This is a genomic window from Bradyrhizobium sp., assembly GCF_036735945.1.
Lineage (GTDB): Bacteria > Pseudomonadota > Alphaproteobacteria > Rhizobiales > Xanthobacteraceae > Bradyrhizobium.
This window is the reverse complement of record NZ_DAINNI010000001.1, coordinates 1-57,671: the sequence shown is the minus strand read 5'-3', so window position 1 is coordinate 57,671 and position 57,671 is coordinate 1. Positions and strand designations below refer to the sequence as shown.

At 63.6% G+C, this 57,671-nt stretch carries 52 protein-coding genes and 1 pseudogene (1 of these 53 running past the window's edge); 37 read left to right on the top strand and 16 right to left on the bottom strand.

Annotated elements, in window-relative coordinates; genetic code table 11:
* Window positions 1-26, bottom strand: the 5' end (the start) of a protein-coding gene (locus tag V7E26_RS00270) for a hypothetical protein (protein WP_324412239.1). The gene continues 169 nt to the left of window position 1, outside the view; only the first 26 of its 195 coding nucleotides appear in the window; the start codon lies at window positions 24-26; its stop codon lies off the left edge, out of view.
* Between the two features lie 238 nt (window positions 27-264).
* On the opposite strand from V7E26_RS00270, the gene V7E26_RS00265 reads away from it, so the two are divergent.
* Window positions 265-387, top strand: a complete 123-nt coding sequence (locus tag V7E26_RS00265; protein WP_324412238.1) for a hypothetical protein — start codon at window positions 265-267, stop codon at window positions 385-387.
* Between the two features lie 310 nt (window positions 388-697).
* Here the strand turns inward: V7E26_RS00265 and V7E26_RS00260 are convergent, their stop codons facing one another.
* The 3 genes from V7E26_RS00260 to V7E26_RS00250 form a co-directional block, all read right to left on the bottom strand.
* Window positions 698-2,296: a glycosyltransferase family 39 protein gene (locus V7E26_RS00260; protein WP_324412236.1), complete on the bottom strand. Its 1,599-nt coding sequence runs from the start codon at window positions 2,294-2,296 to the stop codon at window positions 698-700.
* A 139-nt stretch (window positions 2,297-2,435) separates the two neighbouring features.
* Complete coding sequence (locus V7E26_RS00255) at window positions 2,436-2,768, bottom strand: DMT family transporter (RefSeq protein WP_324412234.1); 333 nt, start codon at window positions 2,766-2,768, stop codon at window positions 2,436-2,438.
* 49 nt (window positions 2,769-2,817) lie between these two features.
* Window positions 2,818-4,365 (bottom strand): UbiA family prenyltransferase, encoded by a 1,548-nt coding sequence (locus tag V7E26_RS00250; protein ID WP_324412232.1) that lies wholly within the window; start codon window positions 4,363-4,365, stop codon window positions 2,818-2,820.
* 674 nt (window positions 4,366-5,039) lie between these two features.
* Here V7E26_RS00250 and V7E26_RS00245 point away from each other — a divergent pair.
* From V7E26_RS00245 to V7E26_RS00225, 5 genes are all read left to right on the top strand, one after another.
* Window positions 5,040-6,062 carry an LLM class flavin-dependent oxidoreductase gene (locus V7E26_RS00245; RefSeq protein WP_324412230.1) on the top strand — a complete coding sequence of 341 codons (1,023 nt, stop codon included), beginning with the start codon at window positions 5,040-5,042 and terminating at the stop codon, window positions 6,060-6,062.
* A 264-nt stretch (window positions 6,063-6,326) separates the two neighbouring features.
* Window positions 6,327-6,872 carry a TRAP transporter small permease gene (locus V7E26_RS00240; protein WP_324412228.1) on the top strand — a complete coding sequence of 182 codons (546 nt, stop codon included), beginning with the start codon at window positions 6,327-6,329 and terminating at the stop codon, window positions 6,870-6,872.
* Window position 6,873: 1 nt separating this feature from the next.
* A complete protein-coding gene (locus V7E26_RS00235; RefSeq protein WP_324412226.1) occupies window positions 6,874-8,181 on the top strand; it encodes a TRAP transporter large permease in 1,308 nt (435 codons plus the stop codon).
* Window positions 8,182-8,194: 13 nt separating this feature from the next.
* A complete protein-coding gene (locus V7E26_RS00230; RefSeq protein WP_324412223.1) occupies window positions 8,195-9,169 on the top strand; it encodes a TRAP transporter substrate-binding protein in 975 nt (324 codons plus the stop codon).
* Window positions 9,170-9,561: 392 nt separating this feature from the next.
* On the top strand, window positions 9,562-10,542 hold the full coding sequence (locus tag V7E26_RS00225) for a calcium-binding protein (RefSeq protein WP_324412221.1): 981 nt from the start codon (window positions 9,562-9,564) through the stop codon (window positions 10,540-10,542).
* A 12-nt stretch (window positions 10,543-10,554) separates the two neighbouring features.
* Here V7E26_RS00225 and V7E26_RS00220 read toward each other — a convergent pair whose 3' ends face one another.
* On the bottom strand, window positions 10,555-11,418 hold the full coding sequence (locus V7E26_RS00220) for a DUF2066 domain-containing protein (RefSeq protein WP_324412219.1): 864 nt from the start codon (window positions 11,416-11,418) through the stop codon (window positions 10,555-10,557).
* Window positions 11,419-11,601: 183 nt separating this feature from the next.
* On the opposite strand from V7E26_RS00220, the gene V7E26_RS00215 reads away from it, so the two are divergent.
* The 5 genes from V7E26_RS00215 to V7E26_RS00195 all read left to right on the top strand — a co-directional run bounded on the left by V7E26_RS00215 (window position 11,602) and on the right by V7E26_RS00195 (window position 17,155).
* Window positions 11,602-12,615: a zinc-dependent alcohol dehydrogenase family protein gene (locus V7E26_RS00215; RefSeq protein ID WP_324412217.1), complete on the top strand. Its 1,014-nt coding sequence runs from the start codon at window positions 11,602-11,604 to the stop codon at window positions 12,613-12,615.
* Window positions 12,616-13,009: 394 nt separating this feature from the next.
* Window positions 13,010-14,074, top strand: a complete 1,065-nt coding sequence (locus V7E26_RS00210; protein WP_324412215.1) for an efflux RND transporter periplasmic adaptor subunit — start codon at window positions 13,010-13,012, stop codon at window positions 14,072-14,074.
* A gap of 48 nt (window positions 14,075-14,122) precedes the next feature.
* Window positions 14,123-14,803, top strand: a complete 681-nt coding sequence (locus tag V7E26_RS00205) for an ABC transporter ATP-binding protein (protein ID WP_324412451.1) — start codon at window positions 14,123-14,125, stop codon at window positions 14,801-14,803.
* The gene (locus V7E26_RS00200; protein ID WP_324412213.1) at window positions 14,800-15,960 is read left to right on the top strand and encodes an ABC transporter permease; all 1,161 of its coding nucleotides are present in this window, start codon (window positions 14,800-14,802) and stop codon (window positions 15,958-15,960) included. Before V7E26_RS00205 ends, V7E26_RS00200 begins: the two co-directional genes overlap by 4 nt.
* A 4-nt stretch (window positions 15,961-15,964) precedes the next feature.
* On the top strand, window positions 15,965-17,155 hold the full coding sequence (locus V7E26_RS00195) for an ABC transporter permease (RefSeq protein ID WP_324412211.1): 1,191 nt from the start codon (window positions 15,965-15,967) through the stop codon (window positions 17,153-17,155).
* 9 nt (window positions 17,156-17,164) lie between these two features.
* Here the strand turns inward: V7E26_RS00195 and tenA are convergent, their stop codons facing one another.
* On the bottom strand, window positions 17,165-17,833 hold the full coding sequence (gene tenA, locus V7E26_RS00190) for a thiaminase II (RefSeq protein WP_324412208.1): 669 nt from the start codon (window positions 17,831-17,833) through the stop codon (window positions 17,165-17,167).
* Between the two features lie 338 nt (window positions 17,834-18,171).
* Between tenA and V7E26_RS00185 the strand changes: the two genes are divergently transcribed.
* The 6 genes from V7E26_RS00185 (at window position 18,172) to V7E26_RS00160 (ending at window position 26,798) form a co-directional block, all read left to right on the top strand.
* Window positions 18,172-20,847 (top strand): flavin-containing monooxygenase, encoded by a 2,676-nt coding sequence (locus V7E26_RS00185; protein WP_324412206.1) that lies wholly within the window; start codon window positions 18,172-18,174, stop codon window positions 20,845-20,847.
* A 66-nt stretch (window positions 20,848-20,913) separates the two neighbouring features.
* The gene (locus tag V7E26_RS00180) at window positions 20,914-21,765 is read left to right on the top strand and encodes a phytanoyl-CoA dioxygenase family protein (protein ID WP_324412204.1); all 852 of its coding nucleotides are present in this window, start codon (window positions 20,914-20,916) and stop codon (window positions 21,763-21,765) included.
* Window positions 21,766-21,968: 203 nt separating this feature from the next.
* Window positions 21,969-23,567 (top strand): phospholipase D-like domain-containing protein, encoded by a 1,599-nt coding sequence (locus V7E26_RS00175; protein ID WP_324412202.1) that lies wholly within the window; start codon window positions 21,969-21,971, stop codon window positions 23,565-23,567.
* 105 nt (window positions 23,568-23,672) lie between these two features.
* Window positions 23,673-24,461, top strand: a complete 789-nt coding sequence (gene legP, locus V7E26_RS00170; RefSeq protein WP_324412200.1) for a Dot/Icm T4SS effector Zinc-dependent metalloprotease LegP — start codon at window positions 23,673-23,675, stop codon at window positions 24,459-24,461.
* A gap of 12 nt (window positions 24,462-24,473) precedes the next feature.
* A complete protein-coding gene (locus V7E26_RS00165) occupies window positions 24,474-25,643 on the top strand; it encodes a caspase family protein (protein WP_324412198.1) in 1,170 nt (389 codons plus the stop codon).
* Between the two features lie 21 nt (window positions 25,644-25,664).
* Complete coding sequence (locus tag V7E26_RS00160) at window positions 25,665-26,798, top strand: carboxypeptidase-like regulatory domain-containing protein (protein ID WP_324412196.1); 1,134 nt, start codon at window positions 25,665-25,667, stop codon at window positions 26,796-26,798.
* On the opposite strand, the gene V7E26_RS00155 is transcribed toward V7E26_RS00160, so the two are convergent.
* The 4 genes from V7E26_RS00155 to V7E26_RS00140 all read right to left on the bottom strand — a co-directional run bounded on the left by V7E26_RS00155 (window position 26,785) and on the right by V7E26_RS00140 (window position 31,402).
* Window positions 26,785-27,126 carry a YbaY family lipoprotein gene (locus V7E26_RS00155; RefSeq protein ID WP_324412194.1) on the bottom strand — a complete coding sequence of 114 codons (342 nt, stop codon included), beginning with the start codon at window positions 27,124-27,126 and terminating at the stop codon, window positions 26,785-26,787. The two genes, V7E26_RS00160 and V7E26_RS00155, sit on opposite strands and share 14 nt — an antisense overlap.
* A gap of 72 nt (window positions 27,127-27,198) precedes the next feature.
* The gene (locus tag V7E26_RS00150; protein WP_324412192.1) at window positions 27,199-28,872 is read right to left on the bottom strand and encodes a flavin-containing monooxygenase; all 1,674 of its coding nucleotides are present in this window, start codon (window positions 28,870-28,872) and stop codon (window positions 27,199-27,201) included.
* An 893-nt stretch (window positions 28,873-29,765) separates the two neighbouring features.
* Window positions 29,766-30,497: a gamma-glutamylcyclotransferase gene (locus V7E26_RS00145; protein WP_324412190.1), complete on the bottom strand. Its 732-nt coding sequence runs from the start codon at window positions 30,495-30,497 to the stop codon at window positions 29,766-29,768.
* 179 nt (window positions 30,498-30,676) lie between these two features.
* The gene (locus V7E26_RS00140; RefSeq protein ID WP_324412189.1) at window positions 30,677-31,402 is read right to left on the bottom strand and encodes a Crp/Fnr family transcriptional regulator; all 726 of its coding nucleotides are present in this window, start codon (window positions 31,400-31,402) and stop codon (window positions 30,677-30,679) included.
* A 303-nt stretch (window positions 31,403-31,705) separates the two neighbouring features.
* Here V7E26_RS00140 and V7E26_RS00135 point away from each other — a divergent pair, with 303 nt between their 5' ends.
* The 4 genes from V7E26_RS00135 (at window position 31,706) to V7E26_RS00120 (ending at window position 38,503) form a co-directional block, all read left to right on the top strand.
* Window positions 31,706-33,298, top strand: coding sequence for a gamma-glutamyltransferase (locus V7E26_RS00135; protein WP_324412187.1), 1,593 nt, complete (start codon window positions 31,706-31,708; stop codon window positions 33,296-33,298).
* A gap of 82 nt (window positions 33,299-33,380) precedes the next feature.
* Entirely contained in the window at window positions 33,381-35,678 is a 2,298-nt protein-coding gene (locus V7E26_RS00130; RefSeq protein ID WP_324412185.1) for a molybdopterin guanine dinucleotide-containing S/N-oxide reductase, read from the top strand.
* Window positions 35,679-35,787: 109 nt separating this feature from the next.
* The gene (locus V7E26_RS00125; RefSeq protein WP_324412183.1) at window positions 35,788-37,281 is read left to right on the top strand and encodes a sensor histidine kinase; all 1,494 of its coding nucleotides are present in this window, start codon (window positions 35,788-35,790) and stop codon (window positions 37,279-37,281) included.
* 64 nt (window positions 37,282-37,345) lie between these two features.
* Window positions 37,346-38,503 (top strand): sugar ABC transporter substrate-binding protein, encoded by a 1,158-nt coding sequence (locus V7E26_RS00120; protein WP_324412181.1) that lies wholly within the window; start codon window positions 37,346-37,348, stop codon window positions 38,501-38,503.
* A 108-nt stretch (window positions 38,504-38,611) separates the two neighbouring features.
* Here the strand turns inward: V7E26_RS00120 and V7E26_RS00115 are convergent, their stop codons facing one another.
* Window positions 38,612-39,877 (bottom strand): D-amino acid dehydrogenase, encoded by a 1,266-nt coding sequence (locus V7E26_RS00115; protein WP_324412179.1) that lies wholly within the window; start codon window positions 39,875-39,877, stop codon window positions 38,612-38,614.
* A gap of 59 nt (window positions 39,878-39,936) precedes the next feature.
* Window positions 39,937-41,265: an aspartate aminotransferase family protein gene (locus tag V7E26_RS00110; protein WP_324412178.1), complete on the bottom strand. Its 1,329-nt coding sequence runs from the start codon at window positions 41,263-41,265 to the stop codon at window positions 39,937-39,939.
* 154 nt (window positions 41,266-41,419) lie between these two features.
* Here V7E26_RS00110 and V7E26_RS00105 point away from each other — a divergent pair, with 154 nt between their 5' ends.
* From V7E26_RS00105 to V7E26_RS00095, 3 genes are all read left to right on the top strand, one after another.
* Window positions 41,420-41,968 (top strand): cupin domain-containing protein, encoded by a 549-nt coding sequence (locus V7E26_RS00105; protein WP_324412176.1) that lies wholly within the window; start codon window positions 41,420-41,422, stop codon window positions 41,966-41,968.
* Window positions 41,969-42,132: 164 nt separating this feature from the next.
* On the top strand, window positions 42,133-43,728 hold the full coding sequence (locus V7E26_RS00100; protein ID WP_324412174.1) for an ATP-binding protein: 1,596 nt from the start codon (window positions 42,133-42,135) through the stop codon (window positions 43,726-43,728).
* A 209-nt stretch (window positions 43,729-43,937) separates the two neighbouring features.
* A complete protein-coding gene (locus tag V7E26_RS00095; protein WP_324412449.1) occupies window positions 43,938-44,717 on the top strand; it encodes a crotonase/enoyl-CoA hydratase family protein in 780 nt (259 codons plus the stop codon).
* Window positions 44,718-44,779: 62 nt separating this feature from the next.
* Here the strand turns inward: V7E26_RS00095 and V7E26_RS00090 are convergent, their stop codons facing one another.
* The gene (locus V7E26_RS00090; protein WP_324412172.1) at window positions 44,780-45,670 is read right to left on the bottom strand and encodes a LysR family transcriptional regulator; all 891 of its coding nucleotides are present in this window, start codon (window positions 45,668-45,670) and stop codon (window positions 44,780-44,782) included.
* A 113-nt stretch (window positions 45,671-45,783) separates the two neighbouring features.
* Between V7E26_RS00090 and V7E26_RS00085 the strand changes: the two genes are divergently transcribed.
* On the top strand, window positions 45,784-46,215 hold the full coding sequence (locus V7E26_RS00085) for a cupin domain-containing protein (protein WP_324412170.1): 432 nt from the start codon (window positions 45,784-45,786) through the stop codon (window positions 46,213-46,215).
* A 53-nt stretch (window positions 46,216-46,268) separates the two neighbouring features.
* On the opposite strand, the gene V7E26_RS00080 is transcribed toward V7E26_RS00085, so the two are convergent.
* Entirely contained in the window at window positions 46,269-47,468 is a 1,200-nt protein-coding gene (locus V7E26_RS00080; RefSeq protein WP_442893335.1) for an MFS transporter, read from the bottom strand.
* 166 nt (window positions 47,469-47,634) lie between these two features.
* Here V7E26_RS00080 and V7E26_RS00075 point away from each other — a divergent pair, with 166 nt between their 5' ends.
* From V7E26_RS00075 to V7E26_RS00065, 3 genes are all read left to right on the top strand, one after another.
* The gene (locus V7E26_RS00075) at window positions 47,635-48,075 is read left to right on the top strand and encodes a hypothetical protein (protein WP_324412166.1); all 441 of its coding nucleotides are present in this window, start codon (window positions 47,635-47,637) and stop codon (window positions 48,073-48,075) included.
* A 122-nt stretch (window positions 48,076-48,197) separates the two neighbouring features.
* Window positions 48,198-48,659, top strand: a complete 462-nt coding sequence (locus V7E26_RS00070; protein ID WP_324412164.1) for a cupredoxin domain-containing protein — start codon at window positions 48,198-48,200, stop codon at window positions 48,657-48,659.
* Between the two features lie 174 nt (window positions 48,660-48,833).
* The gene (locus tag V7E26_RS00065; protein ID WP_324412162.1) at window positions 48,834-49,901 is read left to right on the top strand and encodes an AI-2E family transporter; all 1,068 of its coding nucleotides are present in this window, start codon (window positions 48,834-48,836) and stop codon (window positions 49,899-49,901) included.
* 13 nt (window positions 49,902-49,914) lie between these two features.
* Here V7E26_RS00065 and V7E26_RS00060 read toward each other — a convergent pair whose 3' ends face one another.
* Window positions 49,915-50,757, bottom strand: a complete 843-nt coding sequence (locus V7E26_RS00060; protein WP_324412160.1) for a GNAT family N-acetyltransferase — start codon at window positions 50,755-50,757, stop codon at window positions 49,915-49,917.
* Window positions 50,758-50,907: 150 nt separating this feature from the next.
* On the opposite strand from V7E26_RS00060, the gene V7E26_RS00055 reads away from it, so the two are divergent.
* From V7E26_RS00055 to V7E26_RS00010, 9 genes and pseudogenes are all read left to right on the top strand, one after another.
* On the top strand, window positions 50,908-51,333 hold the full coding sequence (locus V7E26_RS00055; RefSeq protein WP_324412158.1) for a hypothetical protein: 426 nt from the start codon (window positions 50,908-50,910) through the stop codon (window positions 51,331-51,333).
* 225 nt (window positions 51,334-51,558) lie between these two features.
* A complete protein-coding gene (locus V7E26_RS00050; protein ID WP_324412156.1) occupies window positions 51,559-51,702 on the top strand; it encodes a hypothetical protein in 144 nt (47 codons plus the stop codon).
* A gap of 355 nt (window positions 51,703-52,057) precedes the next feature.
* A complete protein-coding gene (locus tag V7E26_RS00045) occupies window positions 52,058-52,252 on the top strand; it encodes a hypothetical protein (RefSeq protein ID WP_324412154.1) in 195 nt (64 codons plus the stop codon).
* Entirely contained in the window at window positions 52,249-52,701 is a 453-nt protein-coding gene (locus tag V7E26_RS00040; protein WP_324412152.1) for a hypothetical protein, read from the top strand. Before V7E26_RS00045 ends, V7E26_RS00040 begins: the two co-directional genes overlap by 4 nt.
* A 19-nt stretch (window positions 52,702-52,720) precedes the next feature.
* Window positions 52,721-53,376 (top strand): annotated as a pseudogene (locus tag V7E26_RS29945) (transposase).
* A gap of 486 nt (window positions 53,377-53,862) precedes the next feature.
* Window positions 53,863-54,270 carry a hypothetical protein gene (locus tag V7E26_RS29940; RefSeq protein WP_442893329.1) on the top strand — a complete coding sequence of 136 codons (408 nt, stop codon included), beginning with the start codon at window positions 53,863-53,865 and terminating at the stop codon, window positions 54,268-54,270.
* 267 nt (window positions 54,271-54,537) lie between these two features.
* On the top strand, window positions 54,538-55,704 hold the full coding sequence (locus tag V7E26_RS00020) for an adenylate/guanylate cyclase domain-containing protein (protein ID WP_324412148.1): 1,167 nt from the start codon (window positions 54,538-54,540) through the stop codon (window positions 55,702-55,704).
* A gap of 68 nt (window positions 55,705-55,772) precedes the next feature.
* Window positions 55,773-56,321: a tetratricopeptide repeat protein gene (locus V7E26_RS00015; protein ID WP_324412146.1), complete on the top strand. Its 549-nt coding sequence runs from the start codon at window positions 55,773-55,775 to the stop codon at window positions 56,319-56,321.
* A 284-nt stretch (window positions 56,322-56,605) separates the two neighbouring features.
* Window positions 56,606-57,064 (top strand): adenylate/guanylate cyclase domain-containing protein, encoded by a 459-nt coding sequence (locus V7E26_RS00010; RefSeq protein WP_324412143.1) that lies wholly within the window; start codon window positions 56,606-56,608, stop codon window positions 57,062-57,064.
* Here the strand turns inward: V7E26_RS00010 and V7E26_RS00005 are convergent.
* Window positions 57,009-57,506 (bottom strand): hypothetical protein, encoded by a 498-nt coding sequence (locus V7E26_RS00005; RefSeq protein WP_324412141.1) that lies wholly within the window; start codon window positions 57,504-57,506, stop codon window positions 57,009-57,011. The genes V7E26_RS00010 and V7E26_RS00005 overlap by 56 nt on opposite strands.
* Window positions 57,507-57,671 lie beyond the last annotated feature (165 nt).

The window sequence follows — 57,671 nt, the reverse complement described above, 5'->3', positions numbered from 1 at the left end:
CTATCCCGATAGAACCGTTCGTCCATCTGCCTGCCTCCAATTTGAAGCATACATGCGCACACTCTCCGGCGGGCAAAAGTTAGCTGGTTCACACGTCCACTATTTTCTCGCACGCCAACTCGCTTTCACATTTGCGCAATGAAAGCGCCGTCATTGATTGCTGACTGGATGTGCGAGATTGCTGCCAAATTCAGTTTGGAGAAAACAATGGCAAAAGCTAAGAAGGTAGTTCGCCGTGCATGGACAAAGGATGATATTCGAACCATGAAGACCATGGCCAAGGCGAAGTCAGGCGTCGCCAAGATCGCCAGGGCACTGAAACGTACCCCGGGCGCGACCAGCGTCATGGCGGCAAAGCTGGGTGTATCGCTATCGACGCGCGCCTGATCGAAAAGCGACAGGCCGTACTGCGGCCCGTCGCAATCCTCCCGCTCCGGTCGAGCGGCTATCGTCTCGGTGGCGGATTAACGAAATGGACCGGTCGAAAGTGACGGCTTTGACTTCCGGCGAAGCCGCCACCCGGCTGTCAAGGGGTGTCAATACCAACCCATGATCCAGTTCAGGATGACCAGCGCCGTCCCCAAGGTGACGAAAGCGAACAGCGCAAGCACCCACCGGTCACGCTTCGAAAGTCCGTTCATGGCTGCTCCCCGTGACGAGTGGAGGGCTCCAAGGTGGGTGTCGATGACGACACCGATCATCCACCCGGCCCTGTGCGGTGAAGATCATAGACTTGGACAATGTCGCCAGTACCGGAAATCGTACGCGCAGCAAGCCGCGAATTGGGTACCCCCTCTTCCATCCATTTCTTCAGGTATGGCCTCGATTCCAGTTCGTCACTGCGTACGACCACCTGCGTCACCTGCATCTTTTCCAGATATCGCAACGCAGTGATCTCGTCGCAATATGGCAACCAGACAAACTCGGCATTGGCGTGGAGGGTTTCAACATCGGCTATGCGCATGGGCGCTCCCGACGCAGCAAGACTGGTGCTAACTGCCTCTATCGGGCGCGTGCCAAGAGCTTCGGACAACACGGGGTATGTCCATACGGCGGATGGAATTACTATGGCCGCACCGGCGAGGATTCGCGCGGCACTTCCCGCAAGCGCTTGCCGGCGCGCGACCAGACCCGACATGGCCGCCAACCTCTGTATCCATAGCATCAATCTCATTGTCGCTGCGCTTGCCCAAATGCAGAAAAATACTAGAAACAGGACATAAAACCGTATCGCCGAGTAATAGATGAAAAAAGTAGCGAAAGTGGAAAGTGCCAACAGTATGACCAGCTGCAACTGGTCCAATGCAAGGCTTCGGCGCCACGGGCCGCCCAACAATCCGAGGATGGCGAGCGCGAACAATGCCGGCGAACCGAACTCCCAGCTGGTTGCAACGGACTTGTACAGGTTGGCCACCACCCTCCAGGATTTGTTTGCAATCATGGTCACGAGCTCCCGGGTGCTTACGCCAGGCGATCTGACTATGTTGATGTTGGGCTGATTCCACACACCTTGCACTATCAGGTCCTTGTCGACGCCAAATGCTGCGTCTTCCAAACGATGCCCTTGTTGAATGCGCAGTTCCGTTGCGACGTTGAGCGGGCTCTTGCTTTCCATTCGCAGCTTGCCGGTTTGAAGTGAAAGCCAGCCGATATAGGGGCTCGCCACGACAAAAAAGCAGATTGGCATCACCAGAACGCGGCGCATGACCGCACGCAAATTGCCGTGGCTGAGAAGCACCTGCCCGAGCAAGATGAAGGCCATCCCGACAAGCATGAAGATGAACGCCTCGGGCCGAACGAGATAGGCGAAGCCGTAGAGTCCGCCAGAGACGGTCAGACGGCGCCACGTCGGCTTGTCGACGGCCGACATCGCCGAATACAGCGCCGTCAATAGCAAGGTCAGGTATGTCGCTTCGCAGAACACCGTGGTCGACAACTGCACGAGGTACGGATGAACCGCGATCAAGCCGGCGGCTCCGAGCCCTATGGCTTCATCGAACATCCGGCGCGCAACAAGATAAACGGGATATACCAACAGCGCTCCCGACAGCACGTTGAGAATTCGTCCCGCGATTTCGGCGTCGCCGGTAATGAGCGACACGCCGGCAATCAGAAACGGAAACAGCGGTGGGAAGAATAGCTGCGTGCCCTGGGTTGCCAGTCCCTCATAACCCTTGCCGGCGATGATATTCTGCGCGATGCGCGCATACTCCGCACCTTCAGTATCGATTTCGCCCGTGAACAGAATGGCGCACAATGCACGGAGCGTGAGAGCGGCCAGCATGATCAGCAGCAAGCCGCTGCCACCGGGTAGCCGCATCTCAATGGAACTGACAGGCCGTGAGTTCATCGCCGACATTCACTCGTAAAGATAGAGAAACCGAATTGGTCCGATTGTCGGTGTGGACAAGCCCTCGAACTCCTGGTGAGACGGCTTAGCTTCTCGCCACGAGCACAATTCCGCCCACCACGAGCGCGATTCCGGTTGCTCGCTGCACCGAGATTTGGTCGCCGAAAATCCACCAGCCGGCAATCGTCGTCAGCACAAAGCCGATGCCGACGAACGGATATGCTTGCGAGAGTTCCACCCTGCCAAGAGCCGTCAGCCAAAGAAGTGTGCCAAGCGCGTAGAGAGCCAACCCGATGAGAACACCAGGCGTCACCAATTTCGCCAGCGTCCCAAGAAGCGTATGCGTCCACTGTCCAGAGTCCGACGATACTCCGAACTTGAACGCGATTTGAGCTGCCGCCGACAGCGCGACGCTCACGAGGATGAGCGCTAAGGAGCCCGGGGACAATCGGAGATTCCGCTTTTCGTTACCAAAGTCTGCCCCCCCACGATGCAAGCAGCACGATCGCAACTACGCCGACCGCGACCTGCCAGGAAACCCAATCACGCGAAGCGTATACGATCGGGTCGTCGTGCATCTTTCCTCGATCCGTCGCAAGCCAGAGCCTCAATTGCCAGAACAGTATCAGAGGCACGAACCCCCAGAGCAACTCCGGCGAAGTGTATTCCTGCAAGGCGGTACTGCTGTTGACGAACAGGGCCAGAACGACGCTCGACGCGAAGGTGGAAGCGACGCCGAACATCTGCAGAATCAGAATATCCCCCGAACGATATCCGCGCCGCGTCGCCGTGCGCTCGGAGCCGGGCTGCGTCGTCGTGATCAATTCTCCGGTACGCTTGACCAGGGCAAGACTGAGGAATGTGAAGCCCGAGAAGGCGAGCAGCCACAGCGACACGAGGTGGCCCGAGGCTACGCCACCGGCGACGATGCGCACCGTGTACAGCGCCGCCAGGATGAAAACGTCGAGCAGTGGATACTTCTTGAGCCAGAGCGAATAGGTGAGCGATATCCCCGCGTAGGTCACCAGCAAGGGGACCGCCCCGACGGATAGCGCGAGCATGAAGCCCATGACCAGCAGCGCGAGCGCAAGCACGCCGCCAATTGGCAGCGGCAGCGTGCCACTCGCGAACGGACGATGCTTCTTGCGTGGGTGGCGACGATCCGTCGCCAGATCGAGGAGATCGTTGATCAGATATATCGCCGAAGCCGTCGCACAGAAGCTCGCGAACATTCCGAGGGACCCGAGCAGCCCTGGCCAGTCAAAAAAGGACCGCGAAGCCAGAAGAGGCACGAATACGAGCAGGTTCTTCACCCACTGATGCGGCCGCATGGCGCGGATCGCCGCCGACACCACGCTCTGGCGAGTATCGATTTCCGCCACAACATTGCCGAGCGTTCGCGCCTTGCGTGCAACCACGGACGAGGCATTCACAATGACGATCCCGTCGGCGTCGCGCCACACGGCAAGGTCGGCGCGGCTGTCACCGGCATAGTCGAAGCCCTTGTGTCCGTAGAGACGCACAAGCTCCTTTGCCTTTTCTTCGCCCTTCAGGTTGCGCACGCCGTTGGAGGCGACAATGTCGTCGAACAGTTCGAGATGCTCTACGATGTCGCGCGCCGTCCGCTCGTCCGCCGCCGTGGCGAGCACGATCCTGCGCCCCTTCAGTTTTTGTTCCCGCAGGTACTCGAGCAATTCAGCATTGAAAGGCAGAATTTCCGGGGTCAATTCCGCGAGCGCAGCGACCCGCTGCTTGAAGGCTGCCCGGCTCGTCGCAAACAACCGGGGCAGCTTGCCAAGTGCGGCACTATCCGAAATGAGCGAAAGCACGCTCTCAATGAGCGAGTCCGTACGCAATAACGTGCCGTCAAGATCTACGCAAAGAGGTTTGCCACGGCCACGGGAGACCAAGGATGCGTCGGTCCGCGAGCGGCCTGTCGACGAAGCATTGAGCCCCCGGTCGGAACTCTCATCAAGGACAGAAGCAGCCGCGGATAACTCATTGTGGCTCGTCACACTCAATCCCTTTTCTTGCTCTCTATCGCAATGAATTCAGTCCCAACATCTATAAGATGCAGGTACAATCAAAAACAACTAATCACAAATGCTGCGCATGGTTAACAACTTCTGCGCGAGCGGCAGCAGGAATCACGAATCAACTTATCGATCCCGGGAGTCCCGGGCAACGGCAGCGACTATCCGGCCGCAAGGGCCTTCTACTCGTCATCAGTAACTGGATGACGTTGGAAGTACTCCAGCCTTCGATTCAAATGCAATCGATCAAGGCGCCCATGCACTCGCGGAGCGCGCATAGCGAACCACAACTGTCCTTTTCCCTGCCGTTTTCCGATCACTCCCGCCGGGATAAATCAGCAAAGGGCCAGGATACCGCATCGTCTTCGAGGAGCTCGTCGTCGCCGCGCGACGCGTCGTCCGCCGCGAGGACGCCGAGGCGCGTCGATTGACCGCAGGGAAAAAAGTCGGGGTGCTACCCGGCATCGCAATTTGTGACAGGTTCTGGCTGGTTTCGGCAGCGACAATCGGTCGCTAGACGCAATCGCCACGGCTTGTCCGCTGTGAGCCTCACACCCGAGATTGGCCATGGCCCTCCGCGTCCATTTGGGGCAGAAGCGGGATATCCGGTCACCTCCGCTGGTGTCCAACCTGAACTTTTGCTCAGCGAGCTCCCAATGAAAAAGATCGGATTCCTGTCTTTCGGTCATTGGACCCCGTCACCCCAGGTGCAAACGCGCTCTGCCGCCGATACCCTGCTGCAATCCATCGAACTGGCGGTTGCAGCCGAGCAATTGGGCGCGGACGGCGCGTATTTTCGAGTCCATCACTTCGCCCGCCAGCTGGCGTCGCCGTTTCCCCTGCTCGCGGCGGTGGGCGCGAAGACCAGCCGTATCGAGATCGGGACGGCCGTCATCGACATGCGCTACGAGAACCCGCTTTACATGATCGAGGACGCCGGCTCGGCTGACCTGATCGCGGGTGGACGGCTTCAGCTCGGCATCAGCCGCGGCTCACCGGAACAGGTGATCGACGGTTGGCGCTACTTCGGCTATCGGCCGGCTGAAGGCCAGGACGATGCCGACATGGGGCGGCGTCACGCGGAGGTTTTTCTCGACCTGTTGCGCGGGCAGGGCTTTGCGCAGCCGAATCCCCGACCGATGTTTCCGAACCCGCCGGGCCTGCTTCGCCTCGAACCGCATTCGGAGGGCCTGCGCGAGCGCATCTGGTGGGGTGCCGGCTCGAACGCCACGGCGGTGTGGGCGGCCAGGCTCGGCATGAATCTGCAGAGCTCCACGCTCAAGAACGACGAGACCGGTGAGCCGTTCCACGTCCAGCAGGCCGCTCAGATCCGACAATATCGCGCGGCCTGGAAAGAGGCCGGCCATGCGCGCGAGCCGCGGGTCTCGGTCAGCCGCAGCATATTCGCGCTGATGGACGATCGCGACCGCGCGTATTTCGGGCGCGGCGGCGAAGCTGAAGATCAGATCGGATTCATCGACGAGCGAACACGCGCAATCTTCGGACGCAGCTACGCCGCCGAACCGGACGCGCTCATCGAGCAGTTAAGGGCAGACGACGCCATTGCCGAAGCCGATACCCTCCTCCTCACCGTCCCCAATCAACTCGGCGTCGCCTACAATGTCCACGCGATCGAATCGATCCTGACGCACGTCGCGCCTGCGCTGGGCTGGCGTTGAGGCTGGCGTCGGCAGCAGCACGCGCTCGATATCGGCAACGGGCCGATTGGCCGGGCGCGGCCCCGGCGTCGCACGGTCGCGGGATTGCACGCCTCCCGCCAGCTTGACTGGCCCGGCCAACTTCGAAAACCTGCTCTCTCGGGGGCTTTTCTTGCGATCCGTTTCGGCGGGTAGAATCGGTATGTCCTCCCAAAGGCGAATTGTTGCCGGTAGTGGTACGTCTATTGCTTCCAGCCAATAGGCGTGCGAGGCAGAAGGTATAATATGATCCGTGTATTTCTTGATCGGCTCTACCTTTTCTCGGGCTATCTCGCCGGCCTCTTCCTCATCGCGATTTTCGTGCTGATGATGCTGCTGTCGGGCGGCCGGCCGCTCGGCATCAATATTCCGGCGGGCGATGACTTCATCTCCTGGTGCATGGCGGCGACCGCCTTTCTCGGGCTTGCCCATACATTCAGGCACGGCGAGATGATCCGCGTCGGCCTCCTGATCGATCGCCTCGGCGACAACGCGCGCCATTATGTCGAGATCGTAGCGCTGTTCATCGGCGCCGGCTTCATCGGCTTTTTCGCCTGGCACGCCTCGGTCATGACCTGGCAGTCGTGGAAGTTTTCCGACATTTCGCAAGGCGTCATCGCGGTGCCGCTGTGGATTCCACAGCTCGGCTATAGCGGCGGCCTCGTGATTCTCTTCATCGCCTTTGTCGACGAGCTGATCCACGTCCTGCGCGGCTTCTCGCCGCGCTATGAACAGCCGAAGCCGCAAACCGCCGAGGAAATCGTCGAGCGCGCCATGCAGAGCGGGGTCTGACATGGAGCTGCTCTCGATCGCCGCCATCCTGCTCGGCTTTCTTGCGCTGCTGCTCGGCGCCGGCGTCTGGATCGCCGTCGCCCTGATGGCGACAGGCTGGGCCGGCATGCAGTTCGCGGGCGGCAACATTCCGGCCGGCAGCGTGCTGGCGACGACCGTGTGGGGCAACAGCGCGTCCTGGTCTCTGGCCGCCCTGCCCCTGTTCATCTGGATGGGCGAAATTCTCTTTCGGACGCGGCTGTCGGAGGAGATGTTTCGCGGATTTGCGCCATGGCTGAACTGGCTGCCGGGCCGGCTCATGCACGTCAACGTGCTGGCCTGCGGCGTGTTCGGCTCGGTCTCGGGCTCGTCGGCCGCCACCTGCGCCACTGTCGCCAAGATCGCGCTGCCGGAACTGAAGAAGCGCGGCTATGACGAGGATCTCAGCCTGGGCTCGCTCGCCGGCGCGGGCACGCTCGGCATCCTGATCCCGCCGTCGATCACCATGGTGGTCTATGCCGTTCAGGCCAACGTCTCGATCATCCAGGTCTTCCTCGCCGGATTTCTGCCGGGCCTGCTCGTGATGGTGCTTTACTCGGGCTATATCGCGATCTGGTCGCTCGCCAATCCGAAGCGCACGCCGCCGGCGGAACCCGCCATGAGCTTGCGCCAGCGCATCTCTGAATCGCTCAATCTCATTCCCTGCCTGCTGCTGATCGTCTTCGTCTTCCTGTCGCTGCTGATGGGTTGGGCGACGGCGACCGAATGCGCGGCCTGGGGCGTGCTGGGATCGCTCGCGATCGCGTGGTGGCAGGGCGCGCTGACCTGGGAGTCGTTCTGGGCGAGCGTGATGGGCGCGACCAGGGTCAATTGCATGATCCTGCTGATCCTCGCCGGCGCCTCCTACATGGGCACCTCGATGGCCTATACCGGCATCCCGATGGCGCTGGCGAACTGGGTCAACGGCCTGCATCTCAGCCCCTACGCGCTGATCGCCGCGCTGACCGTGATGTATATCGTGCTGGGCACCGCGCTCGACGGCATCTCGATGATCGTGCTGACCACCGCCATCGTCATTCCGATGGTGAAGCAGGCCGGCTTCGATCTGATCTGGTTCGGCATTTTCCTGGTGCTGGTGGTGGAGATGGCCGAGGTCTCTCCGCCGGTCGGCTTCAACCTGTTCGTCCTGCAAACCATGAGCGGCAAGGACTCCAACACGGTCGCCAAGGCGGCCCTGCCGTTCTTCTTCCTGCTCGTTCTCGCGGTTGCCATCATCACGGTCTTTCCCTCGATCGCGATGGTGCTGCCGCAAATGGCGTTCCCTGGCTAGAGAGAGGTGTTTCATGTTGAGGCTTTTGAAAACGTCCGCGATCGCTGCCTGCGTTGCGGCTTTCGCCGTTCCCGCGCTGGCGCAGACCAAATGGAATCTTCCGGCGGCGTACCCGGCCGACAATCCGCATTCGGTGAACCTGATCGCCTTCGCCAAGGACGTCGGTGACGCCACCGGCGGCAAGCTGCAGATCATCGTGCATCCGGCGGCGTCGCTGTTCAAGGCGCCGGAAATCAAGCGCGCGGTCGCCACCGGCCAGGCGCAGGCGGGCGAGGTCCTGATCTCGCTGCACGAGAACGAAGATCCGATGTTCGGCATCGATGTCGTCCCGTTCCTGGCGACGAGCTATCCGGCGTCCAGGAAACTGTGGCTGGCCTCGAAGCCGGCGATCGAGAAGAAGCTCGCCTCGCAAGGCCTCATGCTGCTGTTCGCGGTGCCGTGGGGTCCGCAGGGCATCTATGCCAAGAAGGACATCAACAGCGTCGAGGACATGAAGGGCCTGAAGTGGCGCGCCTACAACGTCGGCACTTCGCGCATCGCCGAACTGGTCGGTGCGCAGCCCGTCACCATCCAGGCGGCGGAACTGCCGCAGGCGCTGGCGACCGGCGTCGTCAACGCCTTCATGACCTCGGGATCGACCGGCTACGACAGCAAGGCCTGGGAAAGCATGACGCACTTCTATGATACGCAGGCCTGGATTCCGAAGAACGTGACCTTCGTGAACAAGGCCGCGTTCGATGCGCTCGACAAGCCGACCCAGGAGGCGATCCTCAAGGCCGCAGCCGTCGCCGAGGAACGCGGCTGGAAGCTCGCCGAGGAAAAGGCGAAGTGGTATCTCGAACAGATCGAGGCCAACAAGATGAAGGTACTGCCGCCGCCTCCGGCGCTGAAGGCCGGCCTCGAGAAGATCGGCGAGCAGCTCACCGCCGACTGGCTCAAGAAGGCCGGCGCCGACGGTGAAGCCGTGATCGCCACCTACAGGAAATAGGACTGCCGCCACCTCGCAGAGCCCGGCATTCGCTTGCCGGGCTCTTGCTGTTTCGCCCTACCTGCGATCGCGCGGCCGCACGCCGATTCCGAAATTGATACACCGCGAGCCGCCGGATAACCGTTTGTTAGGGCTAACGCGATAACCTCCGGACATATTTCATAGTATGTCGCTGGCTAGGAAGGACGGCGACTGTGTTAGGGAATACTCCCATGCAAGTGCCTTCCAACAACCCCTTCCTCCCGTCATTTCGTGCATGGCAATTGCCGCAAGCGCCGGAGCCGCCTCGGCTTTTGGCCGATCTCGCAGCGAAGCATCGGGCTTCGTCCAGCCCAGGCCCTCAGGACGGACCGGCGAAGCCATCCACCGGCAGTCCCAGCCGGTCAACGGGCGTGCAGGCCTATCTGCTTCGCGTGCAGGAATTTGGTGCGCTGTATCTGCTCGGGAGCGACGGCAACGACAGACTGTCTGGCCCGAGCAATAGCCTCATCGATGGCGGCGACGGCAATGACCGGATCAGGGTCGGGTCGAACAGCGTAGCCTCTGGTGGCGACGGCGATGATGTCATCCGGGCACGGTCGGGATCAATCGCCATTGGGGGCAGCGGCGACGACCGGATAAAGGTCGGGTCCGGCAGTATCGTCGATGCAGGCGACGGCGACGATGTGGTGCGCGCCGGGTCGAACACCGTGACACTGGGTGGCGCCGGAAACGATACGATCCGCGCGTGGTCCAACAGCGTGGTCGACGGCGGCGACGGCGACGACGTTGTGCGCGCCTGGTCGAATACCGTGACGAGGGGCGGCGCCGGAAACGACACGATCAGCGCCTGGTCCAACAGCGTGGTCGACGGCGGCGATGGAAATGACACCATCGCGGTGTGGCGCGGTAGCCGCGCCTATGGCGGTGACGGCGACGATTTGATCTCGGCCCGTGCCGGCGGTTATGTCGAAGGTGGAGCGGGCAACGACGTCATCGATGCGGCCAACGGCGCGACCGTCAGCGGCGGCTCCGGCGACGATGTCATTCGCGCCGACACCGGATCCACAGTCCTGTTCAACGCCGGCGATGGCAAGGATACCGTCTTCGTCAATCGCGACGTCGCCATCAAATTGGGCGAGGGGCTGTCGGCCAAGGATATGAACGTGACGATTTCAGGGAACGTCGCGACGATATCGTTCGGTGACGGCAAAGATCAGCTGACGCTGAACCTCGGCTCTGATGCGGTAAACCTCTCCTTTGCCGACGGCTCGAGCGCCGAGATCAAGGTCGACATGTTCAGCGCAATGCGCGCCCGACCCGGTCAGATCGAGATGATATCTGCGTACACGTCGACGCTTTCCCTGCAGCTTGCGAGCTCTACGTCGGCATAGCGGGTGGCAGCCTCAGTCGCCCTTTCCTGATGTATCGGCATTGCCCGACAACACCTGGGCCGCGCCGCCGATACCGCGCCGGAAGGCTTCGTCGAACGTGACGCCGCGAAGCTGCCAGCGATGCGTCCGGCCGGCCCAATCGATCTGCCATTGCGTGGCCCAGCCGAGTTGCCGGTCGTCCCAGACCAGTCGTCCGGTCAGAACGGCTTCAGCGTCCTGCTCGGCTGCGATCGGCGCCAGCGTCGACAATGACGCCGTCCCAAGCGTCTCACCGTTGACGTTTGATTTCGCCAGCGCCGCAGCACCGGGCAGCACGACAGACATCCCGCGCCTCTCGCCGGCGGCAAGCAGCGCGTCGCGCTGCAGGTCGGATTGGGCGCCATCCAGCGTCACGACGTACTTCCTCGGCCCCTGCTCCATCGCGACGAAAACGGCAAGCACCGGACGGTGTGAAAGCCATGGCTTGAGGCCGAACGTCCTGAGGATGTCGTCGATCTTGCCCTCCTCGAAATCGACCGTCAGGTCGTAAGGCCGGTCACGGGTGCCCTGCTCGTCGCGGACGGGCTTGCCGAAAAACTGGTCGCGATAGCTGAATGCCGTGACGAAGTCCTTTGCGTTCGACTTGTACGTTGCCAGCCGGCGATCACCCGCGAGCTTCTGTGCGCCTGAGACCTTGATGAGGACGTCTTCCAGGCAGGCGGCAAAGCCGAGAATGCGGTTCGCCTCGCCCTGCCCCGTCACGGTGACCTTCGCGCGATAGAGTTCGCCTGCCGCAGCCGTAGCAGCGCCGATGCACCAAATCAGGACGGCCGCCAGAAATATCCCGGCAATCGCGCGGCCCCTACCGGGCCGGTTCAGGACAGGCCTGTTTTTCATGACGCGAAAATCAATCACGGCTGGGTCTCCACGCGAGGCCACCTCCATTCGAGCATTCGTTCGATTGTGCGGAAACGCAACTTTTCGAGTGACCAATATTCCGGCGGAGCATACCGCCCGCTGGCGGAGCTTGAGCCTTTGCGGCAATATGGCGCTCAGCCGACTGCGCCAAGGGAGATTCCGTTGAAGTGCTATGAGCTGCAGGGACCGGGCGGAATCGAGGGGCTCGCCTCCGTGGACAAGCCGGTGCCGGAACCCGGCCAGGGCCAGGTATTGGTGCGGCTGAAGGCCGCCACGCTGAACTATCGCGATCTACTCACCGTCAAGGGCGGCTACGGTTCGCGCCAGAAATTTCCGCTCGTGCCGCTTTCCGACGGCGCGGGCGTGGTCGAACGGGTCGGCCCTGACGTGAGGGAGTTCGCCGCCGGCGACCGCGTCATCGGCAGCTTCTTCGAGGGCTGGCTCGGCGGCGAGCCCAGCGAAACCAAGATGCGCGCCGCGCTCGGCGGCTCCGCGGACGGTGTGCTGACGGAATACCGGATCTTTCCGAAGCATGCGCTGGTCCGAACGCCGGACCACCTCAGCGACGTCGAAGCCGCGGCCCTCCCCTGCGCCGGCGTCACCGCCTGGAGCGCCGTCGTGAAGCTCGGCGGGATCAAGCCCGGCCAGACCGTTCTGACCCAGGGCACCGGTGGGGTTTCCCTGTTCGCGCTTCAGTTTGCGAAAATGTGCGGCGCCCGTGTCATCGCGACGTCCTCCAGCGATGCCAAGATCGAACGCCTCAGGCAGCTTGGCGCCGACTACACCTTGAACTACAAGGCTACGCCGGATTGGGGAAAGAGGGCGCGCGAATGGACCGGCCACGGCGTCGATCTCGTCGTCGAGGTCGGCGGCGTCGGCACGCTGAACGAATCGATCCGGGCTACCAGAATCGGCGGCACCATTGCCTTCATCGGCGTGCTCGCCGGCCCGCCGCAAGCCGACTCGCGCCTCCCGTTGATGGTCATGCAGCAGCAGCGGCTGCAGGGCGTCACCGTCGGATCGGTCGAGGATCTCAAGGCCATGGTGGACGCGATCGCGCATCAGCGGATGAAGCCGGTGATCGACAAGACCTTTTCGTTCGATCAGGCGAAGCAGGCGTTCTTCCACATGGAGAGCGGCGCGCATTTCGGCAAAGTGGCGATCGCGATCGGCTGAGCGCGACGCCCCGCCCCGGACCGGCTCCTCCGTTGCAAGATTTTGCCGGGTTTTGAGCGCATTCTCAATCGCCGGGCTTCCCGACCGAAGGGGCCTCGATGCTCATGGCCACAACTGGCAACATCAGCCACACAACTCTTGCGGACAGCACCAATTGCCTCCGTCACCATTAGGCTTTAAATTCATGTCATTCGCCTCGCCGATAACGGGCGCCGCCTGGCGTTCGCGAGAGCTGAACGGATTTACAACCAGGCTGGGGATGCTGCCTTGGGAAGCGCCGAAGGTCTGCCCCGTTCTGTAGCGAGACATGTAGACCGGGTGTGAGCGGGACCACCTGCGCGAGAAGGACGCCGTTCGCGCGGCAACCGCAATGAGCCGCCGGTGGAAATGAGCAATGAACAAAGACAAGAGCGAACTGCTGAGATCGCTGACCATCGATCGCAGCGCCGACAAGGTGGAAAGCAGCGCCGGCCGCCGCTGGATGCCGGTCGCGATCACCGCTGCCGTCTGCGTCGTCGCCGCCGCCGCTGCCTTTGGCGCGTACGAGTTCAGCAGGCAGGATCCGGCCAGGGAAACTGCGTCGCAGCCCGCCGCGCAGCCGCAGACACCGCCGCCTGCTGCGCAAGCTCCGGCGAGCAACAAGATCGCGGGCAATCTTGCTGCCTCCGGCTACGTGGTGGCGCGCCGCAAGGCAACGGTTGCGGCCGAAATCACCGGCAAGGTGGTCGAGGTCTTCATCGACGAGGGCATGACGGTGGCTGAAGGCCAGGTGGTCGCGCGGCTCGACAGCGTGCTCGCCGAAAAGGACTATGAACTCGCCCGCTCGCGCGTCGAGACGGCCGATGCGGCTGTTGCAGCGATCACAGCCGATCTGGAAGATGCGACGCGCATCATGACGCGCGTACATACGCTCTCGCAAAAGAACTTCGCGACCGAGGCCGACCTGACCAAGGCGCAGGCCCGCGTCGGCGTGCTCAGCGCGCAACTGCGCCAGGCCCAGTCGCAGTTCGAGACCGCCAGGATCGACGCCAAGCGCTCGGGCTCGCTGCTCGACAAGCACCAGATCAAGGCGCCGTTCTCCGGCGTCGTGATCGACCGCAGCGCCCAGCCCGGCGAAATGATTTCGCCGATGTCGGTCGGCGGCTACACCCGAACCGGCATCTGCACCATCGTCGACATGGATTCGATCGAAATCGAGGTCGACGTCAACGAGGCCTTCATCGGCCGGGTCGTGCCCGGTGGACCCGTGAATGCGGTGCTCGACGCCTATCCGGACTGGACCATTCCCGCCTCGGTGATCGCCATCGTGCCGACGGCAAACCGCGAGAAGGCCACCGTGAAGGTTCGCATTCGCTTCGAGAAAAAGGACCCGCGCATCCTGCCCGACATGGCGGTGAAGGTGAATTTCATGCGCGAGGCCAAGGCCAATGGCACGGCTGAAGCCGCCGCCGCGAACTAGCTCCCGGACGATCTGGAAGAGGTGACGAACGTGACAGCAGAACAGCCGATGGTTCGCCTTGCCGACGTGAACAAGCGCTTCACCAAGGGCAAGGAAACGATCTCGATCTTCGATCATCTCGACCTCACGATCCCCCGCGGCGATTTCATCGCGGTGATGGGGCCGTCCGGTTCGGGCAAGACCACGCTGCTCAACCTGCTCGGCGGCATCGACCGCGCCGATACCGGCGAGATCACCGTCGCCGACCGGCGCATCGACGGCCTCTCCGAGGGCGAGCTGGCGGCCTGGCGTGCCGCCAATATCGGCTTCATCTTCCAGTTCTACAATCTGATGCCGATGCTGACCGCGGCACAGAATGTCGAACTGCCGCTGCTGCTGACCAAGCTGCGCGGCAAGGAGCGCGCCGCGCGGGTTGAAACCGCGCTTTCCGTGGTTGGCCTCGCCGACCGCATCAAGCACCGGCCGCGCGAAATGTCCGGCGGCCAGCAGCAGCGCGTGGCGATCGCGCGCGCGATCGTCTCGGACCCGAACCTGCTGTTGTGCGACGAACCGACCGGCGACCTCGACCGGCAATCCGCCGACGAGATCCTTTCGATCCTGCAACTGCTCAATGGCGAACTCGGCAAGACCATCGTGATGGTGACGCACGATCCGGCGGCGGCGAACTACGCCAAGCGCGTGCTGCATCTCGACAAGGGCCGCTTCGTCGAACGGGGGCTTGCCGCGTGAACGATTTCGATCTGGTACGGAAGAACCTGTTCCGCCGCAAATTGCGCGCCAGCCTGATGATCGTGTCGATCCTGATCGCGTTCATGATCTTCGGCGTTCTCGCCGGGTTCTACCGCGCCTTCACCGCGGGCGAGGATCGCGCCGCCGCCGACAGGATGATCACGGTCAACAAGATCAACTTCACCCAGCCGATGCCGATCGCCTATTTCAACCGCGTGAAAGCGGTGGAAGGCGTTCGCCAGGTGACCTTCGCCAACTGGTTCGGCGGCTACTATCAGGACCCGAAGAACTTCATCATGGCGCTGGCGATCGAGCCGAACAGCTATTTCGACGTCTACCGCAGCGAATTCGAGGTCGCGCCCGACCAGCTCCAGGCCTTCATGCGCGACCGCGGCAGCGCGGTGGTCGGCGAAAAGCTGGCGCAGAAATGGGGCTGGAAGATCGGCGACCGCATTCCGATCCAGAGCAACATCTTCAGCCAGAAGAGCGGCGGCCACACCTGGGATCTCACCATTGCCGGTATCATCAAAGGCAAGGCCGAGCACGTCGACACCAACTTCATGCTGTTCCAATATCCCTACTTCGACGAGACCCGCAGTTTCGGCAAGGACACCATCGGCTGGATGATCCTGCAGACCACCTCGCCCGAAAACAACGACCGCGTGGCCAAGGCGATCGACGCGATGTTCGCCAACTCCACCGCGGAAACCTCGACCGACACCGAGAAGGCGTTCGGCAAGGCCTTTGCCGCCCAGTTCGGCAATATCGCGCTGATCGTGCTGCTGGTCGTCGGAGCTGCCTTCGTCACCATCCTGATGATCGTCGGCAACACCATGGCGCTCTCGATCCGCGAGCGCACGCGTGAGATCGGTGTGCTGAAGACGCTGGGCTTTTCCGGCCCGCGCATCCTGACGATGGTACTTGGCGAGTCCGTGCTGCTGGCGCTGCTCGGCGGCATCCCCGGCCTTGCAATCGCGGCGCTGATCGCGATGGCGCTGCGCAACAGCCTCTCCAACGTCGCCCCTGCCTTCTCGGTATCGCCCGCAATCGTGCTGCAGGGGCTGGCGCTGATGATCGCGCTCGGATTGATCACGGGAATCATTCCGGCGCTCAGCGCCATGCGGCTCAAAATCGCAACCGCGCTCGGACGGGGTTAAGACCATGCGTTCGCTCTGGCTTCAGGTGGTGGCCGTCACCGCGATCAATCTGAAGAGCATTGCGCAGCGGCGCTGGCTCTCGCTCTCGACCGTGGTTGCGATCGCGCTGGTCGTGATCGTGCTGCTCGCCTTCCTCGCGATGGCCAACGGTTTTCAGCGCACCATCGCCGGTTCCGGCGCCGACGACATTGCGATCGTGCTGCGTGCCGGCTCGCAGGCCGAGATCAACAGCACGGTGAGCCGCGACCAGGTGCGGCTGATCGAGGACGGCCCCGGGATTGCGCGCGGCAGCGACGGCAAGCCGCTGATCTCGCCCGAACTCTATCTCGTGGTCGACGGCATCAAGCGTTCGACCGGGACCAAGGCCAACCTGCCGCTGCGCGGGATCGGCGAACGGGGTACCGAGTTGCGCAAGGGCGTCACCATCACCGCCGGCCGCATGTTCAACCGCGGCAGCAACGAGGTGGTGGTCGGCAAGGCGCTGCTGCGCGAGTTCGAGGGACTCGACCTCGGCTCGACCGTGTCGTTCGGCGCCACGCGCTGGAACGTCGTCGGCGTGTTCGAGGCCGGCGGCAGCGTATTCGAATCCGAGATCTGGGCCGACCTCAACGTGGTGCAGAGCCTGTTCAACCGTAACAACGTCGTCCAGACCGTGCGCGCCCGGCTCACCGGGCCGGCCGCCCTGAACGAACTCAAGAGCTACAGCGACACCGACCCGCGGCTGAAGCTCGATGTCAAGTCGGAGGCCGCCTACTTCGCCGAACAGGCATCGCAGACCTCCGACCTGATCCAGAAGCTCGGCTGGCCGCTGGCGATCGCAATGGCGCTGGGCGCCGTCGCCGGCGCGCTCAACACGATGTATTCGTCGGTCGCATCGCGCGCCACGGAAATCGCGACACTGCGCGCGATCGGCTTCGGCGGCTTCCCCGCCTTTGTCGGAACGCTCGCGGAATCGCTGTCGCTCGCTGTCATCGGCGGCCTGCTCGGCGCCGCCGCCACCTGGCTGATATTCGACGGCGTCACGGCCTCGACGCTTGGCGGCAATTTCACGCAGGTGGTGTTCGACTTCAAGCTCAGTCCGTGGCTGATCGCCGAGGGTGTCGCGCTGGCGCTGATCGTCGGCCTGATCGGCGGGCTGTTCCCGGCGCTGCGCGCGGCGCGGTTGCCGATCGTCGAAGGCCTGTATCCGCACTGAGGCTCTGCTTCACGTCAGTCCCGCGCACCGACCCATTTCCCAGAAATCTGCCTCGAGCCGGGTGGCTTCCTTGAAGATCGCGATCAACTCGGCCTCGCGGGCCGGCGTGACGTAGCGTTCGGCGAGGCTATCCAGCTGCGCCCCGGCATTCGCCGCGACCTCCTGATACGGCGCGCCGGCATATTCGGCGATCCAGACACGATAGGGATTCGTGGCCGCGCTCGCATCGGGCTTCGAGGCAAGCCGCGTCGCGATCTCCGCGTAACCGATCACGCAAGGCGCCAGCGCCACCTTGAGCGCCAGCAGGTCGCCGCGCATTCCGGCGTCGAGCACGTAGCGCGTATAGGCCAGCATCTCGCTCGCGGGAGGGGCTCGTTCGAGATCTTCCGGCGACAGGCCCCAGCCGGCGCAGAGCTTCACATGCAGGTTCATCTCGACGTCGAGGATCGCCGAGAGGCCTGCCGCCGCGTCACGCATGTCGGCGAGCGAAGGCGACTTGTAGACGGCGAGCGCGTAAGCGCGGGCAAACTCGATCAGGAACAGGTAGTCCTGAACGAGGTAGTGACGAAACGCCGCCTCAGGGAGCGAGCCATCCGCCAACCCGTCCGTGAAGGGATGTTCGATGTAGGCCCGCCACTCCGCGGACGCTTGCTTTTTCAGACGCTCGAAGAAACTCACGATCCCTCGCCAGGTCCGCCGTCATATTCATGCTGCTACATCAATAGTAGCCCGATGCGGGCTTGGCCATAGTTCCTCGCGGCGCGACCTGCCTATTTCCCCTTGAGGCCGGTGGCGCGGATCAGATCGCTCCATTCTTGCGCGTCCACCCGGGCGACCGGCGCAAGCGCGCGTAGCGGATAAGCCGCTGCTTCGCACGGAGAATTTTCGAAAATCCTTGATCCGTCGCGGCGACGGCGCGCGTCTGCGGCAAACATCCAATGATTGCATTTGCCCTGATGACAAACTGAACAGGCGGCAGTAGCCTCTCCCAAAATATAAAGCACGGGAGGAATAGCATGCCGGACGCAGCGGTCGCAGCACGTTCTTCTGAAACGACCAACAGCGGCAAGACGCAACAGGTCGATGTCGCGGTGGTCGGCGCCGGATTTGCCGGCCTCTATCTCCTGCATCGCTTGCGCAAGGCCGGTTTCTCGACTGTCGTGATCGAGGAAGCCGGCGATGTCGGCGGCACCTGGTACTGGAACCGCTATCCCGGTGCGCGCTGCGACATCCAGACCATCGACTACAGCTACACCTTCGATCCCGAGCTGGAAAATGCGTGGAAATGGTCGGAGAAATACGCCACCCAGCCGGAGATCCTGCGCTATCTCGGCTTCGTCGCCGACCGCTACGATTTGCGCCGCGACATCCGCTTCGGCACCAAGGTCACATCGGCCAATTGGGATGAGAGCGCGCAACGTTGGCAGCTCTCGACCAGCAATGGCGCCGGCGTTTCCGCCCGCACCTACATCATGGCGACCGGCTGCCTCTCCGCGCCAAAGCCGCCGGAGATCGACGGCGTCGAGGATTTCAAGGGCGAGGTCTATTTCACGGGGCGCTGGCCGCATGACGAGGTCAAGCTCGCCGGCAAGCGCGTCGCCGTCATCGGCACGGGATCGTCGGGCATCCAGTCGATCCCGCTGATTGCCGAGCAGGCCGCGCATCTCACGGTGTTCCAGCGCACGCCGAATTTCGCCCTGCCCGCCCATAATGGCCCGGCGCCGGCGGACCGCCTCGGGATGCTGGAGGGTGACCGCGCCGCTTATCGCGAGCAGGCGCGCTGGTCGCTGGTGGGCGTCCCCTACCCGCAACAGATGGCGGTGAGCTGGCAACTGAGCGACGCCGAGCGCCGCGAGCGGTTCGAGCAGGCGTGGGCCGCCGGCGATCTCGTCCACATCCTGACCCAGCTCTGGGCCGACCAGGGCACCGACGTCGACGGCAATGCGCACGTCGCCAATCTGATCCGCGAAAAGATCCGCGAAGTCGTCCAGGATCCGGAGACCGCTGAAGCCCTCACCCCGCACGATCATCCGTTCGGCGCCAAGCGTCCCTGCCTCGATACCAGCTACTACGCGACCTATAACCGCCCCAACGTCACGCTGGTCAACCTGCGGCAGGAGCCGATCACGGCGATCACCGCTTCCGGTATCAAGACCGACAAGCGTTCGTTCGACGTCGACGTGATCGTGTTCGCCACCGGCTTCGACGCCATGACCGGCGCCATCCGCGCGGTGCATCCGATCACCGGCCGTGGCGGCAAATCGCTGACCGACCTCTGGGCCAACGGCCCGCAGACCTATCTTGGTCTCACCGTCGCCGGCTTCCCCAATCTGTTCCTGATCACGGGACCGGGCAGCCCGTCGGTGCTGTCGAACATGGCGGTCTCGATCGAGCAGCATGTTGACTGGGTGGTCGATCGGCTGGCCGCGATGCGCGACGCCGGCTTCACCACCATCGATGCGACCGAGACGGCGCAGGCCGGCTGGACGCAGCACATGGCGGACTGTTCGACGATGACGCTGCATCGGCTGGCCAACACCTGGTACACGGGCGCCAACGTCCCCGGCAAGGCGCAGGGCGTGATGCCGTATTGCGGCGGCGTCGGTCCCTATCGCAGCATCTGCAACGAGATCGTGGCCCGCGGCATGCTCGGCTTCCGGATGACGGGACCTGATGTTGCCGAACAATGCAACGACGGCGAGGTCGTGCGGCTGCAGCCGGACGTGCGGCTCGTGCTCGGCATGCTGGCGGAGATGAATCTCCCCGTGATCGAGCAGCTCGGCGCGCAGGGCGCGCGCGGTTTCCTGACCGAATTCAACAAGGCCCGTCCCGCCGGACGGCCGGTCGGCGAAGTCGGGGACGGCGTGCTGCAGGGCGCCGACGGCTTGCTGCCCTATCGCCTCTATCGGCCGGCAACGCGGGGGCCGCATCCGATCGTGGTCTATTTCCATGGCGGCGGCTGGGTGCTGGGCGACGAGCAGTCCGATGATCCGTTCTGCCGCGACCTCTGCCGCCGCAGCGGCATGATCGTCGTCAGCGTCGGCTATCGCCATGCGCCCGAGCATCGCTTCCCGGCGGCGGCCGAGGACGGCTATGCGGCCACGCGCTGGATCGCCGAGCATGCCGCCGAACTCGGCGGCAGGCCGGGGCCGGTGCTGGTCGCGGGCTGGAGCGCCGGCGGCAATATCGCCGCCGTGACCTGCCAGCTCGCACGCGACCGCGGCGGCCCGGAGATCGCGGGCCAGTTGCTGATCTGTCCGGTGACCGATAGCCGGTTCGACCGTACGTCCTATGCCGAGAACGCGGTCGGCTATTTCCTGACGCAATCCATGATGTTCTGGTTCTGGGACATCTATTGCTCGCCCGCCGACCGCACCGATCCGCGTGTGGCGCCGCTGCGCGGCAATCTCAAGGGCCTGCCGCCGGCATTTGTCGCCACCTGCGAATTCGATCCGTTGCGCGACGAGGGCATCGAATATGCCGAAGGGCTCGCAGCGGCGGGCAGCCAGGTCGAGCAGCTAAAGGCGCGCGGACACATCCACACCTCGCTGATGATGGTGGACGTGGTCGTCACCGGCGCAAGCGCACGCGCCAGGATGGCGGAAGCGCTGCGCGGCTTTGCGGGACTGCCGAAGAAGCTGGAGAGCGAGCAGGATGTCTCGCCGATCGCGGTGAACGCGGCTGCGGGATGACGCGCACGTGAATGACGGCCGCCCGGCCTGTCTCGGGCGGCCGCCAGCCTGTGAAGGAGAGCCTGGATGGCGGCTACGGCGGAGCAGGCAGTACCCTGGCTCAGGGAACGGTCGTTCGCCTCCTGGAAGGAAGAATTCGACCGGCGCGGTTATCTGATCTTTGAACGCGTTCTTCCGCCCGACCGCGTCGCCGAAATCCGCACCGCGCTGGCGCCGCACCTGGCGCGCGATCTGTTCGGCCGCAACGATTTCGAAGGCACCAGGACGAACCGCGTGTACGCCCTGCTGGCGAAATCGCCGGTTTTCGCCGAGCTCGCGATCCATCCGCTCAGCCTCGCCTTTGTCGAAGGCGAACTCGGCGAGAGCTGCCTGTTGTCCGCCATGCTCGCGATCAACCTGCATCCCGGCGAAACCGTGCAGCCCTGGCACTTCGACGACGCCGGCATCAAGATTCCGCGACCGCGCCCGGCGCTCGGCGTCAGCACGTTCTGGGCGATCGACGACACCACCGAGCAGAACGGCGCCACCGAAATCATTCCGGGAAGCCATTTGTGGGACGGGCAGTATATCGAGGGCGCCATAAAGCCGGCTCACTTCACCAACGAGGCCGAGCACGAGCAAGGCGATCGGCCCGACGCGGTCAAGCTGGTCATGCCGTCCGGATCGCTCGCCATTACCAAGGGGACGCTGTGGCACCGCGGCGGCGCCAACCTATCCGAGCGGCCGCGCCTGATCATCACGCCGCAATATTGCGTCGGCTGGGCCCGGCAGCTTGAAAACATGGCGCTCGCCGTTCCCGCCGAACTGGCGGGCCAGTTGCCGGAGCGCGCCCGCGAGCTGATCGGCTATTCGATCCATCCGCCCTTCATGGGCTATGTCGACGGCGTGCATCCGCGACGGCTGCTGCGAACGCAGTGACGCCCGCCCACGGAAAGGCCGGCTGCCGCCCTGCGGTCGAACGGCACAATCATGATGTGTGAAGTGCTTCACTGACAACCAACCGCCGTTGCCGCAAAGTGGTGCAACAAAGAGCCTGCAAGTTGCGACGCATTATTGCGTGTCGCCCGGAGTTGCATCAACGCGCGACATTTCACCAGTTCATTTGACGCGGGGGACCAACGATGCGCTTCCTCGACCGGCAGACCAAAGACAAGGTACAGGCCGTCATCGACGCCAACATGGCGCAACTTACCGCGGTCGATGGCTTTGTTTCCGCGGAACCAGGGTTTCCGATCATCGATGGCACCGTGCACAAGGAGCCGGCGATCATCGTCTACGTCGCTCACAAGAAGCCGCCGGGCAGCGTGCTGACCGAGGAGCGCATGCCGCGCCAACTCGGACCTTATCGCGTCAACGTGATGCAGGCCGATCCGCTGCGACAAGTCATGACGCTGATGAGCGATCAGCCCATCGCCGACAGCGTGTCGGCTTCGGCTTCCGGCCTCACCTACAAGCCGCTCACCGGAAATCCGATCAATGCAAAGTTCAAGATCAAGAAGCCCATTGTCTGCCACATCGGTCCGGACGCCGGCTGGCCGGTGCTGAAGCCGTTCCTCGAAGCGACCGAAAAGACGCTCTCGATCGCGATGTACGACTTCAACGCCGACTATATCGCGAAGAGCTTCATCGAAACCGTGCAGGACAAGGATCTCAAGGTCGTGCTGACCTGGGACGACGGCATGACCGCGCCGGAAACCAAGATCCGCACCAAGCTCAGGAAATCGCTGAAAGACAATCTTGACGGCTTTATCGTGCGGTGCGGATCGTCGCACCGTTTCGCCAGCGCGTATCATGAGAAAGTCGCGGTCCGGGACTCCAGCGCATTCTGGCTGTCCAGCGGCAACTGGAGCCTGCGCAGCCAGCCTGACATTGACCCCATCGGCACCCCTTCCGAGGCGAAGGGAATGTACAGCAAGGGCAACCGCGAATGGCACGTCATCGTCGAGGACGAGAAACTGGCCAAGATGTTCGAGCGCTACATCAAGCACGACCGCGACGACTCCGAGAAGGAGGCGGAAGCCGGCGATGGTGGCGTCGTGCTGGATGCCGAGGCCGTACCGCGGTTGCCTGATGTCTTTGTGCCGGTCGAGGCATTGTTCGACGCCGACGACGTCGCCGATACGCCGACACCGATCGCCCCGGAGATCCTGCCGACCACGCCCGGCGAATTCGAGGTCGCGCCGGTCCTGACGCCGGACAATTACATCGGCCGCATCATGGAACTGATCGGCGCCGCCAGGCGCTCGATCTTCCTGCAGTATGCCTACATCACCTTCAGCGACAAGAAGGTCGACAAGAAATTTACCGAGATGCTGGCAAAGCTCGCCGAGCTCAGCAACCGGCCGAACTTCGACATGAGAATCATCGTCGGAAGCAACGGCGCGGCCGACAAGATCAGGAAGCTCGTGGAATCCGGCTTCAAGGAAACCGTATTCCGCAGCCAGAGCAGCATTCACAACAAGGGCATCGTCGTGGACGGCGAAACCGTGCTGGTCAGCAGCGCAAACTGGTCCGGCGACGGCGTGCTGCGAAATCGCGACGCTGGGCTGATCATCTTCAACAAGGAAATCGCGACCTATTACCAGAACGCCTTCATCTTCGACTGGGAGAACCGCGCGAGCGCGTTCATCGAGGACGATCCGCCGGTGACGATCGCGCGCGAAGGCGACGAGACGCCGCCCGGCATGGTTCGGATGTCGTGGCGCGATTACTACGGATAGGCAACGCGCCAGCGAAGCGAGGTGCTTGAACGAGTTTGACGCTGCAACCGCCAGCACATTCGGCGAATGACCGCCTTTACCCCCTTTTCCCAACGGGAGGATGCAATGGCCAATGGATTTCTGGAAAGCGATACAACGGATACGACCTGGATCAAGCCGCTCGGTTCGGAGTGGAAGGAAGTCACCTACGCCGCGGTCGACGGTCTTGCGGTGTTTGAGGGATGCATCATTCTTGGAACCGTGGAGGAGGCGCAGAACACCAAGAAACTGGTCGCGGACAACCCAGGCGCCCTGCAGGACGGCACCCAGCTCCTCGGCGCCGGAATCAAGGGCGTCCAGTTCCGTTGGAAGAACGACACCATTCCCTTCGAGATCGATCCCGCTCTGCCGAACCAGCAGCGCGTGCTCGACGCGATCAAGCACTGGCAGGACAATACGCCGATCAAATTCGTGAAGCGGAACGCGGCCGACCCCGCCCATCGCGATTTCGTCGTGTTTCGTCCCGGCAACGGCTGCGCGTCCTCGGTCGGCCGGCGCGGCGGGCGGCAGGACGTCATCCTGGGCGGCGCATGCAGCACGGGAAACTGCATTCACGAAATCGGCCACACGGTCGGGCTCTGGCACGAGCAGAGCAGGAAGGACCGCAATCAGTTCGTAACCATCAAGCTCAATCTGGTCGACCAGAACGCCCGTCACAATTTCGACCAGCACATCCAGGACGGCGTCGACCTCGGCGCCTACGACTATGGCTCCATCATGCATTATCCGCGCGATGCGTTCAGTTCGACCGGCGAGGACACCATCATTCCGAAGCAAGCGGGTGTCGAGATCGGGCAGCGCAAGAAGCTCAGCGACGGCGACATCAAGTCGGTGAAAAAGCTCATCACGATCTAGGGAGATGGGACGGTGACGCTGGTCGTCAACAAAAGCGTTCCGGGCGCCGGCGTTCACGCCCTGATCGTCGGCGTCAGCGACTATCTCAACCTTCCCGACACGGGCGAGCCGTCCTCCGACGAAACATGGAACCTCACCAAGCTCTCCTCGCCCGCGCTTTCGGCCTTCAGGATCTTCGAATTCCTCACGACAGTCGGCCTGCGGTTGCCGCTGAAGACCGTTCGGCTGTTGCTGTCGCCGTCGCCGGCCGAGGTGCAGGTCGAGCCCAGGCTGGCCAATACAACACCAACCCGGGCCAGCCGGGCCAATTTTTCCGCCATGGCGTCCCAGTGGCGCAAGGACGCCTCGAACAATCCGGATGACATGACGTTCTTCTACTTCGCAGGTCACGGAACGCAGCGCGGCTCGGAAGATTCCGTGCTCATGCTTGATGATTTCCTGACCAGCGCCGCACCGCTCAACGAGTGCTTCGAAATGCACAATGTAAGGAGCGGCATGGCACCGACAGATACACGCCCGAATATCGCGCTGACCCAGTTCTACTTCATCGATGCCTGCATGGACCGAAACGCCAAGCTCAGAACCTTTCTGAATCCCACGGTACCAGCGGTGTTCGGTATAGAGCTCAGCGGCAAGGACAAGCGGGCGGCGCCGATGATCTACTCTACCGTCGACGGCGCGTTCGCGCTCGGACGCAGCCGCAAGCCGAGCCATTTCGCGGAGGCGCTGTCGCTGGCCTTCATCCGCGGCGCCGAGGAGCCGGACGACGTTACCGGGCTGTGGCCGGTGACGGCGACGACCATCAAGAATTCGCTGGATTTCTATTACACCAAGAACAAGCTCGGCACGCTCGTGACCGTGGGCAGCTTCGTTGGCTCGCCGGTGATCCGTTATCTTGCGGGCCCGCCGGACATCGACATCTCCGTCGAGGTCAAGCCAGATGATCTGGGCCTGCCCTGCACCATCGGCGTTCTCGATGAGAACAATGTCACGCCCGCCGGATGCAACCCCGGCGCCAAGACCAAATTCGATCTCACGGTCAAGGCAGGGATCTATCGCGTGGAGGTCAACTCGGGACGACTGACATCGAATCCGTTCTGTTCGCCGCGGCGCACCTTCATGAAGCCACCGCAAATGCCCTGGACTCACAATCTGGCACTGCTGCTCAAGCCGCCAATCTGAGGCCAACTCAGGAAAGTTGTCATGGCTGACCCCAAAGCAACGCTCACCTTCAAGCTCGATACGCCGCCGAACCAGAGGTGGAGCGGAGCCCTGCCGGTCGAGGTCCGTGACGAAAAGCTTGTCCTCAGGGCGCGTGGGGTCAGCGACGATACCCTGGAGGTGCCGCCCGGCCGCTACTACGTCACCGCACAGCTGCCGAACGGCGACCAGGCCACGGTCGACGGCATCGTGACCGTCAATCCCGGCGACAACAAGCAGCTCGACATCCCGCTTCGGGATGTCACTTTCCCTGCGACCCTTGAAACCACGAATACGCTTGCGGACTCGTTCTGGAAATATTCGCGTCCGGTCACGCAGGTCTTTTTCAGGCAGTCGTTTGCGATCCTTCACGGCAACTGGCTGGCCGACAAAGTCCCCGGCACCATCTCGAAAGGGCCGCTCAAGCGCGAACCTACGACCCGGTCGAACCTGGACGTCCCGTTTTCGCGCGAGGCGGTCTGGATCGAAATCGAGCGATCGAAGCAATACAATTATTTCGCGGTCCCGGTCGACGAAGGCGGTACGACGACCGTCGAATGGACGCTGGACCTCGACACCGACAAGCTGGCCCTCAAGTTCGATTTTCACGACGGCGAACTGAACTCGCTGCTCGACTTCGCCGATAGCAGCAAGGCGAACGAGGCACGATCGATATCGAGCACGCTGGTCACACGGCCCGATTATTACGCGACGAAGAAGCCATCCCCGCTTCGCGCGACGCTCGGCGCCTACGTGCTGATACGCGCCAACCAGCTTGAAGGCCTCGACGAGTGGACCGGCCATCTGGTTGCGTCCCATCCCTGGCTTCCGGACACGCTGGCGGTTCGCGTCGAGTACCTGGCGCGCAGCGGCCGGCATCCGGAGGCACTGAGGGTATTGCTTGATGTTCCGCAGTCGGGGGCGCCGCTGTTCCGGTCCGGCGTCAGCTATCTGGCCGATCGCGCCAAGACCTACGCAAGGCTGGCGCCCGAAGGCAAATCCAGCCTCCAGGTCTCGACGGCCGACACGGCGAGGCTCGAGAAAATCTCGCAAGTATTCAGCGACCTCGTGATCGCGCTGGATATGACCTCGTCGACGACGGCGCTTCGACACGTACCCGCGCTCAAACCCGAGTAACCGGAACCGCATTGCCATCCGTCCGGTCGACCGTCCAGGGCACGGCGACCGTGGTCGCGAAGTCGCCGACGGCGAGACGGTCGCCGCCCGACCGCCGGATTTCCGCCGCCAGCACGTAGCTGTCGCGCGCCCGGAACTCCCACTGCGCTTCCAGGCTGAAGGGAATGCGTTCCTGCTGCCCGTTGATCCCATCGATGACGGTCTCGGCAATCCGCGCCGATCGCGCGTCGATCAAGGTCACGTCATCGAGCCCGACGACCGCGGTCGCGCCGTCGAATAGTTGCGGCGACGGGAGCTGGATCCATCCACGTATCGAGACCTTGCGCATGGGGTTCCCGCGATCGCGCCGGCACACCCGGATTTCGCGCCACACGCTTGCGGCGCGAAATTCTACTATGATTTATCCTGCCCTCGATGCCTGCGGCCGATGCACGACCGAGGGCATTTCCTGCGCATCGAACACGATCCCCTCATACCCACTCTGCGCCACTTCAGTGATCGCGGCGACATATTTCGGCGTGCCGCCATTATACACGAGATAGCGCGGCTTGCCGTATTCGTGGCCGGGAACGTTGGAATTGTAGCCGGTGAACCATGACCTGGCTTTGCGCATCAGCATGATCGCGTACATCTTGGTCACATGCGCGGTCCAGCGCGCCTGCGCCTCATGCGTCGGCTCCGCGCGCGTGCAGCCGCGGCGCCAGATGTGCTCGAGCAGCCCCATGCACCAGCCGACGCCGTTCTCGATGCCGCGTGGAAAATTCGTCGATGCCGAACCGCTCTGCGGCCCGGTCGGCATCAGCAGGTTCGGAAAGCCATGCGCCATCATGCCGAGGAATGTCGAGGGGCCGTCGCGCCATTCGTCCGCCAGCTTCACCCCGCCGACACCGGTGATATCGATCGCATCGAATGAGCCGGTGATGGCATCGAAGCCGGTGGAATAGATGATGATGTCGAGCTCGTAATCGCGCGCGCTGGTGCGCAGGCCTGATACGGTAACGCATTCGATCGGCGTCTCGCTGATGTCGACGAGGTGCACATTGTCGCGGTTGTAGGCCTCGAAATAATTCGTCTCCAGCGGCACCCGCTGCACGCCGAAACCATGGTCTTTCGGGATCAGCTTTTCCGCGGTCACGGGATCCTTGACGCGCTGCCGGATGCGGTCGGCGATGTAGGCGGAGAATTCGGCATTGGCCGCTTCGTCGGTAAATATCTCGCGGAAATTGCTCAGCCAGATGCCGAAGCCGGGCTCGTCGTAGAGCCTGTCCCACAGCGCGATCCGTTCCTCGCGCGTGACCTCGTAGAAACCGCGCCTGTCGGGCTCGTGCTCGAAGCCGCCGGGCGAGCGCATGCAGGCCGCGAAGATCTCGTCATAGCGCGAACGAATATCGGCCATCTCCCGTTCGGAGATCCTGCTGTTGTTGAGCGGCGCGCTCCAGTTCGGCCGCCGCTGGAACACGGTGAGTTCGCCGACCTTGTCCGCGATCTCGCCGATGATCTGGATGGCGGTGGCGCCGGTGCCGATGATGCCGACTTTCTTGCCGGTGAGATCGACCGCCTCGTGCGGCCAGTAGAAGGTGTGGAACGAACGGCCCTTGAACGTGTCCATTCCCTGCAGCCGCGGCGGTGTCGGCGTCGACAACAGGCCCACCGCGAGAATGAGGAAGCGGCAGCTCAGTTCACGGCCGTCGTCGAGCGTCAGGCGCCACAGATCTGCGGCCTCGTCGAAGCTTGCGGCCTCCAGCTTGCGGTTGAAGCGCATGTATTTGCGCAGGTCGAACTTGTCGGTGACATAGTTGAGGTAGCGCAGGTTCTCCGGCTGCGCCGAAAACCGTTCCTTCCAGTGCCACTCCTCGAGCAGTTCCTTCGAGAAGGAATAGCCGTAGGTGTAACTCTCGGAATCGAAACGCGCGCCGGGATAGCGGTTCCAGTACCAGGTGCCGCCGAGATCGGGCGCAGCGTCCAGCACGAGGGCATCGATCCCGAGATCGGCCAGCCGCTTGATCTGGTAGATGCCCGAGACGCCCGCGCCGATGACGACGACCTCGTAATGCGGCTTGATGTCCCCGGTCATGCGCGGCTTCCCCATTTGTTGTTGACGCCTGCGATCTCCGCGCGGCCGGATACCACTATAGCAATTCCCCGCCGGCTTGCACTTGCGTCTGCAAGCCGGCCTGCGATGCGGAAAACATGACTGTCATCCCCGCCAAGGCCTTTCTAACTCCGCCGTCATCCCCCGCGAAGGCGCGCGAAGGCGGGGGAACCAGTACGCCGCGGTATATCGGTTCAATCATTGAGGTCTCTGGAATGCTGGATCGTCCGCCCCAGTGCGCAATTGCGCACAAGGCGGACGATGACAGTTAAATATGACGCTGCGATCTCGCGACATGTTTTGCCCGAGGTTTGTATCTCGTTGGTCGCCCTCTCCAATCTGAGGGCGCAGGGAAGACCGGGTGCGCGCCGCACCCGCGGTCTCGTGTGCTGTTGCGCATAGCAAGAGATGCACACGAGCATACAGGTTCGGCGGGAGCATCCCGGCCTTCCCTGCGCAATGGCTTTACGGCTTACTTCGCGCTCTTCCCGGAGAACGGCTCTTTTGCCTCCGTCGCCCGCAGGACGCTTTCGCTTCTCGCGGACTTAACGCCAGCACCACGGCGCCAGAACCACACGACTTCACCGTACGCTTCCGGCGCGCAACGTCTATCGCGCCATCGGCGTCCATCGCATCTCACCGCGCGCTGGTGACGTGGCCGACGCCCCTCATCTGCGGTGAGACGAGTGGAATTATGCCGGTGATTTGGGGGAGAACGGAAGCGGAATATTTTTGATTCTCGGGATTGACACGATTTCCGAAAATCAGAACTGAGTTGCCCGTCGGGCAATCACATCACGGCTGCCGTAGCCCACCATCAAGCAGCGCGACCGCTGTTGGATGGTGTGCACGTCGCTTGCGCTCCCTTGCCCACCCTACGAGTGCGAGCCCGCACCTACCTGCGCAAGCAGCTCTTCGACATACGGGTCCTCGATATCAAGCGCCTGGAGCTGCATCGCCAACTGCACCAGATATTCCCGGTTGGTGCCGAGAACGCCCTTGCCGCTCGCGATCAGTGCCGCGGTCTCGGCGAGCGGCAGTTCGCCGACATAGCTCGGATGCGTCGGATTGGAGACAAAGGCCAGCGCCGTGATCGGGCCCTGCGGCGTCGTCATCGGCACCAGCGCCGGAGCATAACCGCCGCGTATCATCTCGCGGCGCCACAGGATCGCGGTCTCGGCGTGGACGGTTTCGGCCGCGATGCGAAATGCCAGGCCATGGCAGCGCCCCGGCTGCGGCTCCAGCGACAGCATCAGTGCCGGATAGTCATGCGAGCCGCGGCCGAGATTGATCTTCAGCGTGAAGCGGCGCTGATAGCTTTCGGCATCGGCGAGCCGCACCTCGGCGAAATGAAAGCCGGGATCCCACATCAGCGAGCCGTAGCAGAAGATCCAGAGGTCATGGCCTTCGGGATATTCGCCGAGCAGCGCCAGCCGCGACGCTTCGATTTCATCGTCCGACAGCCGCCAGTTCACCGGCCAGCCCGCGGCCCGCGCGCGCTGCTCCCACATCGAGAACATTTCCGGGGTCAGGCGCAGCAGCGATTTTTCCGGATGCGTCACGCGCGCCCGCAGGTCCGGCAGATGAATGAATGCGTCCGCGGTCAAGCCTGCATCCTCCTGTGCGGATGGTCCTGCCGGCCAATGTGCCATCGACCGAACTGCACGCCAATCCGGGGAGCACGGCGCTCGCACGTCATTATCTCATGACGTGCCCAAATTTTCTCGAGGCGCTCAAGCGCACGCGGCTTGCGGCGTTGGATGAAAGAACTACGGCCGGCCGGGCCTCATGCGCATCGAACCTTGTGCGTAGCGGTCTCCAGCTCCTCGAACATCCGCCGAAAGTGCGATCGAACGGCGTCGTCGCATTCGCAGGCGCGCTTGCGTATCTGCTCGATATCGATGATGTGCAGCCGTCCCCGGCTATAGGAAATCAACCCGGCCGCCTGCAGCGCGCCGGCCACCGTCGTCACGCTGGTGCGCCGGACGCCCATCATCCGGGCGAAGAGCTCCTGCGTCAGCAGAAGGTCGGGACCGGCGAGGTCGTGCATGCGCGAAAGCCATTTGCACGTGCGTGCATCGATGTCGTGGACCGCATTGCAGGCAGCGGTCTGCTGCACCTGGGCAAGGAAGAACTGCTCGTATCTGATCAGCAGCGCCTTGAAATCCGGCAGTTCGGCCGCAAGCAGGCGCAACTTCTCCGACGGCATGACCGAAGCCCTGCCGGCGATCTGCACGGTCACGAGGTTGAGCGAGACCTTGTCGTCAAGCGCCTGGCTCGCGCCAAGGACGCCGTCATCGCCGACCATGCCGGTCTCGATGGCGGCGCCGTCGGAGAGCTCGACGATGCAGGAGATGATCCCCGAATGCGGGAAGTATACCCGCTCGATGCGCTGATGCGGTTCGGCGAGCACTTCCGCCGCGACCAGATCAACCAGCGAAAGATGAGGCGCGACGCGCGCAAGGCTCGCCGGTGCGAGGCGGCGAAGCAGGAAGTTCGAAGCCTGAGGCATCTTTCAATCCTCTGCGCGCGGCAACTCGCGGTTGTCCAGCGAGCTGCGCGCCGAGCAACTTCCCATTTGGGAAAGAGTGCGACTTGGCCAAAGCTTGCGCAAGGCAAAAAATCGGCCAACCGCCGCATACGACTTCCGAATAAGGCCCTGCGCGCGGCGCCCTTTCGGCATGACGGGATTTCCCTTATGAGCGGAGGGCAATCCTTCGTCGCAACGGCCGGCAAGCAGCAGGTTCACCGGAGTGCTGCCGGACCGGCAAAGTCACCGCACCAATAACACCGCACCAATAACAAGGGCAATCCGATGCGCGACCAGTTCTCCAACAACCAGCAAGTCCGCAAACCCGCCGTGAGTTCCAAAGGCGGCGTCGTTGCAGCGCAGTCGCGCAAGGCCGCCGAGGTCGGCGCAGAGGTGCTGGCGGCGGGCGGCGACTGCGTCGATGCCGTGATCGCGACCACGTTTGCGCTCGGCGTGCTGGAGCCCTGGATGAGCGGCCCCGGCGGCGGCGGCGCGATGGTGCTCTACCGCGCGCGCGAAGACCGCCATGAGGTGATCGATTACGGCATGCGCTCGCCGGCGAGCCTGAACCCGGCGGACTATCCGCTGACCGCCAGCGGCGCGGCCTCCGACATCTTTCCCTGGCCGCGCGTGAAGGACGACCGCAACATTCACGGCCCCGGCTCGATCGCGGTGCCCGGCGTGGTCGCCGGCATGCAGGAGGCGCATCGCCGCCACGCCAAAATGCCGTGGAAGGAATTGCTGGCGCCGAGCGTGAAGCTTGCGGGCGAAGGTCTCGCGGTGGACTGGTGGACCACGGTGATGATCGCGAGCGGGGCTGCCGATCTTCGCCGTTATCCCGCAAGCGCCGCCGCCTATCTGGTGGACGGCCTGCCGCCAAATCCGCAATGGGGCGTCAGGTCGATGATCCGGCTGCCGCAGGACCGGCTCAAGGCGACGATGGCGCAGCTTGCCAGCGCGGGCGCGCGCGATTTCTACGAAGGCGACATCGCAAACAGCCTGGTCGCCGATATTTGCGGAGCCGGCGGCGCGCTGTCGGTCGAAGACCTCAAGCCATATCGCGCCCATCTGCGCGAGCCGCTGGCGATCCCCTATCGCGGCGGCAAGGTGTTTGCCACGCCCGAACTCACCGCGGGCCCCACGCTGTCGCGCACGCTCGGCATCCTGCAAAAGGAGCTTTCGCCCGCGCGCGGCGGACCGGATGCGGCGGCCTACGCCGCCTATGCATCGGCGCTGCAGGCCGCGTATCGCGAACGGCTGAAGGACATGGGCGACCAGGACGGCAGGCGTTCGCTCGGCGCCGAGGCGCTGGCGCCGGCCTGCACCACGCATTTCTCGGCGGTCGATCGCCACGGCAACATGGCGGCGGTGACGCAGACGCTGCTCTCGACCTTCGGCTCGAAGTTCGTCGCCGAAAAGACCGGCATCACCATGAACAACGGCATCATGTGGTTCGACCCGACGCCCGGTGTGCCGAACTCGCTGGCGCCGGGCAAGCGCTGCCTCACCAACTACACGCCGGTGCTGGCGCAGGCTGCCGACGGCCGCCGCGTGGCGGTCGGCGCGTCCGGCGGCCGGCGCATCCTGCCCGCCGTCAGCCAGCTTCTGTCCTTCGTGATGGACTACGGCATGGACCTCGACGCCACGATCCACCAGCCGCGCATCGACGCCAGCGAAGGCGCCATCGTGATCGGCGACAAGCGTTTTCCGAAAGCGACGCACGATGCCCTGGCCGCGCGCTTCGACTACGAGCAGGCGGGCGTGCAGACGCTGCCGATGAAGTTCGCCGTGCCCAGCATGGTGATGCGCAACGGCGACACCAACAGCGGCGCCAGCGAACCGTTCCATGCCTGGAGCGAGGCTGTGGCGGAGGGATGAATCCCGCGGAAGATGCGAAAGCGGTCGTGCTTTGGGTAAACTGCGTCACGCGGGCAGGATAAGCCCGCGTCTGGAGCAAATCATGGATCAGGCCCGAGAGGATTTTGTTCCGCACAGCGCGCATTGGGGCGCGTTCTCGGCGCGGTGGAACGGCGCCACCCTCGACATCGTCCCCTACGCGGGCGATCCCGCGCCATCATCGATCTTGCAGAACTTCACCAATGCGATGCGCCACAAGGCGCGCATCCTGCGGCCGATGGTGCGCAAGGCCTGGCTGGACCGGGGCGCGCGCGCCGAGCGCAGCTTTGACCAGACGTTCGTCGCGGTTCCCTGGGACGAAGTGCTCGACCTGCTGGCGGGCGAATTGTCGCGCGTCAAAACCGAACACGGCGCCGCCGCCGTCTATGGCGGCTCCTACGGCTGGTCCAGCGCCGGACGTTTCCACCACGCGCAGAGCCAGGTTCATCGCTTCCTGAACATGGCGTTCGGCGGCTATGTGCGCTCGGTCAACAGCTACAGCGCCGGCGCCTCGGCCGTGATCCTGCCGCACATCATGGGCGGCTACGAGGCGGTCTCGCGCCATAACGTGACCTGGGATGCGATAGCCGAGCACACTGACATCGTGCTGGCCTTCGGCGGCATGGCGGTGAAGAACTCGGATGTCGCGAGCGGCGGCGTCAGCCTGCATATCGAGCGCGACACGATGCAGCGCGCCGCACGCCGCGGCGCCGTGTTCTACAACATCGCGCCCCTACGCGACGACATGCCGGAAGAGGCCGGCGGACGCTGGCTGCCGATCCGCATCGGCGCCGACGTCGCGCTGATGCTGGCGCTGGCACACACGCTCCGCGTCGAAAATCTCTGGGACAGCGGCTTCGTCGCGCGCTACTGCACCGGCTTCGACACCTTCGAGCGCTATCTGCTCGGCCGCGACGACAACACGCCGAAGGATGCGGCATGGGCCGCCGATATCACCGGCATTCCCGCCGCTGCGATCGTCGACCTTGCCCGCCGCCTGCCGCGCGGACGCACTTTGGTCACGGTCTCGCATTCGCTGCAGCGCGCGCAACATGGCGAGCAGCCGGTGTGGATGGGCGCGGTGCTCGCCGCGATGCTCGGCCAGATCGGCCTGCCCGGCGGCGGATATAATTACGCGCTCGGCGCCCTCGGCCATACCGGGCGCCGGCCCAATGCGGTTCCGATCCCGACGCTGCCGCAGGGCAAGAACGGCGTCGCCGACTTCATCCCGGTCGCGCGTGTCGCCGACATGCTGCTGCATCCGGGCCAGCGGTTCGACTACAACGGCCGCGCGATGCACTACCCTGATATCAAGCTGGTCTATTGGGCGGGTGGCAACCCGTTCCATCATCACCAGGACATCAACCAGTTGCGGCGCGCCTTCAACGTCCCGCAAACCATTGTCGTGCACGAGAGCGCCTGGACGCCGATGGCGAAATTTGCCGACATCGTGCTGCCGGCGACGATGACGCTGGAGCGCGACGACATCGGCGCCGCCGCCACCGATCCGAGGCTGGTCGCGATGCGCAGGGCGGTGGAGCCAATCGGCGAAGCGCGCGACGATTTCGATATCTTTGCCGCGCTGTCGCGGCGGCTCGGCGTAGAGCAGGCTTTTACGGAAGGACGCAACAGCCGGCAGTGGCTGGCGCATCTCTACGAGCCGACGCGGCGCGCGCTCGCGGACGCCGGTTGGGACGCGCCGGACTTCGACGCGTTCTGGCGTCGCGGCGAACTCGCGCTGCCGTCCGCTCCCGATGACGGCGGCTTCCTGCGCGCCTTCCGCAACGATCCCGTCAAGAACAGGCTGACGACGCCAAGCGGCAGGATCGAGATTCATTCGGAAACCATCGCGGGCTTCGGCTATGACGACTGCCCGTCCCACCCGGCCTGGCTGCCGTCAACCGAGCCGGCCGACGCGCGCCATCCGCTGACGCTGATCGCCAACCAGCCGGTAACGCGGCTGCACAGCCAGCTCGACTTCGGCGCCTACAGCCAATCGAGGAAGATCGCCGGCCGCGAAGCGGTTCGCCTCCATCCGGCCGACGCGGCGCAGCGCGGCATCGCCGATCGCGACATCGTCCGCCTGTTCAACGATCGCGGCGCGTGCCTCGCTGCGGCCACCATCTCGCACGACGTCATGCAGGGTGTGGTGCAACTGTCGACCGGCGCCTGGTACGATCCGCAAGCCGGCGCCGCGGCAGATCCGCTCTGCGTCCACGGCAATCCGAACGTGCTCACCCGCGATATCGGCACGTCACGGCTCGCGCAGGGCTGCTGCGGCCAGGTGACGGCGGTCGAGTGCGAGAAATATCAGGGCGCGCTGCCGCCCATCCGCGCCTTCGATCCACCCGATCAAGGGTAACGCGATCGTCATCATCGGCCTCGGGGAGCGCGCGCTGACGCGTTCCCGCGCCTCTCGGAACCACGCGAATCCGCTGGCGCGTCCCTTGAAATTCGGGCAGTCGTAGGCCATGCCCATTTCCAGCCGCTACTTTGTTCAATCCACTGCCGCCCTGTTGCTTGTCGGATTTTTGGCGCTGCTCGGCATCGTCGGCATGACGTTCTGGCTGGGTGAGCGCGCCCAGGTCTATTTCAACGAAGTCATTGCCGCGCGCGATGCGCGCAGCGCCGCCGTCGACCTGCGCAACGCGGTTCAGACCGCGGAATCCAGCCAGCGTGGATTCCTGTACACCGGCAACGAGATCTATCTCGCTCCCTACGGACCGGCCAAGGCGCTGGCCGAGCGCCAGCTCGCGGCGGTCAATCGAATGCTGGCCTCCTACGAAGGCGTCAACGCCTCGCTTGAACGCCTCACTACGGTCATCAACGAGAAGTTTGCCGAGATGGACCAGACCATCGCGTTGAAGCGCGACTATCGCGATGCGGACGCGCTGGCGCTGGTGCGGAGCAATCGCGGCAAGGCGCTGATGGACGAAGCCAATGTGTTCTTTGCCGGCATCATCAGCGCGACCGATGAGCGGTTGACGACCGGCGTCGCCGAGCAGAAGGCCAATGCCATCCTGCTGCGGCTGCTTTCGATCATCGGCGGCATCGTGATCGTCATCGTGATCGGCATCGCCGCGGTCACCGTCGCGCGCTACACGCGCGAGCTGCTTCGCGCGCGAACCGAAGTCAACATGCTGAACACCGGCCTGGAGCAGCGCGTCGAGGCCCGGACCGCCGATCTGGCGCGCGCCAATGACGAGATCCAGCGCTTCGTCCATATCATCTCGCACGACCTGCGCGCGCCGCTGGTCAGTATCGTCGGCTTCACCGGCGAACTGCAGGACAGCATGACGAGCCTGAGCGCGCTGGTCGAACTTTCCGATGCCGGCGGGGCCGACGACCCGGTGCTGAAGGAAGCGCGCGCCGCCACCACCGAGCTGATACCCGAGGCGATCGGCTTCATCCGCTCCTCGACCGACAAGATGGAGCGGCTCATCAGCGCGGTTCTCAAGCTCGCGCGCGAGGGACGGCGGCCGTTGAAGGTCGAACGGATCGATCTCCGGGAGGTGGTCTCCGGCGGCGCGGCTGCGATCCAGCATCAATTGTCCGAAGCCGGTGGAAAGATCGACATGCAACTGGATGTCCCCGTGATCCAGAGCGATCGCTTCTCGCTGGATCTGATCATCGGAAACCTGCTCGACAACGCCGTCAAATATCGCGCCAAGGATCGCCCGCTGCACATCGATGTACGGGCGCGGCCGATCGCCGACGACCGCGTCGAGATCGAGATCGCCGACAACGGCCGCGGCATCGCGGAGCGCGATCAGGCGCGCGTCTTCGATCTGTTCAAGCGCTCGGGCACGCAGGACCAGCCGGGCGACGGCATCGGCCTTGCCTACGTCATGGCCGCGCTCCGCAACCTCGGTGGCGACATCGGCCTGACATCCGAGATCGGCCGCGGCACCAGCTTTCGCCTCACCATGCCGCGAAGGTTGCAACCAACGGGGAATGTTGCCTGAGGCGAAAAGCCTGCTAACAGAAGTCGATCGGCCATGTCTGGGGTTCAGGCCGTGGGGGACGACAATGTTACCGGGTAACACAACGAAACGCCGTGCCGCGCCGCCGGCATGGATCGTGTGCGCGCTGGGGTTGATCGCCACGTCGGTGCCGTCAGCGGCACAGAACGGGCCACCCGGCATCACCATGCCCCGGACCTTGCCGCCGTTCGATCCCGCATCCCCCGCCTGCCGGCCGCCCGAGGGCCTCAGCAAGATGCTGGCGTTCGCGCAGGACACGCGGCGCGAATTCATGCAGGGGGTCGATCAGGGGCTGGCGGCAGCGGCAAAGGATCGCGGCCTGCAATATCGCCTGCTGATCGCTGATAGCGACGCGGCCAAACAGGCCGAGCAGGTGCGGTCGCTGGTGGCGTCCAGGGTCGGCGGCGTGGTGGCATCGGCTGTCGACTCGACCTCGCTTGGCCCGCGCCTGCGGGAGGTCATCTGGTCCGGCGGCTATGTCGGCACCGTCGTCGCCCCGCCCGCGACGTCGCTTTTGAACGCCCCGCAATACCTCACCGGAAAGGTGCTGGGAGATGCGGCGAGCGCCCACATCAAGGGGACGCTCGGCGGCAAGGCAAAAGTGGTGCTGCTGACCCAGGACAGCCTGGAATTCCTCGCGCCGCGCTTCGTCGCCTTGCGCGACTCCTTGCGCGATATTCCCGGCGCCAGCATCGTTGCCGATATCTCGCCCAATCCGGTCAGCAAGGACGGCGGCTTCGCGACGATGCGGACCATCCTGCTCGCCAATCCGGACGTCGACGTCGTGCTCGGTGCAGACAATGTGGTGCTCGGCGCGCTGGCCGCGCTGCGCGCCGCGGGCAAGACGCGCGCAAACCAGTTTCTCGGCGGCATCGACGGCGAACCGGAAGCGGTGTCGGAAATCAAGAACGGCAATTCGCCCTACCGCATCAGCATCAGCCTGGCATCACCAGTCTTTGGCTACGCCATGGGCCAGCACGCCGCGGACTGGCTTGAAGGCAAGAGCATCCCGCAGGCGATGGATATCCTGCCGAGCCCGCTTACGGCGGCCAACATCGCGCAGTACGAGTCTGATCTGGCCAATCCCGGACGCGTCTACGCCGATCCGGCGCGGCGCGCGGCCTATCTGAAGATGTACGGCAACACCTGCTACGACAGCCGCGATCAGTACGTGAATTTTCCCTGGTCGTCGGAGCGCAAGTAACGCTCCCGTCTAGCCGTCATTGCGAGCGCAGCGAAGCAATCCACGTCTCGACTCGGGGACAGATGGATTGCTTCGCTTCGCTCGCAATGACGGGCGCGAGTCGTGCACTCACCCGAACCTGTGATCGTAGCGGCTCACCGTAAGCTCGCTCACATCGATGTCAGGCTTCCGCCCCGAGATCAGGTCCGCCAGCACCCGTCCCGAGCCGCAGGCCATGGTCCAGCCGAGCGTGCCGTGGCCGGTGTTGAGATGCAGGTTGCCAAAGCGCGTCGCGCCGATGATCGGCGGGCCGTCCGGCGTCATCGGGCGCAGGCCGCACCAGAAGCTGGCTTTGCCCAGGTCGCCGCCGCGCGGAAACATGTCGGACAGCGAATGATCCAGCGTCGCGCGCCGCGCCGCGTCGAGCGTGTTCGAATAGCCCGAGATCTCCGCGGTGCCGCCGACGCGGATGCGATCGCCGAGCCGCGTGATCGCGACCTTGTAGCTCTCGTCCATCACGGTCGAGACCGGCGCGGCGTCTGCATCGACCACCGGCACCGTGATCGAATAGCCTTTTACCGGATAGACCGGCACGCGAACGCCAATCGGCTTGAGCCATCGCGGCGACCAGCTTCCGAGCGCCGCGACATAGGCGTCGCCCTGGAACAGCCCGGCGCTGGTGACGACGCCTGATACCCTGTCGCCATCCGCGACCAGCCGCTCGATCGTGGTGTTGAAATTGAACTGCACGCCGAGCCTGGCGGCTTCCTCGGCGAGTGCCTGCGTAAACATGTGGCAGTCGCCGGTCTCGTCCTGCGGCAGCCGCAAGCCCCCGACGAATTTTTCCTTCACCGCCGCCAGTGCCGGCTCGGCGCCGACGCAGCCGTTGCGATCCAGCACCTCATAGGGCACGCCATACTGCTTGAGCACGGCGATATCGCCGCCGGTGGAATCGAGCTGCTTCTGCTTGCGGAAGAGCTGCAGCGTGCCGCGGCTGCGCTCGTCATATGTGATGCCGATCTCGGCGCGCAGCGCGCGCAGGCAGTCGCGACTGTATTCGGCGATCGGGATCATCCTGCTCTTGTTGACGGCGTAGCGCTCGGCCGTGCAGTTGCGCAGCATCTTGAGCATCCACAGCCACATCACGGGATCGAGCTTCGGCCAGATCACCAGCGGGCCATGCCGCATCAATAGCCATTTGATCGCCTTGACCGGCACGCCCGGCCCCGCCCAGGGCGAGGAATAGCCGGGCGAGACCTCGCCTGCATTGGCAAAGCTGGTTTCCTGCGCCGGCGCGGCCTGACGGTCGACCACGACGACTTCATGGCCGGCGCGTGCCAGATAATAGGCCGTGGTGACGCCGATCACGCCACTGCCGAGAACGATGACTTTCACGATGCCTCACAGATCCGCCGCGGCAAATTTGCCGCGGCTTCTGTCTTTGCGAGCAAGGATCAGGCCACGCGCTTGATCGCGTCGCCGAGGATCGAGACGATGTCGTCGATATGGCTCTTCTCGACGATCAGGGGCGGCGACAATGCAAAGCTGTCGCCGCTCATGCGCAGGTAAAGCCCGCGATTGAAGCAGTCGACCATCACGTCATAGCCGCGCAGGCCGACGCCTTCCTTGCGCGGCGCGACTTCCACCGCGCCCATCAGGCCGATATTGCGGATATCGACGACGTTCGGCAGGCCCTTCAGCGAATGCAGCCCGTCGCGCCAGTATTCGGCCATCGACGCGCCGCGGGTCAGGAGCTTCTCGTCCTTGTAGATGTCGAGCGTCGCAAGGCCTGCGGCGCAGGCGGTCGGATGCGCCGAATAGGTGTAGCCGTGGAACAGCTCGATCGTGCCTTCCGGCCCCGTCATCAGCCCGTCATGGACCTTGCGGCTCGCGAACACCGCGCCGCAGGGCACGGTGCCGTTGGTGATGCCCTTGGCGGTCGTCATCATGTCGGGCGTGACGCCGAAATAGTCGGCGGCGAACGGCGTGCCGAGACGGCCAAAGCCGGTGATGACTTCGTCGAAGATCAGGAGGATGCCGTGCTTGTCGGCGATCTCGCGCAGGCGCTTCAGATAGCCCTTCGGCGGCGGCAGCACCGCGGTCGAGCCCGGCACCGGCTCGACGATGACGGCGGCGATGGTGTCGGCGCCATGCAGCGCCACCATCCGCTCGAGATCGTCGGCGAGATCGGCGCCATGCTCCGGCTCGTCCCTGGCGAACGCATTGCGAGTGAGGTCATGGGTGTGGCGGATGTGGTCGACGCCGGGCAGATGGGTCGCAAATGCGCGGCGGTTCGCCACCATGCCGCCGACCGACATGCCGCCGAAGCCGACACCGTGATAGCCGCGCTCGCGGCCGATCAGCCGCGTCCGCGTGCCCTGCCCGATGGCGCGCTGATAGGCCAGCGCGATCTTCAGCGCGGTGTCGACCGATTCAGAGCCCGAGTTGGTGAAGAAGATGCGATCGAGCCCCTTCGGCGCGATCTCGGCGAGCCGCTCGGCAAAATCGAACGCCATCGGATGGCCCATGTTGAACGACGGCGCAAAGTCGAGGTTGGTCAGGCTGCGCTCGACAGCCGTGGCGATCGGGCGGCGGCCATGGCCGGCATTGACGCACCACAGGCCGGCGGAGCCGTCGATCACCTTGCGGCCGTCGACCGTGGTGTAGTGCATGCCCTCGGCGGAGGCGAACAGGCGCGGCGCCTTCTTGAACTGCCGGTTGGCCGTGAAGGGCATCCAGAACGAGTCGGTCTGCAGGGTGTTCGGCTTTTGATGAACGGTCACGGGCTTAGCTCCTTTGCTGGCAGCTCAAGCTGCCAGCGGGCCACGCTCGGGACTCCATAACAAGTCCTTTTCTTCGCTTCTGTAACCCATTGATTTTACTGATGCCACTGGGGCATATTTGGTCGATCCGAAACACCTGCAACAGGGTTTTCCCATGAGCGTCGATATCGGTGGGCGACTCCGATTCATCCGCGCCCGGCACAAGCTGTCGCAGCGCGAGCTGGCCAAGCGTTCCGGCGTCACCAATTCGACGATCTCGCTGATCGAATCCAACCAGATGAACCCGTCGGTCGGCGCGCTCAAGCGCATCCTCGACGGCCTGCCGATGGGGCTCGCCGAATTCTTCGCGATCGAGCCGGAGCGGCCACGCAAGGCGTTCTACCGTTCGGACGAACTGACCGAAATCGGCAAGCAGCCGATCTCCTATCGCCAGGTCGGCGACACCATGTTCGGCCGCGCGTTGCAGATCCTGAAAGAGCGCTACGAGCCCGGCAGCGACACCGGCCGCGTGCCGCTGACCCATGACGGCGAGGAAGGCGGCATCGTGGTCAGCGGCCGGCTCGAGGTCACCGTCGACGACGAGCGCCGCATTCTCGACCCCGGCGACGCCTATTACTTCGAAAGCCGAAGGCCGCACCGCTTCCGTTGCGTCGGCGCCAAACCCTGCGAAGTGATCTCCGCCTGCACGCCGCCGACGTTCTGAGCGGCGGAAACGCCCGTTATTTGAATTTGCCATAACGCCGTGACAGCGCGAACCGGGCGCTGCGCTTGCACGGGGTGCAAAAAAGCTGAATAGTTTCCGTGATCCGACGAAAGATCGGATGCGTGCGGCTGCGCGCAGGCAGTCGTCTGTTGGAGCTTTTTCGCATGTCGAAGCTCGCCGAGCATGGCGCGTGCCTGCTGTGGAAGCCGGAATTGATTTGGCTGAATGTCGTCTCCGACGCGACGATTGCCATCGCTTTCTTTACGACGGCGTATGTCCTCGCCTACTTCGCGTGGCGGCGCTACCGCGAGCTGATGTTCCGGGGCGTGTTCCTGATATTCGCGATGTTCGTCGCGGTCTGCGGCGTGAACCGCCTGCTGTCGATCTACATCATATGGGTGCCGGCCTATGACGTCGAGGCTACGGTCAAGGCTCTGCTGGCCCTGATCTCGATCCCGATCACGGCAATACTTCTGCTGCTGCTGCCGCGGATCCTGGTGCTGCCGACGCGCATTCAGCTTGCGAACGCCTATGCCGCGCTCGAGGATGAGGTCAGGCAGCGCCGCGAGGCCGAAGCCATGGTCAAGCGTTTCGAGGAGAAGGAAGCCACCGAAGCCAAGGTCCGGCAAGCGCAGAAGATGGAAGCCATCGGCCAGCTCACCGGCGGCGTCGCGCATGACTTCAACAACATCCTGACCGTCATCACCGGGACCATCGAAATCCTCGCCGATGCCGTCAAGGACCGTCCCCACCTCGTCCAGATCACCGATCTGATCAACGGCGCCGCGACGCGGGGGGCCGAGCTGACCAAGCATCTGCTGGCCTTCTCCCGCCGCCAGCCGCTGCAGCCGCGCAACACCGACGTCAACGCCTTGATCATCGATACCGCGCGACTGCTGCGACCGACGCTCGGCGCGCACATCGAAATCGAATCGATGCTGGCGCACGATTCCGCGCCGGCCCTGATCGATCCGAGCCAGCTCTCGACCGCGATCCTGAACCTCGCGCTGAATGCGCGTGACGCCATGCCCGAGGGCGGCAAGCTGACGCTGGAAACCAAGAACGTCGTGCTCGATGAGAACTATGCGCGCGCCAACAGCGAGGTCAGGCCGGGCAACTACGTCATGATCGCCGTCAGCGACACCGGCGAGGGTATTCCGGGCACCCTGCTCGACAAGGTGTTTGAACCGTTCTTCACCACCAAGGAAGCCGGCAAGGGCTCGGGGCTCGGCTTAAGCATGGTGTACGGCTTCGCCAGGCAGTCGAACGGACATATCAAGATCTACAGCGAAGTGGGTCACGGAACGTCGGTGAAGCTGTATTTGCCGCAGGCCACCGGTGGCGGCGCGGAGGAGCCCGCCGGCGAGACCAGAGCATATGCGGGCGACCATAGCGAACAGACCATCCTGATCGTCGAGGACGACCCGCTGGTCCGTCAGTATGTGCTGGCGCAAATCACCCGCTTCGGATTCCACACGATCGCCGCCGCCAATGCCGCCGAGGCGCTGGCCATCATCGATGGACCTGAACGCGTCGACCTGCTGTTCACCGACGTCATGCTGCCCGGCGGCGTGAACGGCCGCCAGCTCGCGACCGAGGCGGTCAAGCGGCGGCCGGAACTCAAGGTGCTCTATACCTCCGGCTATGCGGAGAATGCCCTTGTGCACCACGGCCGGCTCGACGCCGGCGTGCTGCTGCTGCCGAAGCCTTATGTCAGCGCCGACCTCGCGCGGATGCTGCTGACCGCGCTGGCGTCGTGAGTTTTCCTCGGTACACCGCCGTCGCCTCGATGCACGAAGTTCGCGGTGCGGTGACAGACCTCACTTCTCCAGCGCGCATGACGCTTGACATAACCAGTTCGATATGACGATCGTCATAACAACCGTGAGGATCGCACTCTCGCCGCGACGCTCGGCTGCGATATCGACAGCGCCGATCATCCACTCAATCAGGACGGAGAACCATGACCATGAGCAGCGAAGGAAAGATCCGCACCGAACCCCATGATCGCATCTTCAAGATCATCATCGACAACCCCGCCAAGAAGAACGCCTTCTCTCCGGCGATGATGGAGCAGTTGTCGGACGCGCTGACGGAACTGCACAACAATGACGACTACTGGGTCGGCGTCATCTGCGCCGAGGGCAAGGATTTCACCGCCGGCCTCGACATGCCGAAATTCTTCGGCCCCAATGCCGAGAAGCGCAACTTCAAGGAGGGCAATGTCGACGTCTTCGGCCTGCAGAAGCGTTGCAGAAAGCCGATCGTCACGGCCGTGCAAGGCATCGTCTTCACCATCGGCATCGAACTGATGCTGGCGGGCGACATCGTCGTCGCTGCCGACGACGCCCGCTTCTGCCAGATGGAAGCCAAGCGCGGCATCGCCCCGCTCGGCGGCGCGCATTTCCGCTTCCTGTCGCGCACCGGCTGGGGCAATGCGATGTATCATCTGTTGCTGTGCGACGAGTTCACCGCAGCGCGGGCCCGCGAAATCGGCCTCGTGCAGGAGACGGTGCCGGCAGGCCAGCAGGTCGAGCGCGCCATGGCACTCGCCAGGATCATTGCCGGCAATGCACCGCTCGGGATTCAGGTCACCAAGGAGGCGGCGCTGAAATACATCGAACAGGGCGAACAGGCGGCCATTGCCTATATTCCAAAGGTGCGTGACCGCGTGCTGAACAGCGCCGACGCGCGCGAGGGTATTCAATCCTTCATCGAGCGGCGCGCGGCGGTATTCCAGGGGAAGTGAATCTCGATCCGAACGGCGGGGCCGGTGACTTCAACGGATCGCCCCGCCGGAACTGCCGGCCCTCACCCCGTCAAAATCGGCTTCAGCGCATCGCGCTGCTCGACGATGTAGTCGAAGAACGCGGCGATCCGCGGCACGCGGCGGATGTCGGGATGCGTCAGCAGCCGCCAGCTTCGCGTCAGCTCCGGAACCGGCCCGAGCACGCGGACCAGATCCGGCTCGGCATCGCCGAGCGCCGTCGGCAGCGGCCCGATCCCGGCGCCGGACTTCACCGCTGAAACGAGACCCAGCACGCTGTTGTTGCGTACCGGCATTTTGGCGTCGGGCGCAATCTCCTTCAGCCATTTGGCGGCGCGGTGACCCGCGAGCGTCCCGTCAAAACCGATCAGGGAATGCTGCGACAGATCTTCGATGCGATCGGGCTTGCCGCAACGCGCGACGTAGTCGCGGCTGGCGTAGATGGCCCAGAACGAATCCGCGATCTTGCGGCCGATCAGTTCATCCTCGGTATCGCCCGAGCGGAACGCGACGTCGACCTCGCCTTTCGACAGATCGAGATAGCGGTCGCTGGTGATGAACTCGACCCGCAGATGCGGATGGCGGGCATGGAAGCGATCGATCAGCCCCGACTGGGTCATGCGGATGACGACCGGCTCCGGGCAGGTGACGCGGATCGTGCCCTTCATGTCCTGCTCGGCATCGCCGGCGCGTCGCTGAAAATCGCCGACCGCGGCCTCGATGCGTTCGGCGAACGGCAACAGCGTGGTGCCGTATTCGGTGAGGCGATAGCCGCTGGCCTGCCGCGTCACCAGCGCCTGCCCGATCCGGCGTTCGAGTTCTTCCAGCCGGCGATGCACGGTCGACTGGCTGGTGCCGAGCGCCTTGCCCGCGGCGATCGTGCTGCCATGGCGGGCGACGGCCAGGAAATATTTCAGGTCGTTCCAGTCGAACATGCGCCCATTATGCACTTTTGGAGCCGGCCCTCGCAATCTTGCGGCTCCCGCGGCGGACCCCTGCCCCCTTAAGGTTTTGCGAGCGCGGTAGACGACGAACAAGGGAGCTAATGATGCGCAGTCATTTCATCGCGGGCCCGGCCCTGCTCGCAGGCCTCGGCCTTGGCAATCCGGCCCTGGCCCAGCAACATGGCGCGGCAGCGCCCAATATCGCCAAGCCCAACATGGTGCTGCAGCAGGTCGTCGAGGGCCTGCCGACGGACGACAAGCAGACCGTGCGGGTGATGACGGCGACCTTCAAGCCCGGCGACAAGACCGTCTACCACACCCACCGCTTTCCGGTGACCGTCTACGTTCTCGAAGGCGCCTTCACCCTCGAACTCGACGGCCGCCCGCCGATCACGGTGAAGGCCGGCGAGGCGCTGGTGGAGCCGCCCAAGGTGCCGATGACCGGCTACAATCGCAGCGCCACCGAACCGACCAGCGTCGTCATCTTCTATGTCAGCGCCAACGACACGCCGTTCCTGGATTTGACGGGGCATTAAGCCCGCGCTGACTCGCTCGGGACTGCTCAACAAAACGCACCGCGCGGCGGCGCTTACGCCATCGCCAGCCGCTGCCGTGCGCGCATCAGAAGCAGCAGCATGATGGTGATGTTGAGCGCGTTCCACGCCAGCCCGTTGGCGAACGCCGCCATGTAGGAGCCGGTGGCGTCGAAGATCGCGCCCGAAATCCAGCCGCCGAACGACATGCCGAACACGGAGGCGAAGATCACGATGCCGACGCGTGTCGCGGCTTCCGAGGCCGGCATCGCCTCGCGCACGATGATGGCGTAGCTCGGCACGATGCCGCCCTGGAACAGGCCGAACATCGCCGAGATGACGTAGAGCGAGGTCAGGCTGTCGAAGAACAGGTAGAACAGCAGCGCAGTGCCCTGCGCCACCGAGCCGATCAGGAGCGTGCGGATGCCGCCGATCTTGTCGGCGAGGAAGCCGCTTCCGATCCGGCTGATGATGCCGAAGCCCAGCATCAGCGACAGCATCTCGGCGCCGCGCGCCACGCCGTAGCCGAGATCGCCGCAATAGGCGACGATGTGGACCTGCGGCATCGACATCGCGACGCAGCAGGCAATCGCCGCGATCGACAGGATCGTCGTCAGCGCATTGGTTGATATCCGCAAGTCCACGCGCGGCGGTGCCGCGTTCTGGTGGTCGCGCTGGCCCCCCGCCCCCATCAGCATGCGCAGGCCGACCAGCGCCAGCGCCATGGCCACGGCGGTGAAGATGCCGACCGCGATATGGGTGTTGCGCCAGCCGATGGTCTCGATACCGTAATTCACCAGAGGCGGCCAGATGGTGCCGCCGACATAATTGCCGCTGGCGGCCACCGCCACCGCAAGCCCGCGGTAGCGGTCGAACCAGTGCGAGGCTTCCGCCATCAGCGGGCCGAACGTGGCCGACGACGACAGCCCGATCGCGAAATGCACCAGGATGAAGGTCCAGATCGAGGTCGACATCCCCGCGAGCACGTAACCGAGCCCGAGAATGCCGATGCCGAGCCCGATCGCGGTGACGATGCCATAGCGGTCGGTGATCTTGCCGGTCAGCACCGCGCCGGAACCGAACCCGAGCATCACCATGGTGAAGGCGAGCGAAGCGGTGCCGCGGCTGGCGCCGAACTCGTTCTGCACCACCGGCAGCGCGACCACCACCGACCACATGCCGACGCTGCCGAGCGAACCGATCAGCACGGCGACGGCGAGCCGGGTCCATGCCCGGCGCGAGTCGGGAACGAACAGTTCGGAATCTCGGGAAAGTTCAGAAGAAATTGCCACGGCGGCCCGAACTTCGGGTGCAAATCGCCTAACGTCAAGCCACAATGCCGCGATATTGGGCATGCAGATGTGGTGGGACAGCGGCCATCGGCACCTTGGCGGAATCGGCCGCCGGTACTAATTACCTGTCATGTTCGGTCGTCTGACGAGACCTGCGCGCGAGAAAGCGGGGTGGTTTGCCGCCCTGCTGTATCTGTTCTGCGTGCTCGCACCGGGCGCGGCGCTAGCGTCAGGCGACGCCGCGTCCTGCCTCCTGCACCAGCCGGCGATCGCTGCCGCCACACATGGGCACGATGATGCCCGGCCTGAGCATTCCGCGCATCGGCATCATGAGATGCGTGCGATGCATCACGCCGATGCCGGCCACGCCGTCCCCGAGCCGGCCAGGCATCAGCACGATGACGGCGGCGCCATGGGACCGTGCTGCGCCACGCTCTGCGTAACCGGGATCGCGGCGACGCCGCCCGTTGTCGCAAAACCGTCGCAGCCGATGTCGAATTGCGTCTCGGAGAATTTCCAGCGCTTGCCGGGCGAGGCGCCGCCTCTCCTTTTCCGCCCTCCTATCGCCTGACCTCCGACGTAACGACGTGGGCAAGCCGCGCGACGCGCGCGCATGTCCGCGACTTATCGCAGGATCTCAGATTGGGCCCGGCGGGCCACGCTCGCGGGCCGGAGAAAAAGGAAAGACGAGAGATGAAGAACATCATGATGGCAGGCGTTGCGCTGATCGGCCTTTTGGCAGGGCCGACGCTGGCGTTCAGCCACGACAAGCACGCCCACGAAACCTATTCGGCCGGCGAGCCCGGAAATCCCAAACAACCTTCGCGCACGGTCGAGGTCGACATGAGCGAGATGAAATATTCACCCGCGAACATCGAGGTGAAGCGCGGCGAGCAGATCCGCTTCGTGATCCGCAATGTCGGCGAGGATGACCACGAATTCCTGCTCGCCACCACGGAAGAGAACCTGGGGCATGCCGAGGACATGCAGAAGCACCCGCACATGGAACACGAGGAGCCAAACGCCGTGCGGCTCACGCCGAAAAAATCGACCGAAATCGTCTGGAAGTTCACCAAGCCGGGCACGTTCGAATATTCCTGCCTGATCCCCGGCCACCGCGAGAACGGCATGATCGGCAAGGTGACGGTGAAGTAACGGGGAGCACGACAAGACACCACACTCCGCAGGGTGGGCAACGCGCAAGCGTGCCCGCCTTTGTCTTCCGCCGTGAAGGACGGTGGGCGCCTTTGCCCCCTACGTTTCTTTTTCATCGCGGCCGTGCGACAAGCGCCGAACGGCAATGATGCCGAACCAACCAGCGAGACAAGCGTGCGACGTATAGACGAGCCGACATTCCTGCTGCTGCTGGTCGCCGTCACGCTGGCGTTCGGCTGGGTGCTGCTGCCGTTCTACGGCGCGGTGCTGTGGGCGATCATCGTCGCGGTGATCTTTGCGCCGGTGAACCGGCGACTGCTGGCATGGATGCCGGGCAGGCAAAACCGCGCGGCGCTGCTGACCGTCCTTATCGTCATTGCCATGGTGATCCTGCCGCTGGCGATCGTCGCGACCTCGCTGGTCAAGGAAGCGACCAACCTGTTCGGCAAGATCCAGTCCGGCGAATATGACCTCGCTGGCTACATCCAGCGTGTGTTCGACGCGCTGCCGGCCTGGGCGGTCGGCACGCTGGAGCGTTTCAACCTGACCAACCTGTCCGGGCTTCGCGACACGCTGACGGCCAGCCTGATGAAGGGCGGCCAGATCCTGGCGCCGCAGGCGCTCAGCATCGGCATGAACACGTTCGAATTCGTGATCAGCCTCGGCATCATGCTCTATCTCCTGTTCTTCCTGATGCGTGACGGGCGGTGGCTGGCCGACAGCATCAAGGAAGCCGTGCCGCTGCGCAGCGATCAGAAGTCGGCGCTGTTCAGCCGCTTTGCCGACGTCGTCCGCGCCACCGTCAAGGGCGGCATCCTGGTGGCGATCGCGCAGGGCGCGCTCGGCGGCCTCGCCTTCTGGTTCCTCGGCGTACACGCCGCGCTGCTGTGGGCGGTGCTGATGGCGTTCCTGTCGCTGGTGCCGGCGATCGGCGCCGGCCTCGTCTGGATGCCGGTCGCGATCTACTTCCTCGCGACCGGCGCGATCTGGCAGGGCCTCGGCCTCATTCTCTACGGCGTGCTCGTGATCGGCCTCGTCGACAACCTCCTGCGCCCGTTCCTGGTCGGCAAGGGCACCAAGCTGCCGGACTATGTTGTGCTGATCTCGACGCTCGGCGGCATCGACGTTTTCGGCCTCAACGGCTTTGTGCTGGGACCGCTGATCGCGGCGATCTTCATGGTGACGTGGGAGATCTTTGCCGCGTCACGACGGACGGCGGGAGAGCGCACGGGAGACGCGTAGGGGGCGAGCGCGGCTAGCCCAACTCGAAGCTGGTAACACCGAACACCCGCTCCGTGCGCAGCGGCGCAATCGCGCCCGTGTACATCCGCGCCGTCTCGAACACCGGCGCGAGTCCAAGACCTTCCGCCAGCGCGATCGCCTCGCGATTGACGCTCGGCACATCCAGAAAGATCTCGCCGCCGCCTACCCTGGCGAGCAGCGCCGACAGCACCGTTTCGGCCGCGGCACGATCGTCCGCCACCAGCGGCCCGATCTTGCGCCCGTTGCGGCACGGCCGGATCACGCCCCAGGCGGCGAGCTTTCCGTTGCGCAGCAGCGCGCATCCGACATGCCCCGGTGCACCGATCCACGCGCGCAGGAAGGAAGGTCGTCGCGCCGGAAACACCGTCGCATCATCCGCCTCCAGCGCCGCAAACGGCACGTCGCCGAGCGCCACGACATCGTCGCGCGGTGAAGTCTGTGCGGCGACTGTGCCGCCGTATCGGATGTTGGCGTAGGCGAGCGCGAAGCCGGACTTTTTATAATTGTCCTGCTGCGCCACCACGCCATCGAGCCCGATCACGCGCGGTCCGGCATGCGCAATCGCCGCCTGCCATATCCGCATGCCGAACCCCCTGCCGCGCAAATCCGGGCGCACGATGTAGAAGCCGAGAAAGGAAAACCGCGCGTCATAGTTGACGCAGGAGATGGTGGCGGCAGGCGCGCCGTCGAGTTCGCCGATCAGAATGCCGTGCGCATCGACGGAAGAAAAACAGGTCGCATCGGCAAGGCCCGGATTCCAGCCTTCAGCGGCGGCCCAGTCGATCGCGATCGCGATTTCGTCCGGTCGCATGGTGCGGATGATGAAGTCGTTCATTACTGCAATCCTGCGCCGCTCAGCCGATACACTGTGGGCAGTCCAGAAATGGCACACATGTCAGCGCAAAATATCATTGCACCGCCCACATTGTTTAGAGAAAATTAACCAGGCTGGCTGGCGCGGCTCGAGTTGTTGGAGGCTTCACACATGTACCGATCATCGCTCACGCTGGCCCTCGTGGTGCTGGGCTCCGCTTCTGCCGCCGCCAGCGACCTGTCGTCCGTCTACGTCGCGCCGGGCGGAATCTACGCGCCATCCGCAAACGTCTATGTGCGCCCCGGCCCGGCACATCGGCCCTACGCCGAGCCCGGTTACGGCTATCGCCCTTACGGCGCGCCGGCCTACCGCGCACCGGCCGCGGTCTATGGCGAGTACGGTCCCGCCTACGCCGCGCAACCGGCCTATGTCGAACGCGCGCCCGCCTATCCCGAGCGCTACTATGCGCAGGACCGCTACTACGCACAGGACTACGAGTACGCGCCGGAATATGCGCCGCGTCCGCCGGCGCCGGTGCCCTACCGCTCGCGCGCGCGGTGCGACGACGGCTACGGCCGGTGGAGCTATTGCGATTGAGCCGCCGTGCACGGCTCAAGCTGCGGATCTGATGTACTGCAAGGCGCTGTTCGTTGGCTGATCATTCGGCAGCGCCTTGGCCTGCGCGCGGCAATCGGCGGCGAAGGCCTTGGCGCGCTCCCGCGCGCAGGAATGAAGCGGGAAAAATATGCAAAATCGCGGGCGCGCCGCGAAACCATTCGGCGGCCGTCGCGTTTTTTCCGCGAATGAAGGGATGGACCGGCGATGGCGGACAAGCGTGCGTTGAAACTGATAGGAATGCTGTTCGGCGCGTTGACCCTGACGGTCATCTCGACGGCGGCGGCCGTGGTGGCCGGCCATGCCTCGGGCAGCGCCGCCATTGGTTACCAGCTGACCGATCCGTTGTGATCGGCTCGCCGCCTCTCTCGCACCCCTGGATGATGCAGTGCGCGAGCGCTGCCGTCATCGGCGCTTTTGCGGCGAGCATGTGGATCGCAGGGCAAGCTTCATCGAACGTGGCACTGGTCCCCGCCCTGCGTTGGATGCCATGACGATTTGCGTGCCAACCCGGGGCACCAGGCGGTTCCCCACGCATGGCAGCGCCCGTCAAATCATCAGAGAGTTCAGTTTCTTACCGGATTCGAGAACTTTCGGCATCAACGGAACTACACCAAGATTTGATCGAAAATTGCAGAAAAGCGGGGAGAAACCCGAATGAGGCCTTGATTTGGCTCTCTTCTTTTAGCGGGGCAATATGTGAGTAATGCGTATGACCGACCAGCAATTGGCAATTCAGGCAATTGGCGCGGCACAGCTCATACTGGAAGAATATCTGCAACCCCGCCCGCAGAACAACGAACGCACCCTCGACAAACTGGTTGAAGTCCTCGAGCGCCCCGATGTGATGGCGGCCGTAAGCCGCCTGCAGCAACGCGGTTGCTTCGAGGCGCTCAAATGAGCAGGCAGCTCTCATCGGCGGCTCTGACGGCTTCGGTTGCTGCGCTGTTGTTTGTAGGGATGCCGGAGGCGGAAGCGAAGCAACACTGCAGCGCCGCGAAGCCGTCCAGTTCGAACGGCACGTGGTGGTCGTATCGTCTCATCGATGGACGCAAGTGCTGGTACGCAGGCAAGCCGGGACTTTCGAAGGACTTGCTGGAGTGGCGGCAGACCGCCGCCGCGGAGCCGTCGACCAGATCGCCCAGGGAGTCCACACGACCGTCGCGTCGGGATGTCGCAAGCGCCATTTCGGGCCAACGCGGCAATCCACTGGATTCGCAGGCATGGGCGCAAAAGGAAGCCGTGGCGCCGTGGGTGCCGCAGGAAGCCGTGCAAGCGCGAACACCGGACTACGTCCCTGATACGTTCGACGCGTTGTGGACCGCAAGGATCTGGCTTCTGGATCGTTAGGAAAATTGACGGAGGGGGTTTGTGGGATGGGTGGAGCGGCAGCGATACCCATCGCCGCTCATGCGAACGACAACTCAAGTTAGAGGCATTCGAGCCGTCCGAGAGCGCCGAAGCGGCAGCGCTCAGGCTCGCGGAGTTCGAGGCTGAATGGGGCAAGCGATATCCCGCGATCGGCCAGATCTGGCGCAATGCCTGGGAGCACGTGGTGCCGTTCTTGCTTTTGCGCCGGGCATCCGCAAGATGATCTACACCACTAACGCGGTCGAGGCGCTGCACCGCAACCTGCGCAAGATTATCAAGACCCGCGGCAGTTTCCCGACCGACGAGGCGGCGCTGAAGCTGCTCTATCTCGCGATCCGGAACGCCGGCGTCCATTGGCGGCGGCCGGTCGAATGGACCGCCGCAAATGGGCCAGTTTGCCATCCACTTCGGCGCGCGTTTTCCAGGAACCGCGCGCTGATGAGCACAATCGACATCACCTCGGTCCGGCCAAGCAAAGTGGGCGGCCATGCCGTCGATGCAACCATTCAATGTCGAAAAACACCAACTTCAATCACAGAAATCGCTTACACAAAATTTCGGACAGTCCCCGATCGCATTCGCGATGCGGCGAACAACGGCATCTTGCATCTGCAAGAGATCGGAGCGGCTTTCGTCAAACCGGTCAGCCCATAGATGCGCACCGCTCTCCGTATCGATGAGCTGAGCATTCACGCGCAGCCGGTCGCCACTCGGCTGCACGCTGCCTTCCATCGCATAGCGGACGCCTAGATCCTTGCCGATCTGCCGCACGTTGATTGGCTTGCCCTTGTAAGTGAAAGCGGTTGACCGGGAGATGACAAAACTGCTCCGGAAACGCGAGAACCCGGTGGTCAGCTCGTCGGTGATGACATCTGCCAGATAATCCTGGCTCGCATCGCCAGACAGGTTGGCGAAGGGCAGTACGACGATGGAGAAGCCCTCAGGGGGCTTTGCCAGTTGGTCCGGCAACCGTACGGGCGCGCGGCCGAGGTGCAAGTACATTACTGCGCCGACAACGCCGGCGATCAGTGCGACTGTAGCTCCGATCGCCTTGACGCGTGTGCTCCACCCACGACGCACAGCCGACGCCGCATTGTGCGGCTGTGAGATTGGCTTGGCGGGTCCCCCATCATCAAGAGCTTGGAAGACCCGCACTGGCCGTGCGATGTTCTTGAGTTACCGTTCGCCTACATCCTCGAAGGTGACATCGAATTTGCCCCGAACCTGCCGGCGCGCGTCCTCAGAGATGCATATGCCACCGGGCTTCGCCAATCCCTCCAGGCGCGCTGCCACGTTCACGCCATCGCCGAAAATGTCACCTCGATCAATGATGATGTCGCCGACATTGATGCCAATGCGGAACTCGATCCGCTTCTCATCGGGTACCCCGGCATTGCGCCGGGCCATTCCGCGCTGAATGTCGAGAGCGCAACGCACTGCGTCCACGACACTGACAAACCCAGCCAGCATCCCGTCCCCGGTGTTCTTGACGACCCGCTCGCGGTGTTCGGCGACCTTGGATCAACAAGAGCGCGCAGGTGGGCCTGAAGCTGGACGTGCGTGCCCTCTTCACCAGTCAGTGGACTGTAGCCAGCAACATCGGCCGCCAGTATGGCGGCAAGTCGGCGCCCGATGCGGTCCTGCCCGGACGTAGCCATGGCGCTGTCTCCAGACTCCTTATGCACCCAATTGCCGCGGGGTTGGACGCTTCCAGTCCGGCCCGGATGGTGAATTATCGTCCAAGCGCCGCCATGATGTTGACGGTTGCGTGCCTCTGGGCTCACACTGGTGCCCACAGGTGACATTGGGGCACACATGTCAGACCTTACGGACGTCACCCGGAGGCTTGTGGCTGTCTTCGCGGCAGACGTGGAGGGCTACAGCAGGCTCATGGGTGCCGATGAGGTCGGCACGCTCAAGGGGCTCACCGAGCGCCGCGCGATCCTCGATAGGCTCATTGGGGAACACAGGGGTCGCATAGCCAACACGGCGGGCGACAGTGTCCTTGCTGAGTTCGGAAGCGCGGTGGACGCCGTGCAGTGCGCGGTGGATGCGCAGGCCGCTTTGGCCGAAGCGAACTCCAAGATCCCGCCCGACTGCCGCATCAGCTTCCGCATCGGCGTTCATATTGGGGACGTTATGGTGCGGGCAGGCGACCTGTTTGGTGATGGAGTGAACATCGCCGCGCGGTTGCAGACACTGGCGAAGCCTGGAGGCGTTTGCCTTTCAGGTTCCACATACGATCAAGTACACAAGGTCTTGCCGATTACTTTCTCGGACCTTGGTTCTCAGCAGGTCAAGAATATTCGGGAGCCGATCCGAGCCTACGAGCCTGTTATTGCGACAGAGACGAAACAGCGGATCGTCGACAACCAGCATCTCATGACCGATAAGCCTTCCATCGCTGTTCTACCATTCGCTAACATGAGCAGCGACCCGGAGCAGGAGTATTTTGCCGATGGTTTAGCAGAGGACATCATCACCGAGTTGTCGCGCTTTCACGAGTTTGCCGTTATCGCCCGCAACTCCACCTTTTTTTACAAAGGCAAGCCGCTCGACCTGTCAAAGGTCGCTCGAGACCTCAACGTGCGCTACGTGCTTGAAGGCAGCGTGCGTAAGGTCGGCAAACGCCTTCGGGTGACGGCCCAACTTATTGACACGGTGACGAACGATCACCTTTGGGCGGAACGCTATGACCGGGAGCAAGCGGATGTTTTTGCTTTGCAGGAGGAGATTACCCGCACCGTAGTTGCGAGCATAGCTCCTCAAATCGAACTCGCTGAGATAGCCCGTTCACAACGCGACACGACGAGCCTCCACGCATGGCAACTGGCCAGGCGTGCAGCGGGTCTGTACAATGAAGCATACAGCGACGGCAACGCGGAGATGATGCAGCAGGCGATTACCGCTTGCGAAAGGCCATTAGCGCCGACGCCAACTTGCTCGGAGCACATGTCACACTTGTCTGGGCGCATTGGCTAAACCATCTCTACCGCTGGGGCGACCGACCCGATGAGGAGATCAACAAGGCATGGGCTGTAGTCGAGCGTATGACTGCCATCAACGCTCAAGACGAGCGAACGCTCACCGCACGTGGTTGGGTTCGTGTAACTCGTGGCGAATACACCGGGGGCCTTGCTGACTTGCGACGTGCTCACGAGGTCAATCCGAACTACGCATTTGGCCTCATCGGGTTAGCGTTCGCCGAGGCGACCACGGGTCTGGGGCACGAGGCAGAAGCGCACGCCCAACTCGCGCTGCGACTGAGCCCACGGGATTACGGAAGTGGAGGGATCGGACTTGCCCGCCTTGTGCTCGCGATGGCGCACTTTACACTGAAGAACTACGACGAGGCCGCTCGTTGGTGTGAAGCCGCAATCCAAGCGCAGCATCGGGCTCCGATCCGTCGTGCGCTAATGATCGCCTGCAGCGCTCGGACGGGTGATATGGCTCGCGCCCGTGCCGAAATCGCTGTTCTTAATAGCTTCGCACCGGACTTCATCGCCAGCGTTTTCCGGGGCCAAAATCCGGTCTTCACCCGCCAAGAGGACATGGAGAACCTCTTAGGCGGTCTGAGGCTGGCGGGAATTGCAAATTGATCGACACCCACGTAGTCGGTGCACCGCTCGTTCTCATATCCGCTCTGACGACGCTCACGTGCGACTTTTTTGGTGAGGTACAGGTGGCGGTTGGGCGCGCCTGCTTGAGGTCGATCCTAGCTTTGCAATCTCTTCGTGGATCGCGCGGGCCGGACAATCAAAAGCGAAGCCGGTGATTGAGGGACTTCGAAAAGCGGGACTACCAAATGAGACTGATTTAATCGCCATGGAGCATGATCAGCCAGCCCGTATCAGACGCAGGCTCGCCGCCATAGTCGCGGCAGATGTCGCAGGCTACTCGCGGCTCATGGGCCTCGACGAGGTCGGCACCGCCCGGACGCCTCCGCGAACACCGCAAGGTCACTGACGCGCTCGTGGCGAAACACGGGGGGCGCCTCGTGAAGAGTACGGGTGACGGTGTGTTGCTCGAGTTTCCCTCGGTGGTCGATGCGGTTGAATGTGCGGTCGCTGTGCAGGAGGCGATGGCCCAGAGGAACGAAGGGGTGCCTTTGGATCGCGGGATGCTGTTCAGGATCGGGATCAATCTCGGGGACATCCTGATCGAGGGGGACGACATCCTCGGTGACGGTGTCAACGTAGCGGCTCGGCCTGAGGGGATCGCTGAGCCGGGTGGCATTTGTATTTTTTCGACGGCGCATGAACACGTTCGCGGCACGTCCCAGCAAATCAGATTTCGCAATCCACTGAATTCAACGCCTTGCGCAACCCACCAAACGCACTGAGTCGACAGAACTCGGTGTTGCTGGCCGACTCTCGCCGCTCGGAAATGGTCGTACGCTTGACAAGTGTTTCCTTTCGCTTCGACTCAGGACGGGCGGCGGTGGTGACCTTCCTGGGACGGGCGGCTGCCGCCTTCTTTAACTTGGATTCGTGTCGATGGCGGAGGATCATCGTCGGAGGCTCCGAAGAACCGACACCGACACCTTCCGACGGAGAAATGCGTTCGTCGACCAAAGCAGGCTGCGCTGGCGTCTCGCTGCTCGCAGCGGCAATTTCAAGTCGATCACCCTTCGCCAGCGCAACATGTGAATCGGAAATGGCTGCGGTCTCGGCAACGGGATGGACAACCACGGATGCACTGCGCACTGGAGTTCTGAGTTCCATTGCCGCCAGTACTCCTACACCCAATGGGATGAGGAGGCCCACGAACACCATTCTCAGCATGATGCTCCTCCGACCTGTTTAGTGGCGGTGAAAATTCTCCGGTCCAATGAGGCAACTTGGCGGCGGCTCGCGTAACAATCCGACCCGCGTGCTGCCCGTTTGCCGACAGGGTTAACCCGTCTTCGCGGATTGGCGGGTTTTGAAGACACCCGGTCGTTATAAATC

Bases quoted from the DNA above. Each gene is read 5' to 3' on its own strand.
- V7E26_RS00265 (WP_324412238.1), top strand. From the start codon at position 265: ATGAAGACCATGGCCAAGGCGAAGTCAGGCGTCGCCAAGATCGCCAGG.
- V7E26_RS00245 (WP_324412230.1), top strand. From the start codon at position 5,040: ATGAAAAAGATCGGATTCCTGTCTTTCGGTCATTGGACCCCGTCACCC.
- V7E26_RS00240 (WP_324412228.1), top strand. From the start codon at position 6,327: ATGATCCGTGTATTTCTTGATCGGCTCTACCTTTTCTCGGGCTATCTC.
- V7E26_RS00235 (WP_324412226.1), top strand. From the start codon at position 6,874: ATGGAGCTGCTCTCGATCGCCGCCATCCTGCTCGGCTTTCTTGCGCTG.
- V7E26_RS00230 (WP_324412223.1), top strand. From the start codon at position 8,195: ATGTTGAGGCTTTTGAAAACGTCCGCGATCGCTGCCTGCGTTGCGGCT.
- V7E26_RS00220 (WP_324412219.1), bottom strand. From the start codon at position 11,418: ATGAAAAACAGGCCTGTCCTGAACCGGCCCGGTAGGGGCCGCGCGATT.
- V7E26_RS00210 (WP_324412215.1), top strand. From the start codon at position 13,010: ATGAACAAAGACAAGAGCGAACTGCTGAGATCGCTGACCATCGATCGC.
- V7E26_RS00205 (WP_324412451.1), top strand. From the start codon at position 14,123: ATGGTTCGCCTTGCCGACGTGAACAAGCGCTTCACCAAGGGCAAGGAA.
- V7E26_RS00195 (WP_324412211.1), top strand. From the start codon at position 15,965: ATGCGTTCGCTCTGGCTTCAGGTGGTGGCCGTCACCGCGATCAATCTG.
- V7E26_RS00185 (WP_324412206.1), top strand. From the start codon at position 18,172: ATGCCGGACGCAGCGGTCGCAGCACGTTCTTCTGAAACGACCAACAGC.
- V7E26_RS00180 (WP_324412204.1), top strand. From the start codon at position 20,914: ATGGCGGCTACGGCGGAGCAGGCAGTACCCTGGCTCAGGGAACGGTCG.
- V7E26_RS00175 (WP_324412202.1), top strand. From the start codon at position 21,969: ATGCGCTTCCTCGACCGGCAGACCAAAGACAAGGTACAGGCCGTCATC.
- legP (WP_324412200.1), top strand. From the start codon at position 23,673: ATGGCCAATGGATTTCTGGAAAGCGATACAACGGATACGACCTGGATC.
- V7E26_RS00160 (WP_324412196.1), top strand. From the start codon at position 25,665: ATGGCTGACCCCAAAGCAACGCTCACCTTCAAGCTCGATACGCCGCCG.
- V7E26_RS00155 (WP_324412194.1), bottom strand. From the start codon at position 27,126: ATGCGCAAGGTCTCGATACGTGGATGGATCCAGCTCCCGTCGCCGCAA.
- V7E26_RS00150 (WP_324412192.1), bottom strand. From the start codon at position 28,872: ATGACCGGGGACATCAAGCCGCATTACGAGGTCGTCGTCATCGGCGCG.
- V7E26_RS00140 (WP_324412189.1), bottom strand. From the start codon at position 31,402: ATGCCTCAGGCTTCGAACTTCCTGCTTCGCCGCCTCGCACCGGCGAGC.
- V7E26_RS00135 (WP_324412187.1), top strand. From the start codon at position 31,706: ATGCGCGACCAGTTCTCCAACAACCAGCAAGTCCGCAAACCCGCCGTG.
- V7E26_RS00130 (WP_324412185.1), top strand. From the start codon at position 33,381: ATGGATCAGGCCCGAGAGGATTTTGTTCCGCACAGCGCGCATTGGGGC.
- V7E26_RS00125 (WP_324412183.1), top strand. From the start codon at position 35,788: ATGCCCATTTCCAGCCGCTACTTTGTTCAATCCACTGCCGCCCTGTTG.
- V7E26_RS00120 (WP_324412181.1), top strand. From the start codon at position 37,346: ATGTTACCGGGTAACACAACGAAACGCCGTGCCGCGCCGCCGGCATGG.
- V7E26_RS00105 (WP_324412176.1), top strand. From the start codon at position 41,420: ATGAGCGTCGATATCGGTGGGCGACTCCGATTCATCCGCGCCCGGCAC.
- V7E26_RS00100 (WP_324412174.1), top strand. From the start codon at position 42,133: ATGTCGAAGCTCGCCGAGCATGGCGCGTGCCTGCTGTGGAAGCCGGAA.
- V7E26_RS00095 (WP_324412449.1), top strand. From the start codon at position 43,938: ATGAGCAGCGAAGGAAAGATCCGCACCGAACCCCATGATCGCATCTTC.
- V7E26_RS00090 (WP_324412172.1), bottom strand. From the start codon at position 45,670: ATGTTCGACTGGAACGACCTGAAATATTTCCTGGCCGTCGCCCGCCAT.
- V7E26_RS00085 (WP_324412170.1), top strand. From the start codon at position 45,784: ATGCGCAGTCATTTCATCGCGGGCCCGGCCCTGCTCGCAGGCCTCGGC.
- V7E26_RS00075 (WP_324412166.1), top strand. From the start codon at position 47,635: ATGTTCGGTCGTCTGACGAGACCTGCGCGCGAGAAAGCGGGGTGGTTT.
- V7E26_RS00070 (WP_324412164.1), top strand. From the start codon at position 48,198: ATGAAGAACATCATGATGGCAGGCGTTGCGCTGATCGGCCTTTTGGCA.
- V7E26_RS00060 (WP_324412160.1), bottom strand. From the start codon at position 50,757: ATGAACGACTTCATCATCCGCACCATGCGACCGGACGAAATCGCGATC.
- V7E26_RS00055 (WP_324412158.1), top strand. From the start codon at position 50,908: ATGTACCGATCATCGCTCACGCTGGCCCTCGTGGTGCTGGGCTCCGCT.
- V7E26_RS00050 (WP_324412156.1), top strand. From the start codon at position 51,559: ATGGCGGACAAGCGTGCGTTGAAACTGATAGGAATGCTGTTCGGCGCG.
- V7E26_RS00045 (WP_324412154.1), top strand. From the start codon at position 52,058: ATGCGTATGACCGACCAGCAATTGGCAATTCAGGCAATTGGCGCGGCA.
- V7E26_RS00040 (WP_324412152.1), top strand. From the start codon at position 52,249: ATGAGCAGGCAGCTCTCATCGGCGGCTCTGACGGCTTCGGTTGCTGCG.
- V7E26_RS00020 (WP_324412148.1), top strand. From the start codon at position 54,538: ATGTCAGACCTTACGGACGTCACCCGGAGGCTTGTGGCTGTCTTCGCG.
- V7E26_RS00015 (WP_324412146.1), top strand. From the start codon at position 55,773: ATGACTGCCATCAACGCTCAAGACGAGCGAACGCTCACCGCACGTGGT.
- V7E26_RS00010 (WP_324412143.1), top strand. From the start codon at position 56,606: ATGTCGCAGGCTACTCGCGGCTCATGGGCCTCGACGAGGTCGGCACCG.
- V7E26_RS00005 (WP_324412141.1), bottom strand. From the start codon at position 57,506: ATGCTGAGAATGGTGTTCGTGGGCCTCCTCATCCCATTGGGTGTAGGA.